Source organism: Nocardia aobensis NBRC 100429 (assembly GCF_000308375.1).
In the GTDB taxonomy this organism is placed as follows: domain Bacteria; phylum Actinomycetota; class Actinomycetes; order Mycobacteriales; family Mycobacteriaceae; genus Nocardia; species Nocardia aobensis.
In genome coordinates this window covers 1-49,166 of the sequence record NZ_BAFQ01000196.1, presented here as the reverse complement: position 1 = coordinate 49,166, position 49,166 = coordinate 1, and the positions used below count along the sequence as shown (strand labels likewise).

At 68.1% G+C, this 49,166-nt stretch carries 50 protein-coding genes and 1 tRNA gene; 26 read left to right on the top strand and 25 right to left on the bottom strand.

All coding sequences use genetic code 11. The annotated features are described in order from the left end of the window. From RJ03_RS25355 to RJ03_RS25345, 3 genes are all read right to left on the bottom strand, one after another. Nucleotides 1-1,067: serine/threonine protein kinase (locus tag RJ03_RS25355; RefSeq protein ID WP_245552380.1), on the bottom strand; the 1,067-nt coding region annotated here is incomplete at its 3' end. A gap of 3 nt (nucleotides 1,068-1,070) precedes the next feature. Continuing rightward, complete coding sequence (locus tag RJ03_RS25350) at nucleotides 1,071-2,042, bottom strand: glutamate ABC transporter substrate-binding protein (protein ID WP_036506382.1); 972 nt, start codon at nucleotides 2,040-2,042, stop codon at nucleotides 1,071-1,073. After that, nucleotides 2,039-3,388: a GlnX family signal transduction membrane protein gene (locus RJ03_RS25345; RefSeq protein ID WP_036506379.1), complete on the bottom strand. Its 1,350-nt coding sequence runs from the start codon at nucleotides 3,386-3,388 to the stop codon at nucleotides 2,039-2,041. The genes RJ03_RS25350 and RJ03_RS25345 overlap by 4 nt, the downstream gene beginning before the upstream one ends. Before the next feature lie 145 nt (nucleotides 3,389-3,533). Between RJ03_RS25345 and RJ03_RS25340 the strand changes: the two genes are divergently transcribed. After that, nucleotides 3,534-4,220 carry an NUDIX hydrolase gene (locus RJ03_RS25340; protein ID WP_083871321.1) on the top strand — a complete coding sequence of 229 codons (687 nt, stop codon included), beginning with the start codon at nucleotides 3,534-3,536 and terminating at the stop codon, nucleotides 4,218-4,220. A 47-nt stretch (nucleotides 4,221-4,267) separates the two neighbouring features. On the opposite strand, the gene thiE is transcribed toward RJ03_RS25340, so the two are convergent. Beyond that, a complete protein-coding gene (gene thiE / locus RJ03_RS25335; protein ID WP_030516618.1) occupies nucleotides 4,268-4,972 on the bottom strand; it encodes a thiamine phosphate synthase in 705 nt (234 codons plus the stop codon). Nucleotides 4,973-5,119: 147 nt separating this feature from the next. Here thiE and thiO point away from each other — a divergent pair, with 147 nt between their 5' ends. The 6 genes from thiO (at nucleotide 5,120) to RJ03_RS25305 (ending at nucleotide 10,517) form a co-directional block, all read left to right on the top strand. Further along, the gene (thiO, locus tag RJ03_RS25330) at nucleotides 5,120-6,214 is read left to right on the top strand and encodes a glycine oxidase ThiO (protein WP_036506375.1); all 1,095 of its coding nucleotides are present in this window, start codon (nucleotides 5,120-5,122) and stop codon (nucleotides 6,212-6,214) included. Continuing rightward, nucleotides 6,211-6,447, top strand: a complete 237-nt coding sequence (gene thiS, locus RJ03_RS25325) for a sulfur carrier protein ThiS (protein ID WP_051025232.1) — start codon at nucleotides 6,211-6,213, stop codon at nucleotides 6,445-6,447. Before thiO ends, thiS begins: the two co-directional genes overlap by 4 nt. A gap of 1 nt (nucleotide 6,448) precedes the next feature. Continuing rightward, on the top strand, nucleotides 6,449-7,225 hold the full coding sequence (locus RJ03_RS25320) for a thiazole synthase (protein WP_036506409.1): 777 nt from the start codon (nucleotides 6,449-6,451) through the stop codon (nucleotides 7,223-7,225). Between the two features lie 134 nt (nucleotides 7,226-7,359). Next, entirely contained in the window at nucleotides 7,360-8,325 is a 966-nt protein-coding gene (locus tag RJ03_RS25315) for an ABC transporter ATP-binding protein (protein ID WP_036506373.1), read from the top strand. Beyond that, entirely contained in the window at nucleotides 8,325-9,083 is a 759-nt protein-coding gene (locus RJ03_RS25310; RefSeq protein WP_036506370.1) for an ABC transporter permease, read from the top strand. The genes RJ03_RS25315 and RJ03_RS25310 overlap by 1 nt, the downstream gene beginning before the upstream one ends. Nucleotides 9,084-9,605: 522 nt before the next feature. Beyond that, entirely contained in the window at nucleotides 9,606-10,517 is a 912-nt protein-coding gene (locus RJ03_RS25305) for an adenylate/guanylate cyclase domain-containing protein (RefSeq protein ID WP_371507527.1), read from the top strand. A 12-nt stretch (nucleotides 10,518-10,529) separates the two neighbouring features. On the opposite strand, the gene RJ03_RS37840 is transcribed toward RJ03_RS25305, so the two are convergent. Next, nucleotides 10,530-10,682 carry a CG2302 family histidine operon protein gene (locus tag RJ03_RS37840; RefSeq protein ID WP_167332006.1) on the bottom strand — a complete coding sequence of 51 codons (153 nt, stop codon included), beginning with the start codon at nucleotides 10,680-10,682 and terminating at the stop codon, nucleotides 10,530-10,532. Nucleotides 10,683-10,894: 212 nt separating this feature from the next. Between RJ03_RS37840 and RJ03_RS25300 the strand changes: the two genes are divergently transcribed. The 9 genes from RJ03_RS25300 to RJ03_RS25265 all read left to right on the top strand — a co-directional run bounded on the left by RJ03_RS25300 (nucleotide 10,895) and on the right by RJ03_RS25265 (nucleotide 20,479). Next, entirely contained in the window at nucleotides 10,895-12,610 is a 1,716-nt protein-coding gene (locus RJ03_RS25300; protein WP_036506367.1) for an acyclic terpene utilization AtuA family protein, read from the top strand. After that, on the top strand, nucleotides 12,607-13,758 hold the full coding sequence (locus RJ03_RS25295) for an acyl-CoA dehydrogenase family protein (RefSeq protein ID WP_036506364.1): 1,152 nt from the start codon (nucleotides 12,607-12,609) through the stop codon (nucleotides 13,756-13,758). Before RJ03_RS25300 ends, RJ03_RS25295 begins: the two co-directional genes overlap by 4 nt. Further along, the gene (locus RJ03_RS25290) at nucleotides 13,755-15,359 is read left to right on the top strand and encodes an acyl-CoA carboxylase subunit beta (protein ID WP_036506361.1); all 1,605 of its coding nucleotides are present in this window, start codon (nucleotides 13,755-13,757) and stop codon (nucleotides 15,357-15,359) included. Before RJ03_RS25295 ends, RJ03_RS25290 begins: the two co-directional genes overlap by 4 nt. Nucleotides 15,360-15,367: 8 nt before the next feature. Continuing rightward, complete coding sequence (locus RJ03_RS25285) at nucleotides 15,368-17,389, top strand: acetyl/propionyl/methylcrotonyl-CoA carboxylase subunit alpha (protein ID WP_036506358.1); 2,022 nt, start codon at nucleotides 15,368-15,370, stop codon at nucleotides 17,387-17,389. Nucleotides 17,390-17,412: 23 nt separating this feature from the next. Then, nucleotides 17,413-18,573, top strand: coding sequence for an acyl-CoA dehydrogenase family protein (locus tag RJ03_RS25280; protein WP_036506404.1), 1,161 nt, complete (start codon nucleotides 17,413-17,415; stop codon nucleotides 18,571-18,573). A gap of 76 nt (nucleotides 18,574-18,649) precedes the next feature. Next, nucleotides 18,650-19,462, top strand: a complete 813-nt coding sequence (locus tag RJ03_RS25275) for an enoyl-CoA hydratase family protein (RefSeq protein WP_051025229.1) — start codon at nucleotides 18,650-18,652, stop codon at nucleotides 19,460-19,462. 7 nt (nucleotides 19,463-19,469) lie between these two features. After that, nucleotides 19,470-20,084: a TetR/AcrR family transcriptional regulator gene (locus RJ03_RS25270; protein WP_036506355.1), complete on the top strand. Its 615-nt coding sequence runs from the start codon at nucleotides 19,470-19,472 to the stop codon at nucleotides 20,082-20,084. Between the two features lie 100 nt (nucleotides 20,085-20,184). Further along, a complete protein-coding gene (locus tag RJ03_RS37835) occupies nucleotides 20,185-20,322 on the top strand; it encodes a hypothetical protein (protein ID WP_157104452.1) in 138 nt (45 codons plus the stop codon). An 84-nt stretch (nucleotides 20,323-20,406) separates the two neighbouring features. Then, a tRNA-Glu gene (locus tag RJ03_RS25265) sits at nucleotides 20,407-20,479 on the top strand. A gap of 49 nt (nucleotides 20,480-20,528) precedes the next feature. On the opposite strand, the gene RJ03_RS25260 is transcribed toward RJ03_RS25265, so the two are convergent. From RJ03_RS25260 to thiD, 3 genes are all read right to left on the bottom strand, one after another. Beyond that, nucleotides 20,529-21,785 (bottom strand): bifunctional glycosyltransferase family 2/GtrA family protein, encoded by a 1,257-nt coding sequence (locus RJ03_RS25260; protein WP_232329603.1) that lies wholly within the window; start codon nucleotides 21,783-21,785, stop codon nucleotides 20,529-20,531. Nucleotides 21,786-21,873: 88 nt separating this feature from the next. Continuing rightward, nucleotides 21,874-22,371 (bottom strand): nitroreductase/quinone reductase family protein, encoded by a 498-nt coding sequence (locus tag RJ03_RS25255; protein WP_036506352.1) that lies wholly within the window; start codon nucleotides 22,369-22,371, stop codon nucleotides 21,874-21,876. A 61-nt stretch (nucleotides 22,372-22,432) separates the two neighbouring features. Next, a complete protein-coding gene (thiD, locus tag RJ03_RS25250) occupies nucleotides 22,433-23,278 on the bottom strand; it encodes a bifunctional hydroxymethylpyrimidine kinase/phosphomethylpyrimidine kinase (RefSeq protein ID WP_036506350.1) in 846 nt (281 codons plus the stop codon). A 147-nt stretch (nucleotides 23,279-23,425) separates the two neighbouring features. Between thiD and RJ03_RS37830 the strand changes: the two genes are divergently transcribed. Further along, nucleotides 23,426-23,563, top strand: a complete 138-nt coding sequence (locus RJ03_RS37830; protein WP_086007310.1) for a hypothetical protein — start codon at nucleotides 23,426-23,428, stop codon at nucleotides 23,561-23,563. Between the two features lie 47 nt (nucleotides 23,564-23,610). Here the strand turns inward: RJ03_RS37830 and RJ03_RS25245 are convergent, their stop codons facing one another. Next, nucleotides 23,611-24,744 carry an epoxide hydrolase family protein gene (locus tag RJ03_RS25245; protein WP_036506347.1) on the bottom strand — a complete coding sequence of 378 codons (1,134 nt, stop codon included), beginning with the start codon at nucleotides 24,742-24,744 and terminating at the stop codon, nucleotides 23,611-23,613. 87 nt (nucleotides 24,745-24,831) lie between these two features. Between RJ03_RS25245 and RJ03_RS25240 the strand changes: the two genes are divergently transcribed. Further along, entirely contained in the window at nucleotides 24,832-25,479 is a 648-nt protein-coding gene (locus RJ03_RS25240) for a TetR/AcrR family transcriptional regulator (RefSeq protein WP_036506345.1), read from the top strand. 46 nt (nucleotides 25,480-25,525) lie between these two features. On the opposite strand, the gene RJ03_RS25235 is transcribed toward RJ03_RS25240, so the two are convergent. Beyond that, nucleotides 25,526-27,013, bottom strand: coding sequence for an FAD-dependent monooxygenase (locus tag RJ03_RS25235; protein ID WP_036506341.1), 1,488 nt, complete (start codon nucleotides 27,011-27,013; stop codon nucleotides 25,526-25,528). An 87-nt stretch (nucleotides 27,014-27,100) separates the two neighbouring features. On the opposite strand from RJ03_RS25235, the gene RJ03_RS25230 reads away from it, so the two are divergent. Beyond that, nucleotides 27,101-27,742 carry a TetR/AcrR family transcriptional regulator C-terminal domain-containing protein gene (locus RJ03_RS25230; RefSeq protein ID WP_036506338.1) on the top strand — a complete coding sequence of 214 codons (642 nt, stop codon included), beginning with the start codon at nucleotides 27,101-27,103 and terminating at the stop codon, nucleotides 27,740-27,742. 116 nt (nucleotides 27,743-27,858) lie between these two features. On the opposite strand, the gene thiC is transcribed toward RJ03_RS25230, so the two are convergent. The 5 genes from thiC to RJ03_RS25205 form a co-directional block, all read right to left on the bottom strand. Next, the gene (thiC, locus tag RJ03_RS25225) at nucleotides 27,859-29,490 is read right to left on the bottom strand and encodes a phosphomethylpyrimidine synthase ThiC (RefSeq protein WP_036506335.1); all 1,632 of its coding nucleotides are present in this window, start codon (nucleotides 29,488-29,490) and stop codon (nucleotides 27,859-27,861) included. A 216-nt stretch (nucleotides 29,491-29,706) separates the two neighbouring features. Further along, complete coding sequence (locus RJ03_RS25220; RefSeq protein WP_036506332.1) at nucleotides 29,707-31,500, bottom strand: AMP-dependent synthetase/ligase; 1,794 nt, start codon at nucleotides 31,498-31,500, stop codon at nucleotides 29,707-29,709. Between the two features lie 124 nt (nucleotides 31,501-31,624). Further along, the gene (locus RJ03_RS25215; protein WP_232329599.1) at nucleotides 31,625-32,806 is read right to left on the bottom strand and encodes a fumarylacetoacetate hydrolase family protein; all 1,182 of its coding nucleotides are present in this window, start codon (nucleotides 32,804-32,806) and stop codon (nucleotides 31,625-31,627) included. Then, nucleotides 32,803-34,011 carry a homogentisate 1,2-dioxygenase gene (locus tag RJ03_RS25210; protein ID WP_036506329.1) on the bottom strand — a complete coding sequence of 403 codons (1,209 nt, stop codon included), beginning with the start codon at nucleotides 34,009-34,011 and terminating at the stop codon, nucleotides 32,803-32,805. The genes RJ03_RS25215 and RJ03_RS25210 overlap by 4 nt, the downstream gene beginning before the upstream one ends. Nucleotides 34,012-34,136: 125 nt before the next feature. Beyond that, nucleotides 34,137-34,763, bottom strand: coding sequence for a TetR/AcrR family transcriptional regulator (locus RJ03_RS25205; protein WP_036506326.1), 627 nt, complete (start codon nucleotides 34,761-34,763; stop codon nucleotides 34,137-34,139). Nucleotides 34,764-35,052: 289 nt separating this feature from the next. Between RJ03_RS25205 and RJ03_RS25200 the strand changes: the two genes are divergently transcribed. Together RJ03_RS25200 and RJ03_RS25195 are read left to right on the top strand one after the other, a co-directional pair. Further along, complete coding sequence (locus tag RJ03_RS25200; protein ID WP_036506323.1) at nucleotides 35,053-36,879, top strand: acyl-CoA dehydrogenase; 1,827 nt, start codon at nucleotides 35,053-35,055, stop codon at nucleotides 36,877-36,879. A 112-nt stretch (nucleotides 36,880-36,991) separates the two neighbouring features. Further along, nucleotides 36,992-37,630, top strand: a complete 639-nt coding sequence (locus RJ03_RS25195) for a hypothetical protein (RefSeq protein WP_036506320.1) — start codon at nucleotides 36,992-36,994, stop codon at nucleotides 37,628-37,630. Here RJ03_RS25195 and RJ03_RS25190 read toward each other — a convergent pair. Genes RJ03_RS25190 through RJ03_RS25180 form a run of 3 tightly spaced genes read right to left on the bottom strand, consistent with a single transcriptional unit; the run spans nucleotide 37,611 to nucleotide 40,054 of the window. Continuing rightward, entirely contained in the window at nucleotides 37,611-38,462 is an 852-nt protein-coding gene (locus RJ03_RS25190; protein ID WP_051025226.1) for an exodeoxyribonuclease III, read from the bottom strand. The two genes, RJ03_RS25195 and RJ03_RS25190, sit on opposite strands and share 20 nt — an antisense overlap. A 22-nt stretch (nucleotides 38,463-38,484) precedes the next feature. Further along, on the bottom strand, nucleotides 38,485-39,474 hold the full coding sequence (locus RJ03_RS25185; protein ID WP_036506318.1) for an N-acetylglutamate synthase, CG3035 family: 990 nt from the start codon (nucleotides 39,472-39,474) through the stop codon (nucleotides 38,485-38,487). After that, on the bottom strand, nucleotides 39,464-40,054 hold the full coding sequence (locus tag RJ03_RS25180; RefSeq protein WP_036506316.1) for a peptide deformylase: 591 nt from the start codon (nucleotides 40,052-40,054) through the stop codon (nucleotides 39,464-39,466). The genes RJ03_RS25185 and RJ03_RS25180 overlap by 11 nt, the downstream gene beginning before the upstream one ends. Nucleotides 40,055-40,180: 126 nt before the next feature. On the opposite strand from RJ03_RS25180, the gene napA reads away from it, so the two are divergent. The 4 genes from napA (at nucleotide 40,181) to RJ03_RS25160 (ending at nucleotide 43,147) form a co-directional block, all read left to right on the top strand. After that, on the top strand, nucleotides 40,181-40,558 hold the full coding sequence (gene napA, locus RJ03_RS25175; RefSeq protein WP_036506314.1) for a nucleoid-associated protein NapA: 378 nt from the start codon (nucleotides 40,181-40,183) through the stop codon (nucleotides 40,556-40,558). 54 nt (nucleotides 40,559-40,612) lie between these two features. Then, on the top strand, nucleotides 40,613-41,182 hold the full coding sequence (locus tag RJ03_RS25170; RefSeq protein ID WP_036506311.1) for a LytR C-terminal domain-containing protein: 570 nt from the start codon (nucleotides 40,613-40,615) through the stop codon (nucleotides 41,180-41,182). A gap of 116 nt (nucleotides 41,183-41,298) precedes the next feature. Next, nucleotides 41,299-41,988, top strand: coding sequence for a superoxide dismutase[Cu-Zn] (sodC, locus tag RJ03_RS25165; RefSeq protein ID WP_036506308.1), 690 nt, complete (start codon nucleotides 41,299-41,301; stop codon nucleotides 41,986-41,988). Nucleotides 41,989-42,001: 13 nt separating this feature from the next. Further along, nucleotides 42,002-43,147, top strand: coding sequence for a glutamate--cysteine ligase (locus tag RJ03_RS25160; RefSeq protein WP_036506306.1), 1,146 nt, complete (start codon nucleotides 42,002-42,004; stop codon nucleotides 43,145-43,147). 55 nt (nucleotides 43,148-43,202) lie between these two features. Here the strand turns inward: RJ03_RS25160 and RJ03_RS25155 are convergent, their stop codons facing one another. Together RJ03_RS25155 and RJ03_RS25150 are read right to left on the bottom strand one after the other, a co-directional pair. Beyond that, nucleotides 43,203-43,979, bottom strand: coding sequence for an alpha/beta fold hydrolase (locus tag RJ03_RS25155; RefSeq protein WP_036506303.1), 777 nt, complete (start codon nucleotides 43,977-43,979; stop codon nucleotides 43,203-43,205). 137 nt (nucleotides 43,980-44,116) lie between these two features. Next, nucleotides 44,117-44,554 (bottom strand): hypothetical protein, encoded by a 438-nt coding sequence (locus tag RJ03_RS25150; protein WP_245552379.1) that lies wholly within the window; start codon nucleotides 44,552-44,554, stop codon nucleotides 44,117-44,119. Between the two features lie 89 nt (nucleotides 44,555-44,643). Here RJ03_RS25150 and RJ03_RS25145 point away from each other — a divergent pair, with 89 nt between their 5' ends. Then, nucleotides 44,644-45,918, top strand: a complete 1,275-nt coding sequence (locus RJ03_RS25145; protein WP_036506390.1) for a phosphatase PAP2 family protein — start codon at nucleotides 44,644-44,646, stop codon at nucleotides 45,916-45,918. An 18-nt stretch (nucleotides 45,919-45,936) separates the two neighbouring features. On the opposite strand, the gene mnhG is transcribed toward RJ03_RS25145, so the two are convergent. The 5 genes from mnhG to RJ03_RS25120 all read right to left on the bottom strand — a co-directional run. Continuing rightward, on the bottom strand, nucleotides 45,937-46,293 hold the full coding sequence (gene mnhG, locus RJ03_RS25140) for a monovalent cation/H(+) antiporter subunit G (RefSeq protein WP_083871318.1): 357 nt from the start codon (nucleotides 46,291-46,293) through the stop codon (nucleotides 45,937-45,939). Then, on the bottom strand, nucleotides 46,290-46,550 hold the full coding sequence (locus RJ03_RS25135) for a monovalent cation/H+ antiporter complex subunit F (protein WP_036506297.1): 261 nt from the start codon (nucleotides 46,548-46,550) through the stop codon (nucleotides 46,290-46,292). The genes mnhG and RJ03_RS25135 overlap by 4 nt, the downstream gene beginning before the upstream one ends. Before the next feature lie 70 nt (nucleotides 46,551-46,620). Continuing rightward, complete coding sequence (locus RJ03_RS25130; RefSeq protein ID WP_036506294.1) at nucleotides 46,621-47,136, bottom strand: Na+/H+ antiporter subunit E; 516 nt, start codon at nucleotides 47,134-47,136, stop codon at nucleotides 46,621-46,623. Continuing rightward, entirely contained in the window at nucleotides 47,133-48,749 is a 1,617-nt protein-coding gene (locus tag RJ03_RS25125) for a Na+/H+ antiporter subunit D (protein WP_036506291.1), read from the bottom strand. Before RJ03_RS25125 ends, RJ03_RS25130 begins: the two co-directional genes overlap by 4 nt. After that, nucleotides 48,746-49,166: Na(+)/H(+) antiporter subunit C (locus RJ03_RS25120; RefSeq protein WP_245552378.1), on the bottom strand; the 421-nt coding region annotated here is incomplete at its 5' end. The genes RJ03_RS25120 and RJ03_RS25125, both read right to left, overlap by 4 nt.

Genomic DNA, 49,166 nt, shown 5'->3' with positions numbered 1-49,166 from the left:
TTGGTGCCGTACAGATTTCCGTAGGAGTCGAACGGTGCCGTCGCGCCCAGGTCGATCAGTTTCACCTGATCCTCGGTGACCATGATGTTGTCGGGCTTGAGGTCGTTGTAGGCCAGTTCCAGCGCGTGCAGGTATTCCAGCGCGGGCAGGATCTCCAGGATGTAGGCGATCGCTTCCGGCACCGGCATCCGCTCCGGCCGCGGATGGCTGTCGAGCAGATCACGCAGTGAGCGACCGCCCACGTACTCCATGACGATGTAGCCGATCGGCGAGCCGCCGGGACCGGGATGTTCGACGAAGTTGTGGATCTTGACAATGCTCGGATGGGCCAGTTCGGCCAGATATTGGCGTTCGGCCACGGCGACGGCCTGGGCCTCGGCATCCCCGCCGTGCAGCAGGCCCTTCAGCACCACCCAGCGGTCGCTGACATTGCGGTCGATCGCGAGATAGATCCAGCCGAGCCCGCCGTGCGCGATACAGCCCTGAATCTCGTACTGCCCGGCGACGCGATCGCCGGCCCGCAGGTACGGGCGGAAATCGTAGGGTGCGCCGCAGTTGTCGCAGATGCCGACGGCCGTGGCGGCGTGTGCGGCCGTCGTGCGCCCGACCGGCCGGCCGCAGCGCCAGCAGTACCGCCGTCCCTCGGCCACCACCGGATCGGCGAGCACCGCCACCATCGGATCCAGTTGCGGCACAGCCGGAATCGGCACCAGACCGGCGCCCAGGCGACGGACCGTGGGGCGGGAGCGGACCGTGCGCCCGCTGCGTCCGGTGGGGCGACTCGGCTCGCTCGGATACGACGAGGTGTCGGGCCCGCCGGTGCCGGCCGTGGCCGCGGCGGTATCCGACACGGTGAAAGGTGTTGCGGCGGTGGGCAGGTCGGCGCGCTGAGTTCCATGGATGTGCTGCGTCCCATGGATCTGCCGAGGCCCGGGAGTTTTCCGGGTCTCCGGCGATTCCGGGTCGTGGCGGGCCTGCGGTGTCGTCGGATCCTCATCGGATTCCGGTGCGGGCGTGCGAGATGTCGGCGGGTACTCGGGTTCGGGGAAGTCGTGGTGCTCGGACATGGATCAGTCCCGATAGGTCGGTTCCGGCGGTCCGGCCGCGGGGCCCAGCGCGGGCGCCAGCCAATGCTGATAGAGCCGATCCCAGGTGCCGTCGGTGCGCAACCGCTGCAGGGTGGCGTTCACGAATCGGACCATATCGTCGTTACCCTTCGGAACGCCGACGCCGTACGGCTCGTCACTGAGGGCGGGGCCCACCACCTCGGCGTAGGGGTCCTGCGCCGCCAGCCCGGCGAGCAGCGCGTCATCGGTGCTGATCGCGTCGACCTGGCGTTGCTGCAATACCACCAGGCAGTCCGCCCAGGTCGGCACCGTCATGATCGCGGCCGTCGGCTGGATGTGCCGAATCCGGTCGAGCGAGGTGGTGCCGCCCACCGCGCAGACCCGCTTACCGCCCAGATCCGCCATCGAGGTGATGCCGGATCCCTTCACCGCCAGGACGCGTTGATGCGACATCAGGTAGGTGGTGGAGAAATCGACGCGCTGGCGTCGGTCGCAGGTGATGGTCATGGTCTTCACCACCACGTCGACGCTGTGATCCTGCAGTGCCCGTTCACGATCCGCCGAACCGAGGATCCGGTACTCGATGCGGCGCGGATCGCCGAACAGATCGCGCGCGATCTCGGCGGCGACGTCGACATCGAAGCCGGCGAGGGTGCCGCTGATCGGATCGCGGAAGCTGAACAGATTGCTGCCGGGATCCAGCCCGACCAGCAATCGCCCGCGCGCGCGGACGGCGTCGAGGGCGGGCCCGTGATCGGCGCCGGGACGCAGGCTGGCGGTGGGATTACCGCATTGTGGTTCGAGTGCGGGGGCGGGTGCCGACTGTGGTTGTGTCACAACGGCATTGGCCGGCAGTGGCGGTTCGGTGTAGGTGCCGCTGCCGCCGGTGCGCGGGGCGCTCGGCGCACCGCCGCAACCGCCGGCCAGCAGGGCCGATGCCGCCAATGCCGCTGCCGCGACCCGCCTCGCTCTCATCGGTACTCCCTCAAACGCGGCCACAGCCCGGCCACCACGAACACCGCCGCCAGCGCGGCCAGGGTGAGTGCGCCCGGGGCCAGGAAATCCAGCGACCGCGCGGCATCGGATATCTCCCCGCGCAACGTATTCCGCGTTTCACCCATACCGGCGGCGAGCGCGTTGTCGAGGGTGTCGACCGCCGCGCTGGCCTGCGCCGGATCCGCGCCGATCGCCACCGCGGTGGCGGCCGGGAAATCGCCGCGGCCCAGCGCGTCGTTCATCCGCTGATGGGCCGAACGCCAACGGCCCAGTGCCGCATGCGCATTGCGCACATCGTCGGCGCCCGGTGCGCCGCCCGGATAGTGGGTGAGCAGATCGTCGAGCCGTGCGGTGGCGGTGTCGTAGGTGTGGTCGTAGTCGCCGCTGGCATCGCGGCGCACCAATTTCAGCGTCTCCGCCGCCCGCGCCTGCTGGGCCAGGATGCGGCTCTCGGTCAGCTGGGCGCCCGGCACCGCGCCGTCGTCGCGTCCCGAGGTGGTCGCCACCGCCGAGAACGATCCGGCGATCACCGTCCAGGCCAGCAGGATCAGCAGAATGCCGGAGGCCACCAGCAGACCCGGGTTGAGCACTCGATGCCAGCGCCGGGCCAGATAGAACTGCGCCGCCACCAGTGCGGCGAGCGTCAGGATCGGCAGCACGATCGCCGCCCACGGCGGCCGCACGTGCTGGCGCTGGGTCGCCGCGATCGCCGCGGACCGGTGCTCCTGCAACTCCTGCGCGGTCGGAAGCATGGTGGTCTGCATGAGATTCGACGCCTCGCTCTGATAGGCGGCGCCGACGGGATGGCCTTCGCGGTTGTTGGCGCGCGCGGTCTCGATGAGGCCGGTGTAGACCGGCAGTTCGGTGGCCACACCGGTGCGCAGCCGGGTGTCGGCATCGGGTGTGACCGAGCCGGGCGTGCCGGCGTTGTCGGACTGGGCCACCAGCTCCGCCGCTGCCTCGCCGACCGCCTGGTCGTAGCGATCGCGCACCGGTTTCGGTTCCAGCCCCCCGGAGATGAAGGCGGTGCCGGCGGCGGCATCTGCCACCGACAGCGAGGTGTAGAGATGCTGTGCGGAATTGGCGTCCGGTTCGGCCTCGTCGAGCAGATAGTCCAGGGCGTGCTGGCGGTGGCCCACCTCTGCGGAGGTGACGGCGCCGGCGATCAGGCACAGCCCGAGCAGTAACAGGCCCAGCGCGATCAGCCGGGCGGGGGACGAGCGCGCGAACGCGCGGACATCGGTCGCGTCGAGCCGGCTGCGCACGGCGGCAGCCGCGGCCCGCGGGGACAGCTCGTCGAGCTGCGAATGCCCGATTCGAGCCATGCCCACCTCCGTTCGTTCAGCGGGTTGCATTGTGCGGACTGAGCTTATTGTGGTCGTACCGGTACCGCCCGATATGTGTCGGTCACGACGGCGGTACCGGAGGCCGGCGGTCAGGACGCCGGCGCGGATCGGGACGAGGCGGAGCATGCGCGGTGACGGAGACGGCTTCTTGGAAAGCCCCGATGGGACGCGGCAGTGGGGCCTGTTCGGGGCCGCCGGACTGCTGCTGCGGGCACCCCGGCAGGGCGGCGGCGCATTGGTGCTGCTGCAACACCGGGCGCCGTGGAGCCATCAGGGTGGAACGTGGGCGCTGCCCGGTGGTGCACGCGACAGTCATGAGACCAGCGTGCACGCTGCGGTCCGTGAGGCGCAGGAAGAAGCCGGAATCGATCCGGAGGCGGTCCGGGTGCGCGGCAGCCGGGTGACGAGTACCGCGGACTCCGGCTGGACCTACACCACCGTGGTGGCCGATGTGTCGGAAACCTTGGCGACCACCGCGAATCGCGAAAGCGCGGAACTGGCGTGGGTCCCCGAGGAGGAGGTCGACGCCCGGCCGCTGCATCCCGGATTCGCCGTCGCGTGGCCCGGGCTGCGCGCGGCCGCGGCCCGGCTCGAACTGGACGGACTGGCCGAGGCGGCCGCCATCGCGGCGGTGCTGCCGCGCACGATCGACCTCGCCGATCGGGGCTTCCTGTGGCTCGACACGCACGATGTCGCCGCGCCGACCGCCCGGATCGCGCAGCGCGAGAACGGATCCGGCGAGAACGGATCCGGTGGGTACGCGCAGTACGAGGAAACGCTGGTGCTGACCCTGGACCAGGTACTGGACTGAACGCCGTATGTGAATAGCCGTGTCCTCCCCATGTGTACGGCTGTGTATCAGTTCGCCGCGTTCTCCAGCAACCGCTGTTTGAGTTCGCGGGCGGCGGCCTGCGGGTCGCGCGCCGCCGTGATCGCACGCACCACGACCACTCGGTCGGCGCCGGCCGCGAGCACCTCCGGCAGGCGGTCGCGATCGATCCCGCCGATCGCGAACCACGGCCGGGTCGGATGCGACTCCGCGGTCGAGCGCACCAACTCGATACCCGCCGCGGTGCGGCCCGGTTTGGTCGGCGTATTCCACACCGGCCCGGTGCAGAAGTAGTCGATGTGCTCGTCGACGACCGCGAGCCCGGCCTGGTTGCGATTGTGGGTGGATCGGCCGATCACCACATCCGGCCCGACGATCCGGCGGGCGTACCAGGGCGGTAGATCGCCCTGGCCCAGATGCAGCACATCGGCGCCGGCCGCCAGTGCGATATCGGCGCGATCGTTGACCGCTACGAGCGCGCCGTGGCGGCGGGCGGCGGCCTTCAGTTCGGCCAGCGCGCCGAGTTCGGCGCCGGCCTCGAGCGGCCCGAACTTCGCCTCGCCGGCCGAACCCTTGTCACGCAGCTGGATGATGTCGACACCACCGGAGAGCGCCGCCTCGGCGAATGCGGCCAGATCACCGGTATCGCGCCGGGCGTCGGTGCACAGGTAGAGCCGGGCCGAGGCCAGGCGTTCGCGCGGTGCCATCGGGCGTTGCGGTTGGGACGGTTGCACGGCTTCGACCGTAGCCGCGCTACCGTGGAGAGGCGAAACAAGAGGGCATTCCCGCAGCGATGGCGGCCGCGCGGGAACGCCGATTTCCCGGTGTCGGCCGTGCACGGCGCGGTCCGAGCGAGTCCGGGACCCGAGCGAGGTGGAGTGATGCGAAGTCTGGCCGTCGTGGGTGGGGGTGTGATCGGTCTGTCGGTGGCCTGGCGGGCCGCCGAACAGGGCTGGTCGGTGACGATTCTCGATCCCGGTGTGGGGTCCGGCGCGTCCTGGGTCGCGGGCGGCATGCTCGCTCCTCTCTCGGAGGGCTGGCCCGGTGAGGACGACCTGCTCGAATTCGGTGCGGCGTCGCTGCGGCGCTGGCCGGAATTCGGCGCCCGGCTGCGAGAGGCCACCGGGGTGGACGTCTTCGTGGCCCGGCAGACCCTCACCCTGGCACTGGACGCGGCCGATGCCGCCGACCTGCGCACGATCGCCGACTTCTGCGCCGGCCACGGATATGCGATGCGCGTGCTCGACCGGGCCGGGGTCCGCGCGACCGAGGCCGGGCTCTCGCGCACCGTCCGGGCCGGTCTGCTGGCCGTGGACGAGCCGGCGGTGGACAATCGCCTGCTGCTCGCGGCCCTGCGCCGCGGATGTGAACAGGCCGGTGTGCACATCGATCCCACACCCGTGACGGCTGTGGACGAACTCGACCACGACCGGATCGTGCTGGCCGCGGGGTCGGCCAGCGCGCGACTGTGGGAGCTGCCGGTGCGCCCGGTCAAGGGCGAGATCCTGCGGTTGCGCCGGCGCCCGGGCACTCCGCCGCCGCCGTCCTCGGTGATCCGCGCGCGGGTGCACGGCCGGCCGGTTTATCTGGTTCCGCGCGCCGACGGCCTGGTGGTCGGGGCCACGCAGTACGAGGCCGGATTCGACACCACCGTGACCGTGGCCGGGGTCCGCGATCTGATCGCCGACGCGGAAGCGGTGTGGCCGGCCCTCGGCGAATACGAACTGGCGGAGGCCGCCGCGGGCGGACGTCCCGGCACCCCCGACAATCTGCCGCTGATCGGATGGCTCTCGGATCGGGTGATCGCCGCCACCGGGCACGGGCGCAACGGCATTCTCGGCGTACCGATCACCGTCGACGCGGTGGCGGCGCTGCTGGCAGACGACGTCCTCGCCGAGGCGAAGGCCGCCGACCCGCACCGTTTCGCCACCGCCGAAACCGCTACTCCCGCATCATCATCAGGAGGTAACCAGTGACCGCGCAACCGAGTTCCGCGTCCCCATCGATTCCCGTCGGCGTCACGGTGAACGGCACCGAGCACGTCTTCGCGGAGCCGCTCACCGTCCGGGAACTGCTCGAGCGTCTGGAACTGCCGTGCCGCGGCGTGGCCCTGGCGGTGGACGGTTCACTGTTCCCGAAGTCGCGGTGGGACGAGCCGGTCGACCGGGGCTGGGAGATCGAGGTCCTGACGGCGGTGCAGGGTGGCTGACATTCCGGGCACAGAATCGCGGCCGGTCGAGCCGCTGCGCATCGCCGATCGCGAATTCGGCTCCCGGCTGATCATGGGCACCGGTGGTGCGGAGAATCTGGCGGTGCTCGAGGAGGCGCTGGTCGCCTCCGGTACCGAATTGACCACCGTCGCCATGCGCCGGATCGACGCCGCGGGCGGAACGGGCGTGCTCGATCTGCTCAAACGCCTCGACATCGCCCCGCTGCCCAATACCGCCGGTTGCCGCACCGCCGCCGAGGCGGTCCTCACCGCGCAGCTGGCGCGCGAGGCGCTGGAAACCGATTGGGTGAAACTCGAGGTCATCGCCGACGAACGCACCCTGCTGCCGGATGCCATCGAATTGGTCGCGGCCGCAGAGCAATTGGTCGACGACGGCTTCGTGGTGCTGCCCTACACCACCGACGATCCGGTCCTCGCGCGCCGCTTGGAGGATGCCGGCTGTGCCGCGGTCATGCCGCTCGGTTCGCCGATCGGCACCGGGCTGGGCATCGGCAATCCGCACAATATCGAGATGATCGTCGAGGCCGCCGGGGTTCCGGTCGTGCTGGACGCGGGAATCGGCACGGCGAGCGACGCCGCTCTGGCGATGGAACTGGGCTGTTCGGCCGTCCTGCTGGCCACCGCCGTCACCCGTGCCCGGCATCCGGCCCGGATGGCGACGGCGATGGCCGCCGCGGTGCAGGCCGGTCACCTGGCCCGCCACGCCGGGCGTATCCCCAAGCGGTTCTGGGCCCAGGCTTCCTCTCCCGCGGTGTGAACACGGGGATGTCCCCAGGTCGGGGCTGGGTGAGCTCACCGGGACCCTAGGGGTCCCCCTCATCCTCGAGGATGACCGGACTCGCGACCTGTGAGCGATGGTCGCGTGCCGCGTTCTCGGGGAGACTGGTGCCCATGATCGAATGCAGAGGTCTTACCAAGCGCTTCGGTGCGACCGTTGCCGTCGAGAACCTGTCGTTCACGGTCACACCCGGCAAGGTGACCGGGTTCCTCGGCCCGAACGGCGCCGGTAAGTCGACCACCATGCGGATGATCCTCGGCCTGGATCAGCCCACGGCCGGGACGGCGGTCATCCAGGGCAAGCGCTACCGCGAGCTGGATCATCCGCTGCGCGCGGTCGGCGCCCTGCTGGACGCCAAGTGGGTCCATCCGAACCGGTCGGCTCGCTCGCATCTGCGCTGGATGGCCGCCGCCAACGACATTCCGGCCGGCCGGGTGGAAGAGGTGCTGCGGCTGGTGGGCTTGACCGAGGTCGCCGACAAGAAGGCCGGCGGATTCTCGCTCGGCATGTCGCAGCGGCTCGGCCTGGCCGGGGCGCTGCTCGGCGATCCGCCGGTGCTGCTGTTCGACGAACCGGTCAACGGACTGGACCCCGAGGGCATTCTGTGGATCCGGCGGTTCATGCAGCGGCTGGCCGCCGAGGGGCGCACCGTGCTGGTGTCGAGCCATCTGCTGTCGGAAATGGCGCAGACCGCCGACCATCTGGTCGTGATCGGGCGCGGCAGACTGATCGCCGACACCGACACCAAGGACTTCATCGCGAAGTCGTCGGAATCGACCGTGCGGGTGCGCAGTCCGCAATTGGACGAGCTGCGCAGCCTGCTCACCTCGAACGGGATGACCGTGCGCGAGGACGGCAGCGCGGCCGACCGGGAAGGCTCGGCCGACACCGCCCCCGCGCTGGTGGTGGTCGGGGAAACCAGCGACGCCATCGGCAAATTGGCGGGCGCGAACAGCATCACCCTGTATGAGCTTGCGCCGCAACAGGCTTCGCTCGAGGAGGCGTTCATGCGGATGACCGGAGGTGCGGTGCAGTACCACGGTGAGGGTGTCGAGCAGGCGATGGGAGGTGCGCTCTGATGGGTATCGTCGCTGCGGAGCGGATCAAACTCACCTCGACTCGGTCACCATGGTGGTGCTCGGCGATCGTCGTGGCGCTGGGCCTGGGTCTGGCCGCCCTGATCGCGGGCGTCTCGCGGGCCAGCATGGGCCATGAGAACGAATCGACGCTGACCACGGCCGGCGCCATGGTCGGTGTCTCCGGCTTCGGCGTCATGGTTCTGATGATCATGGCCGCCCTCACCGTGACCAGTGAATACCGCTTCGGCATCATCCGGACCACCTTCCAGGCGACCCCGAACCGGTCCCTGGTCCTCACCACCAAGGCCCTGCTGACCGGCGCCTACGCGGCGGTGCTGACCTTCGTGCTGGGTCTGCTGGCCTATCTCATCGCGAAACCGCTGGCCGGCGATGCGGGGCGGCAGATGAGCCTGAACTCCGACGCCGATTGGCGCGCGCTCTACGGACTGGCGATCTACGCCTTCCTGGCGGTGATCCTGTCGGTCGGCGTCGGCGCCCTGGTGCGGCAGTCGGCCGCGGCGATTTCGCTGATCGTGTTGTGGCCCTTGCTGATCGAGACGCTGCTCGGTAGTTTCGGCAGCTTCGGCCGCAGCGTGCAGCCGTTCCTGCCCTTCGCCAACATCAACCGGTTCCTCGGGGAGGGCACCTCCGCGGCGCACTGGCACTGGGGGCCGTGGGGAGGGCTGGTCTACTTCATCGTCTTCGTGGCGGTCGTCTTCGGTGCCGCGCTCATCGTGGTCGACCGCCGCGACGCCTGATCCACAACCTGATACCTGCCCGTTCCCGGGCGCTCACCCTCGCGAAGCCCGGGAGCGGGAGGGCGGTCCTGTCGGGGGACTGCTATCCCGGTCACAGCCGCCACTGCCCGGCGAATGTGACGATCACCGGCCTGATGTGCAGCCGTTTCGCGCTGTGCATCAGGCCGGTGTGCTGTGTGCAAAGCCTTCGTTAACAGCCCCGTTGGACCTTCCGTGTGGAAGAGCCGGTGGGTAACATCGGCCGGGCAACCAACACGTTATCCATCGGCGGACCCAGCGCTGTGCCCGCTCCGTCCGATAGAGAGGTGGCAGGTGGCGATCATTGGCTACGCTCGGGATGTGAGCGAAAGACCTTCCGGCGACGGCGAAAACGCGTCCCGCGCAGCCCGTCCCGGAGATGCGCGAAACCGCACGGGCGGTTCGGGGTCGCGTCGCAACGGCACCGCCGCTAGGCGGGGCAAAAGGGGGACCGGTTCCGGTGCGGACAACCGTCGAAACGGCGATACGACACGAGCCGATACGGTGCTGCCGGTCGACCGGCCCGAATCCGGCGTCGATCCCGGGCTCGATCCGGATGTCGAGATCGTGATTCCGCTCACGCCGGCCGACGAGGCCGAATCTCGCCTGCGCTCGTTCGGCCGGCGCCGATCCGATCAGCTGTCCTCGCTGATGGCCGCGGCCAATCAGCGCGCCGACGTCATCGGCGTGATTCGCAAGGCGCGCGAGAGCCTGCCCGGCGATCCCGCATTCGGCGACCCGCTGTCGCTGTCCGGGCCCGGCGGTGCGCGGGCGGTGGCCCGCGCGGCCGACAAGATCGTGGGCGACAATCCCAGCGCGGCCAAGGAGCTCGGTCTGGGCGCGCTGCAGGTCTGGCAGGCCATGCTGGAGCGCGTCGGCCGCGGGAAGGGTAGTGCGGAGATCACGGTGGTCTTCACCGACCTCGTGGCGTTCTCGCGATGGTCGCTGTCGGCCGGTGACGAGGCGACGCTGGAGTTGCTGCGGCGGGTGGCGCGAGCCATCGAACCGCCGATCGTCGATCGGGGCGGTCAGGTCGTCAAGCGCATGGGCGACGGGGTGATGGCGGTCTTCGCCTCCCCGGACAGTGCGGTGCGTGCGGTGCTGACCGCGAAGAAGAACTTGGACCGGGTCGAGGTGGCGGGATATCGGCCGCGTATGCGGGCGGGTCTGCACACCGGGACGCCGCGCGAGATCGGCGGCGACTGGCTGGGGGTGGACGTCACCATCGCCGCCCGGGTGATGGAGGCCGGCGGCAACGGCAACACGATGATCTCGGAGACCACTCTCGAAGCGCTGGAGCCGAGCACGCTGAAGGAACTCGAGGTCGCGGCCAAGCCCTATCGGCGCAGCATGTTCGCCGCACCGCTCAACGGCGTTCCGGAGGGGATGCGCATCTTCCGCCTCGCCGGAGACTAGGCGCCGGGCGGTCTACCACCAGGTGACCACGCCGACGACCGCGAGGACCGCGCAGACGCCCAGCATCACCGACAGCACCCGGGAGTTCTTCCACATGGTGAAGGCGCCGCCGACCAGGAATCCGGCCACGGCCAGCAGGAGTACGACGATCACGGAATTGGACACCCTGCCATCTTGCCCGGTGGCTCGAGAGCACCGGACACCGGCCGGTTCGGCCGGTTCGCGATAGCGGCCGGGTCGGCCGGCGCAGTTTCTACCTGCGCTTTCGGCAATTAACAAGCACGCAGGCTTGATTTTTTCTGTACCCGATGTGAACCTGGAACCCGACGCAGCACAGCCGCTGCGGCAGGCACGTCGCATGAGGAGGCGCCGCGCAGATGACGAGTCTCGGCGTCGATCCGGAGGTCCTCCGGATCGGCAACTGTTCCGGCTTCTACGGCGACCGGTTGAGCGCGATGCGCGAGATGCTCGAGGGCGGGCAACTCGACGTGCTCACCGGTGACTATCTCGCCGAACTGACCATGCTGATCCTCGGCCGCGACCGGATGAAGGATCCTTCCCTCGGCTATGCCAAGACCTTCGTCCGGCAACTCGAGGACTGCCTCGGCCTGGCGCTCGAGCGCGGCGTGCGCATCGTCGCGAACGCGGGCGGACTCAATCCGGCGGGATTGGCGCAGCGGATCGCCGAGGTGGCCGAAAAGCTCGGCCTCACACCGAAGATCGCCTACGTCGAAGGAGACGACCTGCTCCCGCGCGCCCAGGAACTGGGCTTGGGCGCACCGCTGACCGCCAACGCCTACCTGGGCGCGTGGGGTATCGCCGAGGCGCTGAACGCCGGAGCCGATATCGTCGTCACCGGCCGGGTCACCGACGCCTCCGTGGTCGTCGGACCGGCGGCAGCCCACTTCGGCTGGGCCCGAGACGATTTCGACGCCCTGGCGGGTGCGGTGGTAGCCGGGCACGTCATCGAATGCGGTACCCAGGCCACCGGCGGCAACTTCGCGTTCTTCACCGAGATCGAGAATCCGGACCGTCCCGGCTTCCCGATCGCCGAGGTCCGCCGCGACGGCAGCAGCGTCATCACCAAACACGCGAACACCGGTGGCGCGGTCACCGTCGATACCGTCGAAGCGCAGCTGATGTACGAGATCCAGAGCGCGCGCTACGCCGGACCCGATGTCACCGCACGCCTCGACAGCATCCGGCTCGCCGCCGACGGTGACGACCGGGTGCTGATCAGCGGCGTGACCGGTGAGGCGCCGCCGCCGCGGTTGAAGGTCTCGCTGAACACCCTGGGCGGCTTCCGCAACGAGATGACCTTCGTGTTGACCGGTCTCGACATCGAGGCCAAAGCCGCACTGGCACAGCGGCAATTGGAGAGCTGGCTGCCGGTGCGCCCGGCCGAACTGGACTGGTCGCTGTCGCGGCTGGACCGTCCCGACGCCGAGACCGAGGAACAGGCCAGCGCCCTGCTGCGCTGCGTGGTCCGCGACCCTGATCCCAATAAGGTGGGACGCGCATTCTCCAGTGTCGCAGTCGAATTGGCGCTGGCCAGCTATCCCGGCTTCACCATGACCACCCCGCCCGGAAACGGTGCGCCCTACGGCGTCTACACCGCGGGCTATGTCGACGCGACCGAGGTCGCGCACACCGCGGTACTGCCCGACGGAACGCGCGTGCCGATCGCCCCGCCCGCGCGGACCCGGGAGCTGGACGAGGTGGCCGAACCCGAGCTGCCGAAGCCGCTTCCGGCGAGTGAAACACGCCGTGTCCCACTCGGTTCCATCGCTCTGGCCCGCAGCGGCGACAAGGGTGGAAACGCCAATATCGGAGTGTGGGTGCGCACCGACGACCAGTGGCGGTGGCTGGTGCACACCCTCACCGTCGACACGCTGCGGGCGCTGCTGCCCGAGACCGCGAAGCTCACCGTCACCCGGCACGTGCTGCCGAACCTGCGGGCGGTCAACTTCATCGTCGAGGACCTGCTCGGCCTCGGCGTCGCCTACCAGGCCCGATTCGATCCGCAAGCCAAGGGACTCGGCGAATGGCTGCGGTCCCGCCACATCGACATACCCGTGGAGTTACTACCGTGAGCAGTGTCTGGGATACGCCCGAGCGGCGTGAATTACGCGCTACCGTCCGCGGTTTCGCCGAGCGCGAGGTGCTGCCCGGTCTGGACGAATGGGAGCGTGCCGGTGAGATTCCCCGTGAACTGCACAAGAAGGCCGGTGCGCTCGGACTGCTCGGCATCCAGTTCCCGGAGGCGGTCGGCGGTGCGGGCGGAGACGGGATCGACGCGGCCATCGTGGCCGAGGAGATGCACTACGCCGGCTGCTCGGGCGGACTGTTCGCCTCCCTGTTCACCTGCGGTATCGCGGTGCCGCACATGGCCGCGTCCGGCAACACGGAACTGATCGAACGCTGGGTGAAGCCCACTCTTGCGGGGGAGAAGATCGGCTCGCTGGCCATCACCGAACCCGGTGGCGGCTCCGACGTCGGCCATCTCACCACCAGCGCGGTGCGCGACGGCGACGACTACGTGGTCAACGGCGCGAAGACCTTCATCACCTCCGGGGTGCGCGCCGACTACGTGGTGACCGCCGTGCGCACGGGTGGCCCCGGCGCATCCGGGGTGTCGTTGCTGCTGGTCGAGAAGGATCGGCCGGGATTCACGGTCAGCCGCAAACTGGAGAAGATGGGCTGGCTGGCCTCCGACACCGCCGAACTGTCCTATGTCGACGTGCGGGTGCCGGTATCGAATCTGGTGGGCGCCGAAAACTCCGGATTCGCCCAGATCGCACAGGCTTTCGTCAGCGAGCGGGTGGGGCTGGCGGTGCAGGCCTACGGGCATGCGCAGCGCTGCCTCGATCTGACCCTGCGGTGGTGCCGCGACCGCGAGACCTTCGGCCGCCCGCTGATCAGCCGGCAGGCCGTGCAGAACACGCTGTCGGAGATGGCCCGGCGCATCGACGTCGCCCGCGTCTACACCCGGCACGTGGCCGAACGCGCGGCGGACGGGGAAACCGATCTGATCGCCGAGGTGTGCTTCGCCAAGAACACCGCCGTGGAGACCGCGGAATGGGTTGCCCACCAAGCGGTTCAGTTGTTCGGCGGCCTGGGTTACATGCGCGAATCCGAGGTGGAGCGCCACTACCGCGATGTGCGCATCCTCGGCATCGGCGGCGGCACCAACGAAATCCTGACCAGCCTCGCGGCCAAGCGATTGGGGTACCAATCTTGAGCACTCTCCGTACAGCCATCGACCCGAATTCGGCGGACTACCGCACCGCCGCCGACGCCATGACCGAGAAACTGGCCGAGGTCGAGGCCGAATACGCCAAGAACATCGCGGGCGGCGGCCCGGACAAGATGGCGCGCCACCGTAAGCGCGGCAAGCTCACCGCGCGCGAGCGCATCGAATTGCTCATCGACGAGGATTCGCCGTTCCTGGAGTTGGCGCCGCTGGCCGCCTGGGGCAGTGAATTCCACGTGGGCGCCTCGGTGATCGCGGGCATCGGCATCGTCGAGGGTGTCGAGTGCATGATCGTGGCCCCCGATCCGACCGTGCGCGGCGGCACGTCGAATCCGTGGACGCTGCGCAAGAACCTGCGCATGAACGACATCGCGCTGGAGAACCGGCTCCCGGTGATCGGCCTGGTGGAATCCGGCGGTGCCGATCTGCCGACGCAGAAGGAGGTGTTCGTCCCGGGTGGTCGCATGTTCCGCGACCTCACCCGGCTCTCCGCGGCCGGAATCCCCACCATCGCACTGGTTTTCGGCAACTCCACCGCCGGTGGCGCCTACATTCCCGGCATGTCCGACTACACCGTCATGATCAAGGAACGCTCCAAGGTATTCCTCGGTGGGCCGCCGCTGGTCAAGATGGCGACCGGTGAGGAGTCCGACGACGAATCGCTCGGCGGCGCCGAAATGCACGCCCGCACATCCGGTCTCGCGGACTATCTCGCCGCCGACGAACAGGACGCCATCCGGATCGGCCGGTCCATCGTGCGGCGGCTGAACTGGCGCAAGACCGGGCCCGCCCCGCGTCCGCGCGCCGAGGTGATCGAACCGCTCTACGATTCCGAGGAACTGCTCGGCATCGTGCCCACCGATCTGAAGATTCCGTTCGACCCGCGCGAGGTCGTCGCCCGGGTGGTGGACGGCTCCGATTTCGACGAGTTCAAACCGCTCTACGGTTCCAGCCTGGTGACCGGATGGGCGGAGCTGCACGGCTATCCGGTCGGCATCCTCGCCAACGCCCGCGGGGTGCTGTTCTCCGAGGAGGCGCAGAAGGCCGCGCAGTTCATCCAGCTGGCCAACCAGTCGAACACCCCACTGCTGTTCCTGCACAACACCACCGGCTACATGGTCGGTAAGGAGTACGAGCAGAAGGGCATCATCAAGCACGGCGCGATGATGATCAACGCCGTCTCCAATTCGAAGGTGCCGCACATCTCGCTGCTGATGGGCGCCTCCTACGGGGCCGGGCACTACGGCATGTGCGGGCGCGCCTATGATCCGCGCTTCGTCTTCGCCTGGCCCAGTGCGAAATCCGCGGTGATGGGCGGTGCGCAGCTGGCGGGCGTGATCTCGATCGTGGGCCGAGCCGCCGCCGAGGCGCGCGGCCAGGCGTTCGACGAGGAGGCCGACAAGGGCATGCGCGCGATGATCGAGGCCCAGATCGAGGCCGAATCGCTGCCCATGTTCATGTCGGGCCGGCTCTACGACGACGGTGTGATCGACCCCCGCGACACCCGCACGGTATTGGGAATGGCGTTGTCGGCCATCCACAATGCCCCGATCAAGGGCGCCGAGGGCTTCGGCGTCTTCCGGATGTGAGGTCTGAGATGACAGTAGGGCCGATCACGAACGTTCTGGTCGCCAACCGCGGAGAGATCGCGCGGCGCGTGTTCGCGACCTGCCGGCGCATGGGCATCGCTACGACCGCGGTGTATTCCGACGCGGATGCGCACGCACCGCATGTGGCCGAGGCCGATGCGGCGATCCGGCTGCCCGGCAACACTCCCGGCGAGACCTATCTGCGCGGCGATCTGATCATCGAGGCCGCCCGCGCCGCGGGCGCCGACGCGATTCATCCGGGGTACGGATTCCTGTCCGAGAACGCGGAATTCGCCCGCCAGGTGATCGATGCGGGCTTGGCGTGGGTGGGCCCGCCAGTCGCGGCCATCGAGCAGATGGGTTCGAAGGTCGAATCCAAGAAGATGATGGACGCCGCGGGCGTCCCGGTGCTGGCCGAACTCGATCCCGCCGAGGTCACCGAGGCTCTGCTGCCCGTGCTGATCAAGGCCTCCGCCGGTGGTGGCGGGCGCGGGATGCGGGTGGTGCGCTCGCTGGCGGAGCTGCCGGACCAGCTCGAGGCGGCCCGGCGCGAGGCGGAATCGGCCTTCGGCGATCCGACGGTGTTCTGTGAGCGCTACCTGGAAACCGGTCGCCACATCGAGGTCCAGGTGATGGCCGATACCCACGGCCGGGTGTGGGCGGTGGGCGAACGTGAATGTTCGATTCAGCGCCGGCATCAGAAGGTGGTCGAGGAAGCGCCGTCGCCGCTGGTCGAGCGGATCGCCCCCATGCGGGCGCGGTTGTTCGAGGCGGCCCGGCTCGCCGCCGAGGCGATCGGCTACGCGGGCGCGGGCACGGTCGAATTCCTCGCCGACGAACAGGGCGATTTCTTCTTCCTGGAGATGAACACCCGCCTGCAGGTGGAACATCCGGTCACCGAATGCACCACAGGTCTGGATCTGGTCCGGCTGCAACTGCAGGTGGCGCAGGGCTACCGGCTGCCGCAGGAGCCGCCGCCGATGCGCGGCCACTCCATCGAGGTGCGGTTGTACGCGGAGGATCCGGCACACGACTGGCAGCCGCAGAGCGGCGCGGTACATCGCATCGAATTCGCCCCGGGCACAGCCGAATTCACCGTACTGACCGAGCCCGGGTTACGGCTCGACTCCGGGGTGGTGGACGGTTCGGCGGTCGGGGTGTTCTACGACCCGATGCTGGCCAAGGTCATCTCCTACGCCGACACCCGCGCGGAAGCGGCGCATCTGCTGGCGACGGCGTTGCAGCGGGCCCGCATCCACGGCCTGGTCACCAACCGCGATCTGCTGGTGCGGGTGCTGCGGCATCCGGCCTTCCTCGCCGGTGACACCGACACCGCGTTCTTCGCCACCCACGGGCTGGAAAACCTCGCCGCGCCGCTGGTGTCACCCGACGACGAGGCGCTGTCCATCGTCGCCGCGGCACTGGCGGACGCGGCCGCCAATCGAGCGCGAGCGCGCGTCGGCGCGGCGCTGCCCAGCGGCTGGCGCAACCTGCCCTCACAGGCGCAGAGCAAGTCCTACGAGAGCCGGGTGTCGGGGACGCACGAGGTGCGTTACCGCCTCACCCGCTCCGGACTCGAGGTCGAGGGGCACGAGGGGCTCGAGCTGATCGAGGCCACACCGGATGTCGTGGTTCTCGGGGTGCCCGGCGAGCGTGGCTCGGTGCGGCGGCGGTTCGAGGTCGCGCGCTACGGCGATCTGGTGGCGGTCGATTCGCCGCTGGGCCCGGTCGCGGTGCGCAGGCTTCCGCGTTTCTCGGACCCGGCCGACCAGGTCGCGGAGGGGTCGTTGCTGGCGCCGATGCCGGGTTCGGTGATCCGGCTGGGCGCCGAGGTCGGCACCGCCGTCGAGAAGGGCCAGCCGATTCTCTGGCTCGAGGCCATGAAGATGGAGCACACCATCGCCGCCCCGGCGGCCGGAGTGCTGACCGAACTGAATGTGGTTGCGGGACAACAGGTCGACGTCGGCGCCGTGCTGGCGGTCGTCCATGCCGAAGCGACCACGACACCGGCCGAAGCCGCCGCCGAATAGCGGCCCACTACAGGAGAATGTCCATGAGTTTCATCGAAACCGACGAACAGAAGCAGCTGCGGGCGGCCGTCGCCAAGCTCGCCGCGAAGTACAACTACCGCGACTACGTGTCCGCGAAGGCGCGCCGCAACGAGCCGCTGGACGAATTGTGGGACGAGGCGGGCGAACTCGGCTTCCTCGGCGTGAATCTGCCGGAGGAGTACGGCGGCGGTGGCGCCGGAATCTACGAACTGGCGCTGGTGATGGAGGAACTGGCCGCCCAGGGTGCGGGCCTGCTGCTGATGGTGGTCTCGCCCGCGATCTGCGGCACCATCATCACCAAATACGGCACCGAGGAGCAGAAGCAGTACTGGCTGACCCGGCTGGCCGACGGCTCGTCGAAGATGGTGTTCGGCATCACCGAACCCGACGCCGGCTCCAACTCGCACAACATCACCACCACCGCGCGCCGCGACGGTGGCGACTGGATCCTCAACGGCCGCAAGATCTTCATCTCCGGTGTGGATCAGGCCGAGGCGGTCCTGATCGTCTCGCGCACCGAGGATTCCAAGACCGGCAAGTTGAAGCCGGCTCTGTTCATCGTCCCGACCGATACTCCCGGCTTCGAGAAGAACCGCCAGGAGATGGACATCATCGAGCCGGACAACCAGTTCACGCTGTTCCTCGACGATGTGCGCCTGCCCGGCAGCGCGCTGGTGGGCCAGGAGGACGCCGCGATCGCGCAGCTGTTCGCCGGCCTCAATCCCGAGCGCATCATGGGTGCGGCGATGGCGGTCGGTATGGGCCGCTACGCCATCGACCGGACGGTCGAATACGCCCGGGAACGGCAGGTCTGGAAGACGCCGATCGCGGCGCACCAGGGCATCTCGCATCCGCTGGCCCAGGTGAAGATCGAACTCGAACTGGCCAAGCTGATGATGCAGAAGGCCGCCGTCCTCTACGATTCCGGCGACGACTTCGGTGCCGCGGAGGCCGCCAATATGGCGAAATACGCTGCGGCGGAGGCGAGTATCAAGGCCCTGGATCAGTCCATCCAGACCCACGGTGGTTCGGGCCTGACCGCGGACATCGGCCTGGCGGGCATGCTCGGCGCGGCGCGGATCGCGCGAGTGGCTCCGGTGAGCCGGGAAATGATCCTGAACTTCGTCTCCCAGCACTCGCTGGGACTGCCGAAGTCGTACTGAGCGGCGACCGTCCGGGCCGCCCGTGCGCGGCCCGGCCGGACGACACCACCCGAACCGGACGAGGAGGAATGCACACGTGAGCGAAACCACCGAAACCACAGGCACCGAAACCACGGGCGCCGAATCTCCTTTCGTGCGGTACGACCTGCGCGACGGCTTCGCGGTCCTCACGCTGGATTCACCGCACAATCGGAATGCGTTGTCCTCGAAGCTGGTTCGCGAACTGCTCGACGGACTGCGCAAGGCCGGGGCCGACGAACGGGCCCGCGGGGTGATCCTCACCCACACCGGTAACACGTTCTGCGCCGGCGCGGACCTCAAGGAAGCGCTCGACGCCGATCCGGCCGCGGCCGCCGACATCCGCACCCGGTGGATGATCGACGTGCTGCGCGGCATCGTGGAACTGCACAAGCCGGTGCTCGCGCAGATCGACGGCAATGTGCGCGCGGGCGGAATGGGCATCGTCGGCGCCTGCGATATCGCGGTCGCCGGACCGTCGAGCAGTTTCGCGCTCACCGAGGCGCGGCTGGGCCTGGCGCCGTTCATGATCTCGCTCACGCTGCTGCCGCGGCTGACCTCCCGGGCCGCCGCCCGCTACTACCAGACCGGCGAGACCTTCGACGCGGCCGAGGCCGAGCGCATCGGGTTGATCACCGTCGCCGCCGACGATGCCGAAGCCGAGGTCGCCCGGCTGTGCGGCGAACTGCGCAAGGGCTCCCCGCAGGGGCTGGCCGAAAGTAAGCGGCTGGTGAATGCGTCCCTCGTTGCCGAATTCGATCGCACGGCCGATGAGCTGGCCAAACGCTCCGGCAGTTTCTTCGGCACGCCCGAGGTGATCGAGGGGATGACGGCCTTCTTCCAGCGCCGCCCACCCAGCTGGGCAGAATGAACCGATCATGACCGCATCGCACGAACCCAAGCAGGACCGCAGCCGGGCCACCCGTCAGCGATTGCTCGAGGCCACCATCGACTGTCTGGCCGATATGGGCTGGGCGGCGGCCACTGTCGCGGTGGTCGCCGAACGGGCCGGGGTCTCGCGCGGGGCGGCGCAGCATCATTTCCCCACCCGGGAGGATCTGATCACCGCCGCCCTCGAGTACATGTTCGACGCCCGGATGGCCCAGTCCAAGGCCGAGGCGGCGGCCGTGACCGGGGTGGCGCAGGGTGTCGGCCGCACCGAGGCGGTGGTGGCGCAGCTGGTCGAGTCCTATACGACTCCGCTGTTCAAGGCGGCGCTGCAGGTGTGGACCCACGCCGCGGCCGATCCGGTGTTGCGTGAACGCATCGTGCCGCTCGAGGCGCACTTCGGCCGGGTCTCCCATCGCCTGGCCGTCGAGGCCCTCGGCGTCGACGACTCCGACCCGGTCGCCCATCACCTGGTGCAGGCCACCCTCGACATGGCCCGCGGCCTGGGGCTGGCCGACGTCCTGACCGACGACTCGGTCCGCCGCAAGCAGATCGTGCACCAGTGGGCGGTGACCCTGCACATGGGACTGCACACGCCGCACTGACATCACGCCCGGTGGTGGGAACAGCGCTGATGAGAAGGGCGCTGGGCTGCGCTAGCGTGATCGGGCACATTCATCACATATCGAGCGAGGGGAATCGATCATGGATTCGGGTTCTGCGGCAGCTCTGGAAGGTATCCGGCAGGGATATCTCAACGGCGATCCGGTGGCGACCGCGCTGTTCATCCCACTGTTCTTCATCGCCGGAATCTTCGGCCTCATCCAGGGGCGGCCTTTCTGAGACCGCGAATGTGAGCACCCGATTTGGTGCCGTCGCCCGCGACCGATAAGCTGACCGGGCTCCGGTTGCCGGAGCGCAGTTCTCGGCCCCGTCGTCTAGCGGCCTAGGACGCCGCCCTCTCAAGGCGGTAGCGCGGGTTCAAATCCCGTCGGGGCTACAACCACGACGATGCCCGCCCTCTTCGAGGGCGGGCATCGTCGTTTCGGTCACCGTGTTTCCGCCGAGGCCGGTGCCGTCGCGATGTCCTCGACGCCGCTGTCGGCGACCGCGTTGCGAAAGACCCAGCGCAGTCCCACGAATCGGGTCAGCGTGGCCACCAGATTCGCGACCACCAGCACGAGCAGTTCCACGTGCACGGACGCGTCCGGCGCCCACCGGTGCAGCGCGAACAGCGAACCACTGGTCAGCAGCCAGGCGAAGGCGAAGATCAGCAAGCCCTGGAAGTGGTGGGAGACCGCGTTGCCCGAACCGCGCACGCCGAAGGTGAAGGCGCGGTTCGCCGCGGTGTTGGCGACCGCGGTGATCAGCAAGGCGGCGAAGTTCGCCGGTTGGGCGCCGACCACCGACGCCAGCATCACATACAGGAGCATGTAGGCCAGCGTGGAGAGCACGCCGATGATGCCGAAGCGCACCAGCTGCCCGACCATGCCCAGCGGCACCCCGTCCACCAGTGGTTCCCGCCCGATGGCGGCGCGCAGGTCGTTGATCGGCAGGGCGCCGGTGGCCAAGCCGCGGCCCACCCGCCACACGCCGAGCAGATCCTTGCGGGCGGTGTCGATGATGTCCACGCGGCTGTCCGGATCGTCGATCCAGTCCACCGGAACCTCGTGGATGCGCAGTCCGGCGCGTTCGGCGATCACCAGCAGTTCGGTGTCGAAGAACCATTCCCCGTCCTGGACCAGCGGCAGGATCCGGCGCGCCACATCGGTGCGCATCGCCTTGAATCCGCACTGGGCGTCGGAGAACCGGGCCTGCAGCGAGGCTCGCAGGATCAAGTTGTAGCAGCGGGAGATGATCTCGCGCTTCGGGCCGCGCACCACGCGCGAGGATTTCGCCAGCCGGGTGCCGATCGCGAGATCGGAATGTCCGGAGACCAGCGGGGCCACCAGCGGCAGCAGGGCGTTGAGGTCGGTGGACAGGTCGACGTCCATATACGCGACGACCTGTGCGTCGGAGGCCTCCCACACCGCACGCAGCGCGCGTCCGCGGCCCTTGCGGTCGAGGTGGACGACCTCGACCTCGGGCAGCTCCGCGGCGAGTTCGTGCGCCACGGCGAGGGTGGAGTCGGTGGATGCGTTGTCCGCCACCGTGATTCGGGTCGAGAACGGAAAACCGTCACGCAGGAATGCGTGCAGCCGGCGGACACATCCGGCCAGATCGCGCTCCTCGTTGTACACAGGGATCACGACCTCGAGCACCGCTGTGCGCGTCGAGTCGGGGGTGGTGGCCGCCTGGAACGCCATCGCTGTCTCGGTCATGATCCCAATTTCGGGTATCAGCCTTGGGCAGCGCTGCGCCCGACCTGTGAGCTTCCTGGGAGCGCCCGCGAGGTCAGGCCGGGTCGCCGAGCTCCAGGACGACCAGCGGAACCGGGCGCTGCGACCGAGCCTGGAAATCGGCGAGCAGCGGATTGTTCGCCAGCACCCACGCGGCGAATTCGTCGTATTCCGCGCCCTCGAGCGCGCGTCCCCGGGCGGCGTAGGTCTGCCCGCCCAGTTCGACCGTAACCTGCGGATTCGCCTTGATGTTGTGATACCAAGCCGGGTACTTGTCCTCGATGAACGAACTCAGATAAGGGATGTCGCCCCGGTACAGCACTCCCAGCGGCACCACGTGCTGCTTGCCGCTGCGAGCGCCCGTGGTGGTCAGCAACAGCAGCGTGGCGTCGGCATAAGAGCCGCCGACCTTGCCGCCGTTGGCCCGGAACTCGTCGATCACCGGACGGTTCCAGTCCTTGATATCGCCCTCGCTGAAGGCTTGATGCCAGGGTGCGTCCGGATCGTCGTAGGAGCTGATGTCGCGCTGGGTGACCGCCTCGGATTCGCTCATACCGGCAGTATGCCCGAGGGGTCCGACAGATCGGACCGTTGCGGAAAACCGTTGTGCCGATTCAGATTCCGTGCAGCCGCCACAGCGGCGACACGGGTCCGTGCCCGGCGCCGAGATCGTAGGACGCCTCCAGACAGCGCGTGGTCCATTCCTTGGCGAAGGCCACCGCCTCGGGCACCGGGTAGCCGTGTGCCAGGGCGCAGGCGGAGGCGGCGGCCAGGGTGTCGCCGCCACCGTGATCGTTGCCGGTCGTGATGCGGGGTGCGGTGAGTTCGTGGAAGCGGTCACCGTCGAACAGCAGATCGGTGCTGAATTCGGAGGAGCGCAGATGACCGCCCTTGACGACGGCCCAGCGCGGGCCGAGTGCGATCAGCGCCTCGGCGGCCTTGCGGGCGCTGCGGTCGTCGGTGACGGCGATGCCGGTGAGCAGCCGCACCTCGTCCAGATTCGGGGTCACCAGCGTGGCGCGCGGAATGAGAACCGAGCGCAGTGCGTCCAGGGCTTCCGCGTGCAGCAGCGGGTCGCCGTGCATCGACGCAGCCACCGGGTCGACCACCAACGGCACTGTGCCGTCGCGTCCGATACCGACCTCGTCGCAGACCTGGGCCACGGCCTCGATGATCGCGGTCGAGGCCAGCATGCCGGTCTTGGCCGCCGCGACCCCGATATCGCCGGTCACCACCCGCACCTGATCGGCGACGGTCTGCGGCGGAATCTCGTGGAAACCGCTGACCCCGACCGAGTTCTGCACGGTCACCGCGGCCACCGCCACGCAGGCATGCACGCCGAGCAGTGCCATGGTCCGCGAATCGGCCTGAATTCCGGCCCCACCCCCGGAGTCGGTTCCGGCGATCGTCAGCACCCGGACCGGCGTAGTACCCGGTTCCGGCAACGGCAGCAGTTTCACGAGACAGACCCTACGACGCGCCGGCCCGCGACCGCAGCGTGGTCATTCACGCGGACGTGCCGATCGCGCATTCCGCCGATGCGGGAGGCCGGGCGCGTACGGTCGAGCCAACAGGATCATTCGAATCCTGCCGAACAAAGGACCCTCATGTCCGATAAATCTCCGCGCAGCACCATGTCCAAGAAGTCCGGCAAGTCGCTGAAGGAGAAGCGAGCGGAGAAGAAGGCCAAGGACGTCACCCCATCGGGTGTCGAGACCACAGTCCAGGGGAAGAAGCAGCGATAGGGCGCCCCGGCTGAGCAGTCGGCACGACTGCTCAGCCGCCGGGGGATTCACCGGACCCGGGCGAAGAACGTCCGGATGTCGCCGACCAGGACCTCCGGCGCCTCATGCGCGGCGTAGTGTCCGGCCGCGTCGTTGGGTCCGCCGGTCACCGATCCCACGTCGTAGGAATTCCAGCTGACGATGTTCTCGTGGTCGCGCTCGGCGAACCGGCGGATCGACCGGAAATCCCCGGCGAACATGGCCAGCGCGGTCGGGGTGGTGGTCGGTCCGGACGGACGCTCGGTGGCGTGGGCGTTCTCGTAGTAGAAGCGGATCGAGGAGGCCGCGGTGCCGGTGAGCCAGTACAGCGCGATATTGCCGATCACGAATTCCGGATCGAGACTTTCGCCGAAAAGCTGTGCGTTCCAGCCCAGCAGACCGAGCGGAGAGTCGCTCAACGCGTAGGCCAGTGTCTGCGGCTGCTGGCTGCACAGAATGTTGAACGCCATCTTGTTGTCCTGGAACCACTGCAGGTGTGCGAGCGCGCCCAGATCCTCTTCGGAGAGCCCGTCGAATTCGGCCGGGTCGCCGGAGGGGAAGGAGAACAACTGCGTCACGTGGACGCCCACCACGCGATCGCCGGCCAGCCGGCCGATCTCCGGGGAGATCATCGACCCACCGTCGTTGCCGATCGCGCCGAAGCGCTCGTAACCGAGCCGATCCATCAGCTCCACCCAGGCGCGCGCGGTGCGCTGGGTGCCCCAGCCGGTGCTGCGGGTCGGGCCGGAGAAGCCGAAGCCCGGCAGCGACGGCAGGACCACGTGGAAGGCCGGATGGTCGGGGGATTCCGGTTCGGTCAGCGCCTCGATCACGTCCAGGTACTCCAGCACCGATCCGGGCCAGCCGTGGGTGAGGATGACCGGCAACGCATCCGGCCGCGACGAGCGGACGTGCAGGAAGTGAATATCCTCGCCGTCGATCTCCGTGCGGAACTGCGGATGCGCATTCAGTCGCGCTTCCGTTGCGCGCCAATCGAAGTCGTTCAACCAGTACTTCGCCAGCGCGCGCACCCGATCACCCGGCACACCGTAGGCGTCGCCGACGCCGGGCAGTTCGTCCGGCCACAGTGCCCGGCGCAGCCGATCGGCGAGGTCGTCGAGGCGGTCCTGCGGGATGTCGATGTGGAACGGGCGGATGGTCATGATCGTCTCCCTTTTGGAACGGAATGTTTCGTTCTGCTGGAACAGTATCAGAACGGATCATTCCGTTTCAAGTGTTAGGCTGAAACCATGCCGAAATCAGCCGACGCCCCAGCTCACCAGGCCCTTCCCGGTCGCAAGGCGCAGGCCGCGCGCAACGACGGGATCATCCTCGACGCCGCTCGCGCCGTCTTTCTCGCCGATGCGACCGCCCCGATCTCGGCCGTCGCCGAGCGGGCCGGAGTGGGGATCAGCGCGCTGTATCGCCGCTATCCGAGTAAGGAGGCACTGCTGCGCACCCTCTGCTACCAGGGTTTGTGCCGCTACAACGCCGAGGCCGAGGCCGCGCTGGAGTCGGCGGCCGACGTCGACGTGCTCGCCGAATTCCTGCGCCGGGTGGTCGACGCCGATGTGCATTCGCTGACCGTGCGACTGGCCGGCACGTTCACCCCGGACGAATCGTTCGGGCCTCAGGTGCAACGGTCCGCGGAGCTGAACGAGGAAATACTGCGCCGGGCACAGGTTTCCGGCGCTGTCCGCGACGGAGTGACGATCGCCGATCTCAGCCTGGTCCTGGAGGCTTGCGCCGCGATCCTCCTCCCCGATGCCACTCGAACCGCGCAGTTGCGCCACCGCATACTCGCTCTGCTGCTCGACGGACTGCGCACCCCCGGCGAACTTCCCGGCCCCGCACCACAACCCGACGATTTCGTCGCCCGCTGGCAGCCCCGGAAGTAGCAGCGGTACCACGGCGGGTGCCGAGGGGCCTGGGTAGCCGCCGGGGTCACCGGTCGGCCGAAGCGCGGCCGACCCAGGCGGTAAGTGCGGTGTTCAGTCCCTCGGTAGTGGAATCGCCTGCGGCCCAAGCGATATACCCGTCAGGTCGGATGAGCGTGTACACGGGCGCCGGAACCGGGCCGGATCCGGGGACGATCCATTCGGTGGCCGGATCGGACGCGCACACGATGTCCACCCGGTCCTTCCACTCGCTGATATCAGGAATCTCGGTCACGTTGCGCACCAACAGAATCGGACGTCCCGAACGCATCAGCTCGTGCACGCGGGTGGGCCCGTCGGCGGTCGCGATATCGGCATCCGGTACGCGCCGGCCGCACAGCGGGTGCTCGTTCCCGCAGTCGTAGCGGATGTCCAGGGCGGTGATCATGAGTCCGAGGCGGTGGCGCACCTCGTCGATGTCGAAAAGATCGGACATGCTGTCGCGCAACGCGTCCACATGCGCACCGGGCCGTGACAGCGCCGTCTGAGCGCGCGTGTTCCGCAGTACGCGCGCGGCGATCGGATGGCGTTCGGATTCGTAGGTGTCCAGCAGTGCGTCGGAGGCGTTGCCGCGCAGCACGGCCGCGATCTTCCAGCCCAGATTGACCGCATCCTGCAGCCCCAGATTCTGGCCCTGGCCACCGGCCGGGAAATGGATGTGCGCGGCGTCGCCCGCCAGGAACACCCGGCCGACCCGGTAGCGGTCGGCCTGCCGGGCGGCATCGCCGTAGTGGGTGACCCACCGCGGGCTGTGCATGCCGAAATCGGTGCCCGCGAGTTCGGTGAACGCGCTGCGGAATTCGTCGAAGGTCAGGGCGCTGCCGCGCTCGCGCACCCGGTCGTGGCACTGGGCGATCAACCGGTACCACCCGGGCTCGAACTGGATCACCGAATAGTCGCCGGTCGCACCGCGGGCGCCGAAGAACAGCTCGGCGGGGGGAGCGGTGAGTTCGACGTCGGCGATCATGCCCGTCACCGTCGCGTCCGTGCCGTCGAAGCCGATGCCCGCGAGCTTGCGCACCGAACTGCGCCCGCCGTCGCAGCCGACCAGGTAGGCCGCGCGGATCCGACGCGGACGGCTCCCGCCGACCTCGACCTCGACCCCGGAATCGTCCTGGCGGAATCCGGTGACGGGCGAATCCCATTGCACAGGCGCGCCGGCCGCCGTCGCGTGGCGGTCCAGTTCGCGCTCGATCACCGACTGCAACACCGCGAGGGTGTACGGGAAGCGGGTGTGGAAATCGCCGAAGTCGAGCGGGAGTCCGCCGAAGTGGCCCCGCGGCAGTGTGCGCCCCTGCCGCAGCAGGTCGTCGAGCAGACCGCGCTGGTCGAGGATCTCCATGGTGCGCGCGTGGATACCTCCGGCCCGCGATTCGCCGGTGCGTGCCGGCAGCGCGTCCAGTACCTCCACCGCGACCCCGGCCAGTTGCAATTCGTACGCCAGCATCAGCCCGGTAGGCCCGCCACCTGCGACGACTACATCCGTTGTGTGCACGCCCCGCTCCTTAACATCGTTAAACCCTTAACGCTGTTAAGGACACCAGAACATTGTTAAGCTGTCAAGCAATCGACTGGAGGTGCGATGAAACTCGACGCCAACGCCATCGGCGCGGCCGCGCTGGAGCTGCTGGACGAGACCGGGCTCGACGGGCTGACCATGCGCAAGGTGGCGTCCGCGCTCGATGTGCAGGCGCCGGCGCTCTACTGGCATGTCAAGAACAAGCAGGAACTGCTCGACGTGATGGCGCGCGCGGTCTTCGCCGCCGCGGTCGACCGCGTGGAGGGGCCGCGCCGGGGCGAGACCTGGCAGGACTGGATCGCCGAACTGGCCGGGCGCCTGCGCAGTTCGATGCTGCGGCACCGCGACGGCGGCAGACTGCTCGCCGGTACCTACGTCAGCGACGAATCCATGTGGCGCACCATGGAATTGACCCTACGCACGCTGGAGGACGCCGGGTTCTCCGCCGACGAGGCGGGGTGGGTCTTCCCGATCGTCCTGCACTACACGGTCGGATTCGTGATCGAGGAGCAGGCGCGCATCGGTGCGGATTACGGCGCCGACAACCCCTATTCGCATATCGACCGGGCGGTCGACCGCGATCGTTATCCGCGCACCGCGAATCTGGTCACGAAGCTGTCCGCCATGGATCCGAACGACGAATTCGACCACGGCGTCCGCGTGATCCTCACCGGCATCCGGACGCTCGCGAACATCGAGCGATGAGCTGACGTCCGCGGGCCGGCGGCACATCTGCGGCGCCGACGCGCACCCTGGCGGCGGGCAGGCGTCGGCGCACGCAGCGCAACGGCAGCGCCGTTACGGCACAACAGCTTTCGCTGTCACGACACGACGGGCAGATAGACCTTTCCGCCGGCCTCGGCGAATTCGGCCGACTTCTCGGCCATACCGGCCTCGATGGCCTCCACGTCGGTGAGCCCCTGCTTCTCCGCGTACTCGCGCACATCGGCGGAGATGCGCATCGAACAGAACTTCGGACCGCACATCGAGCAGAAGTGGGCCGTCTTGGCGGGTTCGGCGGGCAGCGTCTCGTCGTGGTACTCCCGCGCGGTGTCGGGATCCAGCGACAGCGCGAACTGGTCGTGCCAGCGGAATTCGAAGCGCGCCTTGGACAGTGCGTCGTCGCGTTCCTGTGCCCGCGGATGCCCCTTGGCGAGATCGGCCGAATGCGCGGCGATCTTGTAGGTGATGACGCCGGTCTTCACATCGTCGCGATTGGGCAGCCCCAGATGTTCCTTCGGGGTGACGTAGCAGAGCATCGCGGTGCCGGCCTGCGCGATGATCGCCGCGCCGATCGCCGAGGTGATGTGGTCGTAGGCCGGGGCGATATCGGTGGCGAGCGGGCCCAGCGTGTAGAACGGCGCCTCCTCGCACAGCTCCTCCTCGAGCCGCACGTTCTCCACGATCTTGTGCATCGGAACGTGGCCCGGGCCCTCGATCATCACCTGTACGCCATGCGATTTCGCGATCTTGGTCAGCTCGCCGAGCGTGCGCAGTTCGGCGAACTGCGCCTCGTCGTTGGCATCGGCGATGGAACCGGGCCGCAACCCGTCGCCGAGCGAGAAGGTGATGTCGTATTTCGCCAGGATCTCGCACAGTTCCGCGAAGTTGGTGTACAGGAAGGATTCCTGGTGGTGAGCCAGACACCATGCCGCCATGATCGAACCGCCGCGCGAGACGATGCCGGTGACGCGCTTGGCGGTCAGCGGAACGTACCGCAGCAGCACCCCCGCGTGCACGGTCATGTAGTCCACGCCCTGCTCGGCCTGCTCGATCACGGTGTCGCGATAGATCTCCCAGGTCAGCTGGGTCGGATCGCCGTTCACCTTCTCCAGTGCCTGGTAGATCGGCACGGTGCCGACCGGCACCGGCGAATTCCGCAGGATCCATTCGCGGGTCTCGTGGATGTTCTTACCGGTGGACAGGTCCATGATGGTGTCGGCGCCCCAGCGGGTGGCCCACACCATCTTCTCCACCTCTTCGGCGATCGAGGAGGTGACCGCGGAATTGCCGATATTGGCGTTGATCTTCACCGCGAACTTCTTGCCGATGATCATCGGCTCACATTCGGGGTGGTTGTGGTTGGCGGGGATCACGGCCCGGCCGGCGGCCACCTCGTCGCGAACCAATTCCGGCGAAACACCTTCGCGCGCAGCGATATACCGCATCTCGGCGGTGATCGCGCCGGCTCTGGCCCAGGCCAGCTGAGTACGCGGTCCCGGCACGTCCGGCTGGGTCCAGCCGGCGCGGAGCTTCGGCAGTCCGGCCTCCAGGTCGATCGTGGCCGAATCGTCGGTGTACGGGCCGGAGGTGTCGTAGACGTCGAAGTGTTCGCCGTTGGTCAGGTTGATCCGGCGGACCGGGATGCGCAAGGTCGTCCCGTCGGCTTCGATCTGCTCGTAGTGCTTTGCGCTGCCCGCGATGGGGCCCGTGGTGACATGGTTCGACGACATGTGAGCTCAATCCTCCCTACGCCGGCATTACCCGGTCAGGTTCGTACGGTCGACGGCCCTGAACCGCCCGAATGGGCTAGCCGTCCTCTCAGCCCGCTGGTGCGAGCCCCCGTTGGCACGATGTGGTACCCGGCCGAGGGTACCGCGCGCCCGTGGGGCGCGTCACTGCCCCTGCCATCGGAACCTGGATCGGACTCGGTGATTCGACCGGCCGCGTCACGCCGAATACAGTGCGTCGATCTCGTCGGCGAAGTCGCGCAGCACCACGTTGCGCTTGAGTTTGAGCGAGGGGGTGAGATAGCCGTTCGCCTCGGTGAATTCGGTGCGCAGCAGCCTGAACTTGCGGACCGCCTCGGCTCGGGATACGGCCGCGTTGCCGTCGTCGACGGCGGCCTGAATCGCGTCGAGCAGCTCCGGGTCGGAGCTGAGGTCGGCGAGGGTGGCCTCGGAGGATTTGCCGTGCAACTGCTTCCAGATCGGGAAGTGCTCGCTGTCGACGGTCACCAGACAGGTGACGAAAGGTTTGGCGTCGCCGACGACCACGACTTCCCCGATGATGGCGTGGGCTCGAATGCGGTCTTCGATCACCGCCGGGGCGACGTTCTTGCCCCCGGCGGTGACGATGAGTTCTTTCTTGCGGCCGGTGATGGTGAGGTAGCCCTCGTCGTCGAGCGAGCCGATGTCGCCGGTGGCGAACCAGTCGTCGCGGAACGTGTGTGCGGTGGCCACGGGGTTGTTCCAATAGCCGGGGAACATCTGGGGGCCCCGCAGCAGGATTTCGCCGTCGTCGTCGATGCGGACCGTGGTGCCCGGCACCGGCTGGCCGACGGTTCCGATCTTCGGCCGGTCGTCGGGATTGAAGGTGGCGATTCCGGAGGTTTCGGTCAGTCCGTAACCCTCCAGCACCGTGAAACCGACGCCGCGGAAGAAGTGCCCCAGCCGTTCGCCGAGTGGAGCACCACCGGAGAGGGCGTGCGTGGCCCGGCCACCGAGCGCGGCTCGCAGCTTGCGGTACACCAGACGGTCGAACAGCTGATGGCGCAAGCGCAGCCCCAGCGGGATGTGGTCGTTGTCCAGGGCTCGGCTGTAGGCGATCGCCGTATCGGCCGCGATGTCGAAGATCCGGCCCCGGTGCGTCAACTGCGCCTGCGTGCGGGCCGCGTTGAAGACCTTCTCGAAAACCCTCGGTACGCCGAGGATCAACGTCGGCCGGAAGGTTCCCAGCTCTTCGGTGATGTTCTTGACATCGCCGACATGACCGATCTTGATCGGTACGAGCGCGGCGGCCACCTCGACGATCCGCCCGAAGACATGGGCCAGCGGCAGAAACAGCAGGACCGACGACTCTCCCGTGCGGAACAGCTGCGGCAGGCGTGCGGTCGCGTTGCTCAGTTCGCCGAGGAAGTTGCCGTGGGTGATCCGGCATCCTTTGGGCCGGCCGGTGGTGCCGGACGTGTAGACGACGGTCGCGAGAGAGTCCGTTGCGATCGCGGACCGCCGTTCGTCCAGTGCCGCGTCGGTGACCTCGGCGCCGGTGCGCACGAGGGTGGCGACCGCGTCCGCCTCGATCTCCCAGATGTGCGCGAGATCGGGCACCTGTTCTTGCACCTTGCCCACGACGGCCGTGTGCGCGGCGGTTTCCGTGATCACCGCGACGGCTCCGGAATCGGAGAGTATCCATTGCACCTGTTCTGCGGAGGACGTCTCGTACACCGGAACGGTGACGGCCGCGGCACACCAGATGGCGAAATCGAGCAGTGTCCACTCGTACCGGGTGCGGGACATGATCGCCACCCGGTCGCCCGGTTCGATACCGGTGGCGATCATGCCTTTGGCCGCCGCTCGCACCTCGGCGAGGAATTCGACCGCGGTCAGATCCTCCCATCGGGAGTCGCGTTTTCGAGCGATGACCGCAACGTCGGGATACTGTTCGGCGTTGCGGTGAACGAGATCGCCGAGTGTGGTGCCGGGGGGAACTTCGTGCAGGGCCGGCAGGCTGTATTCGCGCATAGCTGCTCCTCACAAGCCACGCTGCCGATGATGTGCACCGCACTGGACGGGATGGGAAAGCCGCGTTCCGCGTGCTGTGACGTCTATCACATTGTAGTCTCGTCGGGACGGTGCACTCCGCCGATCAGCGGCGAGCGGGCAGGATCTCGCCGCTGACCTCACCCAACGCGATCCGCGCGCCGCGCGGGCCGGGGGCCGTCGCGGTGAGAAGGACCGTATCCCCGTCGGCGAGGAACGTCCGCTCACAGCCGCCGACGTCGACGGGGTGGGCGCCGTTGCCGGACAGTTCGATGAACGATCCGCTCTGGTCCTGCCCGGGTCCCGAGATCGTGCCGGAGGCGAACAGATCGCCGGACCGGGTGCCGGCGCCGTTGACGGTCAGATGGGCCAGCATCTGCGCCGCGGACCAGTACATCGCGCGATAGGGTGGCGCACTCACCGCGACGCCGTTCCAGTGCACCCGCACGTCGATGTCGAACCCCCAATCCTGTTGTCCCCGTAGGTAGGAAAGCGGTTCGGGTGTTTGTTCCGGCACCGCGATCCGGGCGAATTCCAACGCGGCGAGCGGAGTGATCCACGCCGCCATCGAGGTGGCGAACGATTTGCCGAGAAACGGGCCGAGCGGCTGTCCCTCCCACGCCTGGATGTCGCGGGCCGACCAGTCGTTGACCAGCGCCACGCCGAAGACGTGATCGGCGAAGTCGTCCACCGCGATCGAGGTGCCGACCTCGGAACCGACGCCGACGACGAAGCCGAGTTCCGCTTCGATGTCCAACCGCGCGGAGGGCGCGAATTCCGGTGCGCCCGAGCCGGTCCGGCGCTGCCCGAACGGCCGTCGCACCGGCGTGCCCGAGACCACTACGCTGCCCGCGCGCCCGTGATAGCCGACCGGCAGATGACGCCAATTCGGCAGCAGCGCTTCACCGTTCGGCCGCAGGAAGCCGCCGAGACGGGTGGCGTGGTCGATACTGGCGTAGAAGTCGACGTAGTCGCCGATGGATATCGGCAACTTCAGCCGCACCGAATCCAGCGAATGAATCGCTTCCGCGGGCAGCGGACCGCGCGCGGCTTCCCGTAATCGTTCGCGCACGCTGTGCCAGTGGAGCGGGCCGCGAGCGAGAAAGTCGTTCACCGTCGGTTGCGCGAAGCACGAATCATCCAGTAACGCAGCGATATCCAGCACGTATGCGCCGAGCCGGACGCCCACGCGGAACGGCCGGCCGGGCGGTGCGAAGACTCCGTACGGCAGGTGGTCCGGTCCGAAGGGGTCGTCGTCGGCCACCGGGGGCCGCACCCTCGCGGTCACGCCCGCTCCGAACTCGGCCCGCGCCCCGACCAGGTCCACGCATAGTCCGGATCCTCGCAAGCCAGGGCGCCCTCGCCGAGACCCAGGGGGCGGAAGGTGTCGACCATCACCGCCAGTTCGTCGAAGAATTCCACGCCGATGCTGCGTTCGTAGGCGCCCGGTTGTGGACCGTGCGCATATCCGCCCGGATGCACCGAGACCGAACCCGGTCCGATACCGGAACCGCGGCGGGCTTCGTAGTTTCCGCCGCAGTAGAACAGGATCTCGTCGGAGTCGACATTGGAGTGGTAATAGGGCACCGGAATCGACAGCGGGTGATAGTCGACCTTGCGGGGAACGAAATCGCAGATCACGAAGTTGGTGCCCGCGAAGGCCTGATGCACCGGGGGTGGCTGATGGATACGACCGGTGATCGGCTCGAAATCGGCGATGTTGAACCGGTACGGGTACAGGCAGCCGTCCCAGCCCACCACGTCGAACGGGTGCTCGGCGTACACCATGCGGGTGCCGAGTATTTCGGCGCCGGGCCGATGTTTCACCAGAACCTCGACCTCGGCCCCGGACTCCTGCAGCGGTTCGGCCGGACCGTGCAGATCCCGCTCGCAGTACGGCGCATTCTCCAGGAACTGGCCGAACGCGGACAGATAGCGCTTCGGCGCGGTGATATGTCCGGTCGCCTCGACGATATAACCGCGCAGCGGTTCCGGTCCGTCCGGCCGCCAGCGATGCGTGGTCGCCCGCGGCAGCAGCACATGATCGCCGGCGCGCACCGGCAGCCGCCCGAAGACGGTGTCCACCACACCCGAACCGGCCTCGACGTAGACGAGTTCGTCACCGATCGCGTTGCGGTACAAGGGAGATTCGCGCAGCGCTGCCACATAGGAGATACGCACGTCGTCGTTGCCGAGGATCAGGCGGCGGCCGGTCACGACATCGGTCTGCGCGAGCACGGACTCGGGGAACAGTTCGTGCAGCCGCAGGTGCCGGTGCCGCAGCGGATGGTTCGGCACGGTCCGCGAATTCGGCGGCCGCCACGCGGAGGAGTCGACGATGGCCGGCGGCAGGCCGCGGTGATACAGCAGTGACGAGTCCCCGGTGAAGCCTTCCTCGCCCATCAGCTCCTCGTAGAGCAGCTGCCCCCGTTCGTCACGATGCTGGGTGTGCCGCTTCGGCGGTAGGGAACCCAGTTGCCGATAGAACGCCATACCGCTCTCCCGCCGGGTCGCTGGTCGAATGGACGCCGATTTCCATTTTAGCTAGCGCTATTGCCGGAGAGTGCGCAGTTTGGTCGGCAGATCTACCAGTCGAGCGGCGGTTTCGCGGCAGCCGCTCAGGCCGAGCGCAGCGCGCGGTAGACCGCCGCGCCGACGAAGGCGCCCAGATCCTGCGGCGTCCACGTGTCGCCCTCGGTCACCAGTGTGCGCACCGCGCCCTCACCGGCGGATACCCACAGCTCCACCAGCGCGGGCAGTTTGCGCTCCGCGTCGACGGTTCCCCACGCCTGCAGGGTGGGCCGCAGCCGACGGGTGCACCGCTCGACCGCGAAACTGCGCCCGCGCCCGAACGAACTCGCCACCGCCGGATCGGGATTGCCGTGCAACAGTTTCCAGGTGTCGGGACGCTTGGAGACGGTCTCCAGCAGGGCGCGGAAGCCCTCGATGAAGACCTCTTCGTCGGCCTCGACCCGGCGCGGTGGCAGGGCGTCCATGATGCCGGCCAGCAGCAGCCCCTCCTCACGCTGGATGAGGGCGTTGATGAGTTCGACGCGGTCGGCGAAGCAGGCGTAGACCACCGGCCGGGTCACGGTCAGGCGTTCGGCCACGGCGGCGATGGTGACGGCCGCGATGCCCTCGTCCGCCGCGATGCGCAGCGCCGCGTCCAGAACCTGCGGGCGTCGGCGTTCGGGGCCGAGATGCTGGGCCCGTTGACGCGGTCGCACCGCGGATTCCGAAGCCATGGCGAACAAGATAGCAGTGGTAGAGGCCGATTATGCCGGTCGCATCGCGCCGCTGCCGGGCAGGTGTGCGGGCGGGACGCGGCCGATCGCGGATATCGAATGCGAGCATATTCCGAGCAAATCGCCGCGAGGCGGCGCACGATTGGGAAAAGTGAATCGCGGATGGACTGGTCCGCCCGCGTAAGTTACCGCGAATTCTCTAGTCTCGGCCGGTTACGGTTGCGTAAGTGAACCCGGGTACGGCAACCTCCGACGGAGAACATTCCACGACGGCGAGGAGGCCCTGAGCGTGTCGCACTACAAGGCGAACATTCGGGATATCGAGTTCAACTTGTTCGAGGTGTTGGGGATCGGTGCGCTGCTGGACGCCGGCGCGTACGGCGATCTGGATACCGAAACCGCACGCGGAATGCTCACCGAGGTGCAGCGGTTGGCCGAGGGGCCGGTAGCCGAATCGTTCGTCGACGCCGATCGCAATCCGATCTCGTTCGATGCCACCGAGCACGAGGTCGTGGTGCCCGACCCGCTGCGCAAGACGGTCGCGGCGGTCAACGAGGCCGGCTGGTCCGGGCTGGGCATGCCCGAGGAGATGGGTGGCGTCGACGCCCCGTCGCCGCTGATCTGGGCGACTCAGGAAATGCTCGTCGCGGCGAACAATTCGGCCAGCTTCTTCAATATGGGCCCGCTCATGCACCAGGTGCTCTATCGCGAGGGCACCGAGGAACAGCGCCGGTGGGCCGAGCACGCCTGGGAGAACCGCTGGGGCGGAACGATGGTGCTCACCGAACCCGATGCCGGATCCGATGTCGGCATGGGCCGCACCAAGGCCGTCCAGCAGCCCGACGGCACCTGGCACATCGAAGGCGTGAAGCGTTTCATCTCCGGCGGTGACGTCGGCGATACCGCCGACAACATCTTCCACCTCACCCTGGCGCGGCCCGAGGGCGCCGGCCCGGGTACCAAGGGCCTGTCGCTGTTCGTGGTGCCGAAGTACCTGTTCGACTCGCAGACAATGGAATTGGGCGAGCGCAACGGCGTGCTGGTGACCAATCTCGAACACAAGATGGGCATCAAGTCCTCGCCCACCTGTGAGCTGACCTACGGTGGCGACAAGCCCGCGGTCGGTTATCTGGTCGGCGATGTGCACAACGGCATCGCGCAGATGTTCAAGGTCATCGAGAACGCGCGCATGATGGTCGGCGTGCTGTCGGCGGGAACGCTGTCCACCGGATACCTGAACGCGCTGGAGTACGCGAAGTCCCGCGTCCAGGGCGCCGACCTGACCCAGATGGCCGACAAGACCGCTCCGCGCGTCACCATCACCCACCACCCGGACGTCCGGCGCAGCCTGGCGCTGCAGAAGTCCTATGCGGAGGGCCTGCGGGCGCTGTACCTGTACACCGCGGCGTACCAGAACGACGATGTGGCACAGGCGAATTTCGGCGCCGACCCCGACACCGCCGCGCGGGTCAACGACCTGCTGCTGCCGATCGTCAAGGGCGTCGGCTCGGAACGGGCGTACGAAACCCTCACCGAGACGCTGCAGACCTTCGGTGGGTCGGGATATCTGCAGGACTACCCGATCGAGCAGTACATCCGCGACGTGAAGATCGACTCGCTGTACGAGGGGACGACCGCGATCCAGGCGCAGGACTTCTTCTTCCGCAAGATCGTTCGCGACAAGGGCGTGGCACTGGCACATGTCGCCGGGCTGATCCAGCAATTCGCCGAGAGCGAGCCCGACACCCTGAAGGCGGAGAAGACCCTGCTGGGCGCCGCGCTCGCGGATGTGCAGGCGATGGCGACCGCGCTCACCGGTTATCTGGTGGCCGCCGCGCAGACGCCGGAGGAGATCTACAAGGTCGGCCTGGGTTCGGTGCGTTTCCTGCATGCCGTGGGCGATCTCGTCATCGGCTGGCGGCTGCTCGCGCAGGCCCAGGTCGCGCAGGCCGCGCTGGCCGGACAGCCGTCGGAGAAGGATCGGCTGTTCTACACCGGAAAGGTCGGTGTCGCATCGTGGTTCGCCAAGAACCAGCTGCCGCTGCTGAGCGGTGTGCGGGCCGTGGTGGAGAACCTCGACACCGACATCATGCAGATGGAGGAGGGCGCCTTCTAGGCCGAAGAGCTCTCACCGCGCACACGGCCGGCCGGGAAATCCCGGCCGGCCGTGGCGTATTCGTGTCCGACTCGCCCGCGTGTGGTACCCGAATGCGGGTACAACTGTCGGCATGGTGTTCCCGATGGCCTTCGGCTGGATCCAGGCATTGCTGGCGGTGCTCTTCGTCGTCGCGATCGCGATGCTGGTCACGGCCGTACTCCGCGCTCGGAAAGCGGGCTGGCGCAGGCATATCGGGCGCGGCGCGAGCGGTCTGGTGGTGCTGCTGGTGGCGATCGTCCTGCTGTGGGCGGTGACGCTGCTGCAGACCTACCTCGGGCTGACCGGTGAGGTGAAGGCCGCGCACGTCGTCGTGAAAAGCGTTGCGGGCAGCGACCATACCCTCGATGTGGAGCTGACGCTCTACGGCGACGGTCATCACGACGAGACCCGTCAGACCTATCGGATCGAGGGTGATCTGTGGGTGCTACAGGCCGATATCGTGGAATTGGAGCCGTGGGTCAACGCGCTCGGCTTCCATTCCGGCTACAAGGTGACCCGGCTCTACGGGCAGCGGCTCGACGGCACCGCGGTGAGTCAGCACCAGACCATGCTCAACGGCGGCGACGGTGACTTCTTCACCGATATGCGCGATCACAGCTGGTACACCGAACCGTTCATCCGCTCGGCATACGGCAACGCGGTGATCGCGATGCCCGGCAGCTACGACGTCTACATCTCCCACGACGCCATCAAGACCCGGCAGAGCTGACCTCCGGCGCCGGCTGCTGCTCCGAGAATTCGACCACCACGGGTGCGTGGTCGCTGGCGCCCTTCCCTTTTCGTTCCTCACGGTCGACGCCGGCGTCGGCGGCGCGGGCGCTCAGCGCGGGGGAGGCGAGGACGAAATCGATGCGCATACCCTCCTTGCGCGGAAAGCGCAGCTGGGTGTAGTCCCAGTAGGTGTAGACACCCGGGCCGGGCGCGAAGGGGCGCATCACATCGGTGAATCCCGCCGCCACGACGGCATCGAACGCGGCGCGCTCCGGCGCCGAGGTGTGCGTCTTGTGCGCGAAGAATTCCGGCGACCACACGTCGTCGTCGGTGGGGGCGATATTCCAGTCGCCGCACAGCGCGATCTGCGCCGACGGATCGGCCCGCAGCCACGCTTCCGCCGAATCACGCAGGGCGGCAAGCCATTCCAGCTTGTAGGTGTAGTGCGGATCGGTCAGCGTGCGCCCGTTGGGTACGTACAGGCTCCACACCCGGACGCCGCCGCAGGTGGCGCCGATCGCCCGGGCCTCCACCACCGGCGCGCTCAGCAGCGAGGCCTCGGCGTCCTTGTCGAATCCGGGCTGGCCCGGGAAGGTGACCTCGACGTCGTCGATGCCCACCCGGGAGGCGATCGCCACCCCGTTCCACTGACTGAAGCCGGTGTGCACGATCTCGTAGCCGGCTTCCTCGAACCGCTCGGCCGGGAACTGGTCGTCGCGGCATTTGGTTTCCTGGATGGCCAGCACATCGATATCCGCGCGGTCCAGCCACGACACCACCCGATCCACGCGAGATCGAATCGAATTCACATTCCAGGTGGCCAACCGCATGAGGCGAGATTAGCCGCCCGATTCACTCCCGCCGGTGGCGGCCCGCGTCGGGATCCGGGGCGGCGTAGCGGTAGTTGTGGTGGTCGACGAAGCCCATCTCCCGGTACATCGCGAGGGCCGCGGCGTTGTTCGCCTCCACCTGGACATAGGCGTGGGTGGCGCCGCGTTTGTAGCCCCAGTTGATCAGCTCGGCGCAGACGAGGGTGCCCAGGCCGTGCCGGCGGTGTGGCGCGGCGACCGCGAGGCAGCTCAGCCCGATCCAGCGGCGGCCGTCGGGGGCGGTGGTGAGGGCGCCGCGGCCGATCGCCAGCGGGGTCGGCAGGCCCAACGCGGCGAAACCGAGTTCACCGTCGCGGACCGCGGTGAGCACGCCGGTGTCCGGCAGCGGCGCGGCCACGTCGACGGTGTCCTCGCCGCGGTGCCGGTGCAATTCCAGCCACGCCGGATGCGGGCCGTCGTCGATGCGGACCATCGACGGACCCTGCGGCAGGACGAATGTGGAGATATCGATGCCGAGCACCATCGTCTCGCCCCAGGTGAGCCAGCCCGGCGGCACCGGCGCCAGGCGATCGGGGAGCCGAAGTTGCAGCGGCAGGCCGTGTTCGGTGTACCACTCGCCGATGCGGTGCAGCGTACGCATGTCGAGGGCGGCGTTGCGGCCCGATTCGCCCAGCGGCACAGCGGAATTCGCGCGATGGGTGTAGCCGTTGCCGATGCTGCACAGCCAGCCGTCGAACCAGGCCCGTTCGAGTCCGGGCCAGCCGTCGATGGCCGCCGCTTCCAGCGCGCGGATCTCACCGATCCGAATCGGCCGCGGGCCCAGTGCTTTCACCGCCACCACCCGATCGGTGGCGATGGTCACCACGGTGCCGTCGGCGGTGCGGACCTGCACCGGATCCGGTGCCACGAGCTCGCCGATCACATCCGTGAACTGCTGTGGATAACCCTCGGGCAGGCGGTACCGCACCACCACCCGGCGCCCGATCGGGATATCGGGACGGTCAGTCGTCATGCCCGAACGGATCCGGTACCTCGCCCGGTACCCAGCTCAAACCCGGTGTGCCCCAGCCGTTGCGCTTGATCGCCTTCTTCGCGGCGCGGGCGTTGCGCCCGATCAGCACGTCCACATAGAGGAACCCGTCGAGGTGGCCGACCTCGTGCTGGAGCATGCGGGCGAAGAACCCCTCGCCCTCGATCGTCACCGGCTCGCCGTGTTCGTCGGTGCCGGTGACCCGCGCCCAGTCCGCGCGGCCGGTGGGGAACTGCTCACCCGGAACGGAGAGGCAGCCCTCCTCGTCGTCGTCGGGATCGGGCATGGTCTCGGGGATCTCGGAGGTCTCCAGCACCGGATTGATCACCGCGCCGCGCCGCCGCCGCACCGAACCGTCGGGCTGCACGTCGGGGCAGTCGTAGACGAACAACCGCAGCGATTCACCGACCTGATTGGCGGCGAGCCCGACTCCATTGGCGGCGTCGAGGGTTTCGTACATGTCCGCGATCAGGCCGGCGAGTTCGGCCGGCGACTGCGACACCTGCGCGGTCGGGTTGTGCAGAACCGGATCGCCGACGATGCGGATCGGGAGAATCGCCATGGTGGCACACTTTACGCGGCGCCGCGTGTGCGGCCCGACACGCCGTACGACGCCTCGGTGAAGGGGTGTGCCGCGTGGTTGAATGACGACGACTGTCGTCCGTTGTTGATTCGGCGAGGGAGCGATATGGACAGCGCAGCGGCCCGGAATCTATCCGCAAGCGAGGACAGCTCCGCGAGCGAAGAGATCGCGGCAGTGATCGAAGGCGCCTCCGGCGCGGTGGCCGGGACCGCCCCCGAGGGTGGCGTGGTCGACGGTCTCACCCGCCGCGAACTGGAAATCCTCGATTTCGAGCGCAAGTGGTGGAAGTACGCGGGCGCCAAGGAAGAAGCCATCCGGGATCTGTTCGCGATGTCGGCCACCCGCTACTACCAGGTCCTCAACGCCGTCGTCGACAAGCCCGAGGCGCTGGCCGCCGATCCGATGCTGGTGAAACGGCTGCGCCGGTTGCGGGCCAGCCGGCAGAAATCGCGGGCGGCGCGGCGGCTGGGCTTCCAGGTCTGACCGGCGGATGTCCGATGCGCGCGCTCGCTCATCCCTGCGACTAGGGTCGACACCGTGAGCAACCCGAATCCGCCCACCGGTGGACCGCCGCTGCGAGCACTCGCGATGGTGCTGATCGCGCTGGCCATCGTCTTCGCGGGCCTCGGCGCGATGTCGCTGTCGAATTCGACGTCCGATTCCGCTGCCGCGGAGACCTCGTCGGATACCGAGACGACGGCCGCCCCGGTCACCACCACCCGCGCCGCCGCCACGACGCCCTCGACGACGGCCGCCACGACCACCGCGGCGCCGGCGACCACGCTCACGACGACCACCGCGGCGCCGACCAGCACCGCGGCCGGTGTGGACAAGACCGTCCCGGTCCGGGTGCTGAACAACAGCACCGTCGCCGGCCTGGCCTCCAAGACCGGGAGCCAGCTCACCGCGGCGGGCTTCGACGTCACCGAGACCGGCAACTACCCCGGCGGTGTGATCGCGAAAACAACTGTCTACTACGGAAATTCCCCGCACGAACGGGAGACGGCCCAGGCGATCGCGAATGAGCTGGGCGTATCGGCCGAGCCGCGTTTCGCCGGAATCGCCGACTCGCCGCCGGGCATCATCGTCATCGTCACCGGTAACTAGGACCCAACCGAGCCCCACCAGTGCGGTGCACAACGGCTCTGGCATCATCTTGTCCGGTAAGGAATCTGTTCAACCAGCACTACTCGTAAACTCGGTACTCGTAAAGGAGTTCTCCGATGGCCCCCTCCGCAACCCGTCGCCCCTCCTGGCGGACTGTGACACCGATGCTGGCGATCGCGGCTTTCGGCCTGGTCGCCTGCAGCAACAGCCAGGAGTCGAGCGACGTCAAGGGGACCACCCCCGCGGTGTGGACCGGTAGCGCCGGTCCGGCGGAGAACTCCGGCACCGGCGCCGAGCAGAACCCGCCCTCCGGCGATTCGGTGTCGGTGCAGTTGAAGGATCCCTCGGGCGCGCAGGTCGGCACCGCCACCATCGCCAAGTCGGGCGACAAACTGCAGATCACCGTCGACGCGCACGGCCTGCAGCCGGGCTTCCACGGCCTGCACATCCACCAGAACGGCAAGTGCGAGCCGAACTCCACCGCCCCGTCCGGCGGCGCGCCGGGCAACTTCCTCTCGGCCGGTGGTCATCTCCAGGTGGGCGAGGCGAACACCCACCCGGCCAGCGGCGATCTGACCTCGCTCGAGGTCGGCAAGGACGGCACCGCGAAGCTGGTGACCACCACCGACTCCGTGACGCTGGACCAGATCAAGGGCAAGGCGCTGATGATCCACGCCGGCGCCGACAACTTCGGCAACATCCCGAACCGCTACCTGCAGGCCAACGGTGGCGCGCCCGGGCCCGACGCCGAAACTCTGGCAACCGGCGACGCGGGCGGCCGGGTCGCCTGCGGCGTCATCGGGTAAGAGCGGATTCGTCATGGGTGGGGCTGGCTCTCGAACGGTTCCCTGGAACGGCTCGCCCCGCCCGACGCTGGGCGTCGAATGGGAGATCGCGCTCGTCGACAAACAGACGCGCAATCTCTCCAACACGGCCGCCGCGGTCTTCGACCAGGTCGGTGATCTGCGGGCACCCAACGGGCCGCCGCACGTCACCAAGGAGCTGCTGAAGAACACGGTCGAACTCGTCAGCGGTGTCCACGACACCGTCGGCGAGGTGGTCGACGAGATGCACACCACGATGGACACCGTGCGCGCGGCCGCCGACCGGGTCGGTGTGGATCTGTTCTGCGCGGGCACCCATCCGTTCGCCCAGTGGTCGACGCAACAGCTGACCCGCTCCGAGCATTACGACGAACTGATCAGCCGCACCCAGTGGTGGGGGCGTCAGATGCTGATCTGGGGCGTGCACGTGCACGTGGGAGTCTCGCACCCGGAGAAGGTCTTTCCGATTCTCAACACGTTGCTGCTCTCCTATCCGCATCTGCTGGCGCTGTCGGCGTCCTCACCGATGTGGGCCGGCATCGACACCGGGTACGCGAGCAATCGCGCTCTGATGTTCCAGCAGCTGCCGACCGCCGGATTGCCGTTCCAGTTCGAGAACTGGTCGCAGTTCGAGTCCTTCGTGCACGACCAGATGAAAACCGGTGTGTTCGAACAGCTCGGCGGCATGCACTGGGATATCCGCCCCGCGCCGAAGTGGGGGACCATCGAGGTCCGTGTGTGCGACGGAATCCCCAGTCGCTTCGAACTTTCCGCACTCGTCGCGCTGATCCACTGCCTGATCGTGGATCTGGATCGCCGGGTGGAGGCGGGCGAGACCATGCCCACCCTGCCGCCGTGGCATGTGCAGGAGAACAAGTGGCGCGCAGCGCGTTACGGGCTGGACGCGATCATCATCACCGACTCCGACAGCAACGAGCGGCTGGTCACCGACGATCTGATGGATCTGCTGGACCGATTGCAGCCCACCGCGAAGCTGCTGCAGTGCGAGAACGAACTCGCGCGAGTGCCCGATATCGTCGAGCGCGGGGCGTCGTATCAACGGCAGCGGCGAGTGGCGGCGGCCGCGCAGGGCGATCTGGTGGCAGTGGTGGACGCGCTGGTCAAGGAACTGAACAGCTGAGTCGGCGGGCTGTGGCCCACTCAGCGGGGCGGCGCTGAATCGTTTCGAGCCGCCGCTACTCGTGCCCGATCGGTAGGAATCGGGCGACCTGCTCGTCGGCGAGGAAGTCCAGCAGCAACCGGTTCACGAGCTCGGGCTTTTCCAGGGGCAGCGCGTGCGAGGTCCCGGGAACAACGGCCAGTTGCGCATCGGTGACGGTACGGGCGAGCAGCGCGCTGTGCTCGACCCGCACCCAGTCACCGTCACCCTGCATGAACAGCGTCGGTGCGGTGATGCGAGCGATGTCGTCGAGCGGAATCTCGGGCTCCTCGCGCCACATGCGCATGATCTTGTCGTACACGACCGGGAAGTGGTCCGGGCCGTCCGGCGACAGCGGCGCGTGCAACCCTTCGAACATGGCACGGGTGTCGGCGTCCTCGGCGAATCCGTCCAGTGCCGCCCGCGACGACGCCCACTCACCGTCCAGCGACAGATACTGGCCGATCACAACGAGTTTGCCGACCAGCTCCGGCCGCGTGATGGCCACCAGCGCCGCCACCGCGCCGCCGTCGCTCCAGCCGATCAGATGGGCGCCGCGCAACGCCATGGCGTCCAGCCAGGCGGCCGTATCCTCGGCCATCGCCGCATAGGTGATCGGGCCGGGCACATCGGCGGTCCTGCCGTGTCCGCGGCGCTCGGGGACGTACACCCGATAGTGCCGGGCCAGCTCGCCCACCTGCTGTCCCCACGACTCGGCCGTCCCCAGCCCGCCGTGCAACAACACCACCGGCGCACCGTCCCCGTGCACCTCGTAGTAGGTCCGCAACCCGCGCGCGTCGATGTATTCACCCATGCGTGCAGTCTGGTCCGAAGGCGTCGCATCCGTCGCGCGGACCGCCGACATGTGGCCCAGCTCGCGGGTTCACCGGGGCGACACCAGGTTTCGGCCGCGCCATGGCGCCGTACGACGAGGGCGACCGTCGGCGCTGACTACCGGTGTTCGCCGGCGCGTTGGAATTCGCGCCAGGCCTTCTGGGTTTCGGTGAGCTTCGGGCGGGGAGTCCGGTTGCGGAAGAAGTTCACCACCATCGTCACCGGAACGATGAACGCGTGAAAGAAGATCAGGTACGAGCCGCCGTCGAAGAGGAAGGCGAGGTAGAAGGCGTAGCCCAGGAAGATGCCGCCGAAGATGCCGTTGAAGGATCGTGTCGCGCTGCTCTGACCCTGCTGCACCGACGCCATGGCGATCATGACGATCCCGCTGATCGCGAGCAGAGCGACATACCAAGTGAACATGGCTCGAACTGTGGCAGCGCGGCCCTGGTAATCGCTTACGGAAAAGTTGTCGCGGCGAGCGCCCGTCGCGACAATGGCGCAGATCACATCCGTCGCCGACGTTTCCGCTGTGCGAGGGGCGGCGTTCATCACCTGTTTACGATGATCGGGTGCTGCTCGATGATCCGCGTTCCGACTTCGGTGACGCTCGCCGTGGACGGTCCCGGAAGTGGTCGCCGCACATCGGGGTCCGGGTGCTGCTCATCGCGGTCCCGGCGCTGCTGATCGGGTTGCAGATCCTGGCCGTGCGCAACAACTTCGAGGGCCCGCTGCACAGCCTCTGGGAGGACTTCGCCGGGACGCCCAAATCGGTCTCCGTACCGTGGGCGGGGCTGGCCCTGGCGCTGGTCGGATTGTCGTGGCGGTGGCGGTTTCTCGCCGTGGGCGCGGCGGTGATCGTCGATGCCTTCTGCGCGACGATCCGCGTGCTGCTCGGCGGTCCGCTGACCGTCGGCAACGGCGCGGTCATCGCCCTCACCGCGGTGGCGTTGATCGCCTGGCTCGGCTGGGACGGTACGCGCAAACGCAACGCCCTGCGGGCGGCGGCACTGGGAGCGCTGCTGATCATCGCCACCAAGGTCGGCGATGTGTGGCTGCACTTCACGGTGGTGGCCGGCCCGGACGTCCGTGACCGCTATCTGGTGCTGGCCGATCACGCCTTCGGTGAACCCGCCTGGGTGATGGGCCGGGTGATCGAGGCCCTGGGCCCGGTGGTCTACGGCGTATTGCATTGGGTCTACATCGAATTGCCGGTGGCCGCGATGGTGGTGGCCGTCTGGCAGTTGCGCAAGGTGGTGCGCACCGGGACATGGCCCCGGCACTATCTGGTGCGCACCTTCCTGGTGCTGGGACTGGTCGGCCCGGTGATCTACCTGATCTTCCCGGTGGTCGGGCCGATGTTCGCCTTCGGACCGGACGGCCACGGCCTGCAGGTCGGCAACTACTGGCCACATCTGGTTCCCCCCACCGACTACCATCCGAAGCCGATGCCGTTCGACCGGTATACGCCGCGCAACTGCATGCCCTCGATGCACACCGCCTGGGCGACCGCGGTTTTCCTGCACACCCGCCGCGACAACGACGGTGCGCCGGCGCCCCGCTGGGTGCGCTGGCCCGGCACGTTCTGGTTGCTCGCGACGCTGTCGGCCACCCTCGGTTTCGGCTATCACTACGGCGCCGACCTGCTGGCCGGGGCCGTGCTGGCTCTGACCGTCGAATCGGTGTTGCGCGCACCCGAGCGCGGCTGGGATCGGGCGCGCGCACTGCTGGTCGCCGCCGGATTCACACTGCTGATCGGGTTGCTGCTCGCCTACCGGTATCTGGCGGTGTGGATGGCCGAATATCCGCTACCCGCCGGGATCATCGCGCTCGGGTCGTTCGCCGGATTCGTGGCGGCGTTCTACCGCACCTGGTTCGCGCGCACGACCGCGGATGTGGCAGAACCGGTCGCGGCGTAGGGATTCGGCGTAGGGGATTCAGTCGTCGGGCAGGTCCTCGTCGCCCATCTCGTTGATCAGCAGCAGCCCGTCGCGATGACGTTGCTCCCGATAGGCCGTCCGGCCGACCAGGTGGGCGATGGCCGGTGCGGTGACGAGGGTGAACAGGCCGACGAGAACCAACATCCAGACGTTGGGATGGCCGCGCAACTGGATCGCCGAACCGATCAGCATCAGAACCAGGCCGACGACTTGAGGTTTCGTCGCGGCGTGCATGCGCGAGAGGGTGTCGGGGAAGCGCACGATGGCGATCGCCGCGGTGGCGGCGAGGAACGCCCCGAGCAGGATGGTTCCGTACGACAACCAGATCAGCGCGGTATGGAACATGCCGCTCATTTGTCGTCCCGCACCCGGAACCGCGTGACCGCGGCCGATCCCAGGAAGCCGACCAGCGACAGCGCGACGATGCCCGGCACCACCGTGGTGTCGTCGCTGTAGGCGGCCCACACCGCCAATCCGGCCGCGGCGATGCCGACCAGCGAATCGATGCCGACGACCCGGTCCAGGGTGCCGGGACCGGCCAGCACCCGGAAGGATGTGAAAGCCGCGGCGGTCGCCAGGAGTACGCCCGCCACGATCGCGACAAAGGTCATGGATTTGCCTCCGGTAATTTGCGGGACACCCGCACCCGGTCGGCAGCGCGAGCCGCTGCGCGATGGTCGCTCACGCTGCCTCCTGTGGTCTGCCTTCGAAGGCCCTGATCAGCAGGCCTTCCAATCGGCGGGTGATGTAGTAGAACTTCTCGACCGCGTCGTCGCTGCCGACATCGAGCACGTGCACCCACGCGACCCCGGCCACCCGGTCCAGCTCGAGCACCATCGTGCCGGGGATCAGATTGAGCACGTCGGCGCACAGCACCAGCACCAGATCCGAGTCGATCGCGAGCCGCACCCGCAGCACGCCCGAAACCGGCGCACCGGCGGGGCGCACCGCGAACCACGCGATCTGCAAACTGGATTCGATCGCGTAATAGGCGGTGAGCATGATCAATTCGAGCAGCGGCAGCACCCGCAGCCCGCCGTTCACCGGAACCCGCGGCAGCGGCAGCAGCACCATGATCAGAATGCCGACCACCAGTCCGGCGAGCAGATTGGCGACGCTGGCATTACCCCACAGCGCGGTGTAGACGACGGCCAGCCAGATCAGCACGCCGATGCGAACCAGTCGATCCCGCGTCATCGGGTTCCTCCCGACTGCCACGTCTCCGGCGGGCCGAGCACGGTGCCCAGATACCGGTGCGGATCGTTGAGATCCTCGGCCGCGCGCCGGCAGATGCCCAGGATCGGCCCGGCGAACACCGTGAGCGCGAGCGCGACCACGATCAACGCCGCCGTCGGAGCCACCATCAGCCGGGGCATGCGACCGGGATCGACGCGGTCGTCGAACAGCACATCGGTGGATTCGTCGATGAGCGCCGAGGGAGCGGCATCGGCCAGCTCACCCTCCGGGGCCTGGACGCGCGGCCGCCAGAACGCCTTGCTCCACACCCGCGCCATGACGTACAGCGTGAGCAGACTGGTCGTCACCGCGCCGGCGATCAGCATCCAAGCCAGCACGCTCCCGTCGGCGGCTCCCGCCTGCAACAGCCGCACCTTGCCGATATATCCGGAAAACGGCGGAATACCACCGAGATTCAGCGCCGGAATACCGAACAGCAGGGCCAGCGCCGGGCTCGCCGCCAGCAAACCGCCCAACCGGCTCAGCGACGCCGATCCGGCCTGCCGCTCGATCAGGCCCACCACGAGGAACAGCGTGGTCTGGACCAGAATGTGATGCACCACGTAGAACACCGTGCCGGTGGTGCCGCCGACGGAATTCAGCCCCACCCCGAACATCAGATAGCCGATATGGCTCACCAGGGTGAACGACAGCAGACGCTTGATATCGCTCTGCGCGATCGCGCCCAGGATGCCGATCACCATGGTGAGCAGGCCGCACACCAGCAGCACATTGTCGAAGGTGCCGGCCGGCAGCAACAGCGAATGCACCCGGATGATCGCGTACACACCGACTTTCGTCAGCAGACCCGCGAAGACCGCCGTCACGGGTGCGGGCGCGGTCGGATACGAATCAGGCAGCCAGTTCGACAGCGGGAACACCGCGGCCTTGATGCCGAAAGCCACCAGCAGCACCGCGCAGATCGCGCCGCGCACACCCAGTGGCACCGTGCCCATCCGCACCGACATATCGGCCAGATTCAGCGTGCCCGTCGCCGCGTACGCCACCGCGATGCCGGTGAGGAAGATCAGCGACGACACCATCGACACCATCACATACGACACCCCGGCGCGGACCCGGTCGGCGCTCGCGCCCAGCGTGAGCAGGACGAACGAGGCGGCCAGCAGCACCTCGAATCCGACGAACAGATTGAACAGGTCACCGGCCAGGAAGGCGAGCGAAACGCCCGCGCTCAGAATCAGATACGTCGGCTGGAAGATCGAGGTCGGCTGGCGTTCGGTGCCGTCGCTGATACCCTGCCCGACCGCGAAGATCAACACCGCGAGCAGCACGATCGACGACACCAGCAGCATGCCCGCAGACAGCCGGTCGACCACCAGCGTGATGCCGATCGGCGTCTCCCAGCCGCCGACCTGCACCGCGCCCATGCCGTCGCGGTCGGCCAGGTACAGCAGCACCCCGGAGATCGCGACCACCGACGTCAGCGCCGCCACCGAAATCGCCTGCTGCACGCGCGCTTTACGGCCCACGATCAGGGTCGCGGCCGCGGTGAGCAGCGGAATCAGCACCGGGAGGGGGCAGAGCGCGGGGAGCAGACCGGGAGACGGGCTCATCGCTCGGGGTCCTCGCCCTCGCGCTTCGCCGCGACCTTCACGTCCTCGGGGTCGTCCTCGACCTGTTCCGTGGTGGTCAGCGCGAAGGCCCGATAGGCCAGGGCGAGAACGAATGCCGCCAAACCCATGGTGATGACGATCGAAGTGAGGATCATCGCCTGTGCGAGCGGATCGGCCGGATCGTGATGTCGCCGATCCGACTCGCCGAGTATCGGTGGCCGCCCGTCCGCACCGCTCATGGTGAGGATCAGCAGGTTCACCGCATTGCCGAACAGGATCAATCCCAGCAGCATCTTCGACACCGCGCGTTCGAGCACCAGATACACCCCGCAGGCGACCATGATCCCGATCAGGGCCAGCATGGTGATGTTCGCGCTCATCGCATCCCTCCCTTCGTCGAAGACGTCGTGCCGTCCA

What these genes read in the sequence shown, in the direction of transcription:
- RJ03_RS25350 (WP_036506382.1), bottom strand. Translation starts at nt 2,042, where the DNA reads ATGAGAGCGAGGCGGGTCGCGGCAGCGGCATTGGCGGCATCGGCCCTG.
- RJ03_RS25345 (WP_036506379.1), bottom strand. Translation starts at nt 3,388, where the DNA reads ATGGCTCGAATCGGGCATTCGCAGCTCGACGAGCTGTCCCCGCGGGCC.
- RJ03_RS25340 (WP_083871321.1), top strand. Translation starts at nt 3,534, where the DNA reads ATGCGCGGTGACGGAGACGGCTTCTTGGAAAGCCCCGATGGGACGCGG.
- thiO (WP_036506375.1), top strand. Translation starts at nt 5,120, where the DNA reads ATGCGAAGTCTGGCCGTCGTGGGTGGGGGTGTGATCGGTCTGTCGGTG.
- RJ03_RS25315 (WP_036506373.1), top strand. Translation starts at nt 7,360, where the DNA reads ATGATCGAATGCAGAGGTCTTACCAAGCGCTTCGGTGCGACCGTTGCC.
- RJ03_RS25310 (WP_036506370.1), top strand. Translation starts at nt 8,325, where the DNA reads ATGGGTATCGTCGCTGCGGAGCGGATCAAACTCACCTCGACTCGGTCA.
- RJ03_RS25300 (WP_036506367.1), top strand. Translation starts at nt 10,895, where the DNA reads ATGACGAGTCTCGGCGTCGATCCGGAGGTCCTCCGGATCGGCAACTGT.
- RJ03_RS25285 (WP_036506358.1), top strand. Translation starts at nt 15,368, where the DNA reads ATGACAGTAGGGCCGATCACGAACGTTCTGGTCGCCAACCGCGGAGAG.
- RJ03_RS25280 (WP_036506404.1), top strand. Translation starts at nt 17,413, where the DNA reads ATGAGTTTCATCGAAACCGACGAACAGAAGCAGCTGCGGGCGGCCGTC.
- RJ03_RS25270 (WP_036506355.1), top strand. Translation starts at nt 19,470, where the DNA reads ATGACCGCATCGCACGAACCCAAGCAGGACCGCAGCCGGGCCACCCGT.
- RJ03_RS37835 (WP_157104452.1), top strand. Translation starts at nt 20,185, where the DNA reads ATGGATTCGGGTTCTGCGGCAGCTCTGGAAGGTATCCGGCAGGGATAT.
- RJ03_RS25260 (WP_232329603.1), bottom strand. Translation starts at nt 21,785, where the DNA reads ATGGCGTTCCAGGCGGCCACCACCCCCGACTCGACGCGCACAGCGGTG.
- RJ03_RS25255 (WP_036506352.1), bottom strand. Translation starts at nt 22,371, where the DNA reads ATGAGCGAATCCGAGGCGGTCACCCAGCGCGACATCAGCTCCTACGAC.
- RJ03_RS37830 (WP_086007310.1), top strand. Translation starts at nt 23,426, where the DNA reads ATGTCCGATAAATCTCCGCGCAGCACCATGTCCAAGAAGTCCGGCAAG.
- RJ03_RS25245 (WP_036506347.1), bottom strand. Translation starts at nt 24,744, where the DNA reads ATGACCATCCGCCCGTTCCACATCGACATCCCGCAGGACCGCCTCGAC.
- RJ03_RS25240 (WP_036506345.1), top strand. Translation starts at nt 24,832, where the DNA reads ATGCCGAAATCAGCCGACGCCCCAGCTCACCAGGCCCTTCCCGGTCGC.
- RJ03_RS25230 (WP_036506338.1), top strand. Translation starts at nt 27,101, where the DNA reads ATGAAACTCGACGCCAACGCCATCGGCGCGGCCGCGCTGGAGCTGCTG.
- thiC (WP_036506335.1), bottom strand. Translation starts at nt 29,490, where the DNA reads ATGTCGTCGAACCATGTCACCACGGGCCCCATCGCGGGCAGCGCAAAG.
- RJ03_RS25220 (WP_036506332.1), bottom strand. Translation starts at nt 31,500, where the DNA reads ATGCGCGAATACAGCCTGCCGGCCCTGCACGAAGTTCCCCCCGGCACC.
- RJ03_RS25210 (WP_036506329.1), bottom strand. Translation starts at nt 34,011, where the DNA reads ATGGCGTTCTATCGGCAACTGGGTTCCCTACCGCCGAAGCGGCACACC.
- RJ03_RS25205 (WP_036506326.1), bottom strand. Translation starts at nt 34,763, where the DNA reads ATGGCTTCGGAATCCGCGGTGCGACCGCGTCAACGGGCCCAGCATCTC.
- RJ03_RS25195 (WP_036506320.1), top strand. Translation starts at nt 36,992, where the DNA reads ATGGTGTTCCCGATGGCCTTCGGCTGGATCCAGGCATTGCTGGCGGTG.
- RJ03_RS25190 (WP_051025226.1), bottom strand. Translation starts at nt 38,462, where the DNA reads ATGCGGTTGGCCACCTGGAATGTGAATTCGATTCGATCTCGCGTGGAT.
- RJ03_RS25185 (WP_036506318.1), bottom strand. Translation starts at nt 39,474, where the DNA reads ATGACGACTGACCGTCCCGATATCCCGATCGGGCGCCGGGTGGTGGTG.
- RJ03_RS25180 (WP_036506316.1), bottom strand. Translation starts at nt 40,054, where the DNA reads ATGGCGATTCTCCCGATCCGCATCGTCGGCGATCCGGTTCTGCACAAC.
- napA (WP_036506314.1), top strand. Translation starts at nt 40,181, where the DNA reads ATGGACAGCGCAGCGGCCCGGAATCTATCCGCAAGCGAGGACAGCTCC.
- sodC (WP_036506308.1), top strand. Translation starts at nt 41,299, where the DNA reads ATGGCCCCCTCCGCAACCCGTCGCCCCTCCTGGCGGACTGTGACACCG.
- RJ03_RS25160 (WP_036506306.1), top strand. Translation starts at nt 42,002, where the DNA reads ATGGGTGGGGCTGGCTCTCGAACGGTTCCCTGGAACGGCTCGCCCCGC.
- RJ03_RS25155 (WP_036506303.1), bottom strand. Translation starts at nt 43,979, where the DNA reads ATGGGTGAATACATCGACGCGCGCGGGTTGCGGACCTACTACGAGGTG.
- mnhG (WP_083871318.1), bottom strand. Translation starts at nt 46,293, where the DNA reads ATGAGCGGCATGTTCCATACCGCGCTGATCTGGTTGTCGTACGGAACC.
- RJ03_RS25135 (WP_036506297.1), bottom strand. Translation starts at nt 46,550, where the DNA reads ATGACCTTTGTCGCGATCGTGGCGGGCGTACTCCTGGCGACCGCCGCG.
- RJ03_RS25130 (WP_036506294.1), bottom strand. Translation starts at nt 47,136, where the DNA reads ATGACGCGGGATCGACTGGTTCGCATCGGCGTGCTGATCTGGCTGGCC.
- RJ03_RS25125 (WP_036506291.1), bottom strand. Translation starts at nt 48,749, where the DNA reads ATGAGCCCGTCTCCCGGTCTGCTCCCCGCGCTCTGCCCCCTCCCGGTG.